This window comes from Cohnella sp. SGD-V74 (assembly GCF_003001675.1).
Classification (GTDB): Bacteria; Bacillota; Bacilli; order Paenibacillales; family Paenibacillaceae; genus Cohnella.
In genome coordinates this window covers 1-57,671 of the sequence record NZ_PVYW01000019.1, presented here as the reverse complement: position 1 = coordinate 57,671, position 57,671 = coordinate 1, and the positions used below count along the sequence as shown (strand labels likewise).

Sequence of the window (57,671 nt, the reverse complement as noted above, 5' to 3'; positions counted from 1 at the left end):
GTGGCTTTCGTCATCAACCTGTCCATTGTCCGCTTCAAAGGTTTTTTCAAGATCGCCTTTTTTCTTCCGAATATTACGGCTATGGTCGCAGTCGTTATTATATTTCAATCCCTGTTCGGCAATGAATACGGCCTGATCAATTTTGTGCTGGAGAAGCTGGGCCTGGGCAAAATTCCGTGGTTCAACACCGAATTCGGAGTTCGCACCATCATTGCCGCGATGATCGGCTGGAGGTACATGGGCTACAACGCGATCATTTTCCTCGCCGGATTGCAGCGAATACCGAAGGATCTTTACGAAGCGGCCGAGCTGGACGGCGCCAGAACGCATCAGGTTTTCTGGAGAATTACGCTGCCGATGCTCAGGCCGATCATCCTGTTCGCCGTCATGATGTCGACGATCGGCGGCTTCCAGATCTTCACCGAACCGCAGGTGCTGGCCGGCAACAACAGTTCGCCGTATCCGGGCTCGGACACGATCGTGCTGTATATGTTCCGCGAAGGCTTTATTTACCAGAATTACGGGTATGCGGCCGCGGTATCGTGGGTGCTGTTCGTTATTATCGGCATCATATCGATCATTAATTGGAAGCTATTCAATAAGTCCGATGATTGAGACAAGGGGTGAACAAATTCATGCGTCATAACCTGCTGATCAGCAAAACATTTGCTCATGCCTTTTTGGTCATCGGCGTGTTGCTGTCCATATTCCCGTTCTATTGGCTGGTGGTCATGTCCACCAATGAAACGGCCGCGATCTTTGCTGTCCCGCCCAGGTTTACCTTCGGCGATTCGTTCGCGACCAACTTCGGGAAAGTCATGGACAGCATCGACTTCTGGCGAGCGCTGCTGAATACGCTGTTCGTCGCGTCGGTCAGTACCGCGCTGCAGCTCTTCTTTAATTCCTTAACGGGCTTTACCTTCTCCAAATTCAAGTTTCCGGGACGGCACCTTCTGTTTTTCCTGATGATGGCCACGATGATGATCCCGGGCCAGATGCTGCTCGTTCCGCAGTTTATCATCATGAAGGAGATCGGCTGGATCGGCAGCTATTACGCATTAATCGTACCGGGCATCGCCACAGCCTTCGGCATTTTCTGGATCCGGCAGTACGCAATGGCCATTCACGACGAGCTGCTGGAGGCGGCCACGATCGACGGGTGCAGCAAGTTCGGGCTGTATTGGCGCATCGCGCTGCCGATTCTGAAGCCGGCTCTGGCTTTCTTGGCGATTACGACGTTCATGGGCGTGTGGGAGGATTACTTATGGCCGCTCATCATCCTTAACGATTCCTCCAAGTTCACGCTGATGCTCGTGCTGCAGCAATTAAAATCGGTGCATACGGCCGATTACTCGATGGTGATGACGGGGACGCTGTTGGCGACGATTCCACTCATTGTTTTCTTCTTGATCATCAGTCGTCAATTCATCGCGGGCATTATGGAAGGGGCAGTAAAAAGTTGAAAAAGTTTGATGTCATTGTGATCGGGGACGCCAACATCGATCTGATCGTGGTGGGCGGCAATCAAGTTCCGGCCAAAGGGCAGGAAATCTTCGTGGACAATATGCTGATGAACGTCGGAGGCGGCGCGGCCCTGTTCGCGATCTCGCTGGCCAAGCTTGGCCTTCGCGTCGCCTTTAACGGCATTCTCGGCGACGATCATTTGGGAAGATTCATTCGCGAGGAGTTCGCCCTGCACGGGATAGATACCTCTTTTATCAAGACGAGCGCGATCCACCATACCGGCATCTCCATTGCTTTCAACACGGATTCGGACCGCTCCTTCATTTCCTATGCCGGCTCCAACCAGGAACTGCGCATGGACCATATCGATCTGGAGGAAATGGCGCTAGGCGGCCATGTCCACATTACCGGATACAAGGGAAGAAGCAATCACGAGCGCTACTTGACTGCGGTCAAGCGGTTGAAGGAACGAGGACTGACGCTGTCCTGCGATGTAGGCTGGGACGATACGGAGGAATGGTACGAGGGCGTGTTCGAGCTGATGAGCCATATGGACGTCTTCTTCATGAACGAAACGGAGGCGCGTCATTACACCCGGCTTGAGAAAGTAGAGGATTGCCTGCGCTATATGGGCGAGTACGGCAAGCAAGTCGTCATTAAGCTGGGCGCCAGAGGCGCAGCCGCCGTGATGGACGGCGTGCAATACTCGTGCACGGCTTATCCTGTGCGGCTCGTGGATACGACGGGAGCAGGCGACTCGTTCAACTCCGGCTATTTGTACGGCTTCTTGTCCGGGTTGGATATCGCCGCCTGCTTGAAGTACGGTAATGCCAGCGGCGCCCTGTCCGTCGGGGCTTACGGAGGAAGCACGGGCGCGAAGGATTTGGCCGGCCTGGAAGATTTCATTCGGGAACACGATTCCGAGCTGTCCCAGTCGCAGACGGTGGCGCATGGAAGCCAGCTTTGAATACAACTCGCGATACTTAAGGAGAATGCGGCATGCAAACCATTGAAATTCCGGGCGCGGGCAAAAAAATGTCGCGGCTGATTATGGGCACGGGAGATTTGAGGGTGATGGACGAACCCAAGCGGCAGATGTTCGATGCGTATATCGCCGCCGGGGGCAACGCGTTCGATACCGCCCATCAATATCGCGGCAAAGAAAAAATACTCGGAGACTGGATCGCGGAGAAGAAGATTCGCGACCGGGTCGTCATTCTGTGCAAGGGCGCCCATCACGACGACGGAAGTCCGGGGCCCCGCGTCAATCCGGGAGCCATTCGCAAGGATTTGTCCGAAAGCCTGGAGAGATTAGGCACCGACTATATCGATCTCTACATGCTCCATCGCGACGATCCGACCGTGGAGGTCGGACCGATCGTCGAAGAGCTGAACGAGCAGCTCGCCGCCGGGAAAATCCGGGCGATCGGCGCATCCAACTGGGCGTACCGGCGAGTTCAGGAGGCGAACGAATATGCCGAGGCGCGCGGACTGACGGGATTTGCGTTCAGCAGCACGAACTTGAGCCTGGCCAAGGCCAACGAACCCAGGTGGGAAGGCTGCATCTCCGCCGATCGGCCGACGGTCGACTGGCATGCGCGCACGCGGATTCCGCTGCTGTCCTGGTCGGCGCAGGCGGGCGGTTTTTTCTCGGGCCACTTTACGCCGGATAATCGGTCGGACTCCGAGATGGTCCGCGTCTATTACAGCGAAGAGAACTGGGAACGGTACCGGCGGGCGATGGAGTTGGCGGAGCGCATGGGTGTTCCGCCTATTCGAATCTCGCTGGCCTATGTGCTCTACCAGGCTTTTCCCACAGGAGCCATTATCGGCCCCCGCAATCCGGCGGAGCTTGAGGATTCCGTTAAGGCCATGAATTTGCGGCTCACCCAACAAGAGGTCGACTGGCTCGATCTGAGAACGGAGGAGATTGGACGATGATCAGACATAAGCTGGCCGCGCAACTGTACACGCTCAGGAACGAAGCGAAGAAGGATTTCCCCGGCGTCTTGAGGCGATTGAAGGAGATGGGCTGGGCGGCCGTCCAGATCGACGGGCTGCACGGTTATCCCGCGCGCGATATTGCCGCCGTCATGAAGGAGTTGGGGCTGAGAGCGGCGGGAATGCACGTCGGGCTGGAGCGGATGAAGAACGACTTGAAGGCCGTGCTGGAGGAAGCCGATCTCTTCGAAACTCCGGATTTCATCTGCCACTCGCTTCCTGACGGACTCCAAAACGTGGAGGGTTACATCAGCGTTAAGAAGGATTTGCTGGAGGTCGCCTCCAACATCAAGGGGACGCGCTATCGCGCAGGCTATCATAACCATGATTTCGAATTCCATACGACAATCGAGAACAAATTCGCCCTCGAATATTTGCTGGACGATCCGTCCGTCTATGCGGAGATCGATACGTATTGGGTGCGCAAAGCCGGACACGACCCGCTATCTTTCATTCGCCAATACGCGAACCGCATGCCGATTCTGCATCTCAAGGATATGACGGCGGACGACAGGCAGACGTTCGCCGAGATCGGAGCGGGGGTCATCGATTTTGCGCCTATCCTCCAATGGGGACTGCAGAATGGCGTCGAATGGTTCGCGGTGGAGCAGGACTACTGCTCGGGAAGTCCGTTCGACAGCTTGGCGATGAGCCTGGAACATTTGTTGAAGCTGGAAAAAACGTTGGGATGAAATCGGATAGAAAGCGGGGAGCGTCGCGATGTTTTTCACCGAATCGAAATTAAACGCCCGATTAAAGCAGCTGAGCGAAGCGCGCTATCGCGATGCCATTCCGCTGACGGCATTCGGAGCCGTTGAGGACAGGCATGGAGAGATCGGAGAAGCGCCTCCTGCGGGAGAGCCCGAATTCGAGCTTAGGCTCGGGGAAACCTGGAAAGGCCGCGACCGCTATGTCTGGCTGACGCGTTCGGTCGAGATTCCGTCGGAATGGGCGGGTAAGACCGCGCTCGGGCGCTTCGACTTCGGAGAGACGGGCGGGGGCAACAACGAAGGCTTCGAAGCGCTGCTCTATTGGAACGGAGCGCCGTACCAGGGCGTGGACAGCAATCACCAAGAGGTGTTCCTGCCGACCGGCTCGGCCGGTTCGACGGGAAGGCTGGATATTCGGCTATGGTCGGGGCTGGAAGGCGGAGGCCCGCCCCGGGAGAGGGCGCACACGATTCGCCGCGCCGAGCTCTGTTGGCTGGACGAGCAAACGGACGATCTGTATTACACGGGGACAGCGGTGCTGGATACGATTCGGGTACTGGAGAACGGTTGCTCCGACCGCATCGCTCTGACCAAGGCGCTGGATCGTGCGCTGCTGGCGATCGACTGGTCCTATCCGGAATCGGAAGCTTTCTATGCTTCCGTCTGCGAGGCGAGGGAGCGCCTGCACGAAGAGCTGTCCAAGCTCGACAAGCATTCCGCGGTTACGGTAACGGCAGTCGGGCATACGCATATCGACGTCGCCTGGCTGTGGCGGCTTAAGCATACGAGGGAGAAGAGCGCCCGCTCGTTCTCTACGGTGCTGCGCCTGATGGAGCGGTTCCCGGAATACGTATTTTTGCAGACGCAGCCTCAGCTCTACGCGTACCTCAAGCAGGATTATCCGCAAATCTACGAGCAGATCCGCGAGCGGATTCGCGAAGGACGTTGGGAGATCGGCGGAGGCATGTGGCTGGAAGCGGACTGTAACCTGACCTCCGGGGAATCGCTTGTCCGGCAGTTTCTGTTCGGCACGCGCTTCATGCGCGAGGAGTTCGGAGCGGAGAGCAAGTACCTGTGGCTGCCGGACGTGTTCGGCTACAGTTGGGCGCTGCCGCAAATTCTGCGCAAATCCGGCTTCGATACGTTCATGACGACGAAGATCAGCTGGAACCAATACAACCGGATGCCGCACGATACGTTCCGCTGGCGCGGACTCGACGGCTCGGAGGTGCTGACGCATTTCATTACGACGCCGGACGATTGGGAAGAGGCCAACGCCTTCTTCTATACGTATAACGGCCTTCTGACCGCGGAGACGGTGCAAGGGGCCTGGAACGCCTACAGCGACAAGGAGATCAACCAGGAGCTTCTGCTGTCCTACGGCTACGGGGACGGAGGGGGCGGCGTCAACCGGGAGATGCTGGAGATGTGCCGCAGGCTCGACAAGCTTCCCGGTCTGCCGCACGTGAAGCCGGGCCGCGCGGACGATTATTTCGAGCGGCTTCAGAAGACGGTCGAAGAGTCTGATCGATACGTGCATACGTGGGACGGCGAGCTGTATTTGGAATATCACCGCGGAACGTACACCAGCCAGGCTTACAACAAGAAGATGAACCGCAAGCTCGAATTGCTGTACCGCGAGACCGAATGGCTGAGCGCGGTCGCCGCGACCGTGCAAGGGGACTGGAACGGCTATCGGCAGCGTCAGCTGAACGAGGGCTGGACGATCCTTCTGCGCAACCAGTTCCATGACATTATTCCGGGCTCCTCGATCGCGGAGGTCTATCAGGACAGCCGGGAAGAGTACGCCGAGGCCGAGGCCATCGCGGCGAAGGTCTGGGAAGAAGCCGCGCAGTCCGTCGGCGGCGCGGCGACGGAAAGAACGTTCGTCGTCTTCAACAGTTCTTCGTGGGCCAGACGGGATGTGCTGGAGCTGGACGGGAGCGCCGCGGCCTCCGGCAGCGCTTGGACGGATGCCGAGGGCCGCCCGCTGCGGGCGCAGTTGGCCGAGGGAACATGGCGCATCGAGACGCCGGTCATCCCCTCGCTGGGTCTGGCCCACATTCATTGCGCGCCGAAGTCGGCGGGGGCTGGCGATGGAGACGGAGAGCGCATTCCCTTTCGATTGGACGGCCGTTCGCTGCAGACGCCGTATTACGAGCTGGCGTGGAACGAAGCGGGCCAACTGACCCGAATCTACGACAAGGATCACGGACGCGACGTGCTGGCGAGCGGGCAGCGGGGCAACGTGCTGCAAGTGTTCGAGGATAAGCCGCTCCATTTCGATGCCTGGGACATCGACATCTTCTACCGGGAGAAGATGAAGGAGGTGTCCGATCTGGTTTCCGCCGAGCTGGTGGGGACGGGGCCGCTGGCGGCCGCGGTCGAATTCGAATGGCGCTGCGGGCAATCCGTCGTCATCCAGAGGATGACCGTCTACGCCGATAGCCGGCGCATCGACTTCAAGACGCGCGTCGACTGGCGGGAGCGTCAGCGGCTGCTCAAGGTCGCTTTCCCTGTGGACGTGCGCGCGACGGAGGCGACCTACGACATTCAGTTCGGCAACGTCAAGCGCCCTACGCACTGGAATACGAGCTGGGACTGGGCGCGCTTCGAGACGGTCGGACATCAATGGGCCGACCTGTCCGAGCGCGGCTACGGCGTCAGCCTGTTGAACGATTGCAAATACGGCTACGACATCAAGGACAACGTGATGCGGCTGTCCCTGATCAAATCGGCCGTTCATCCCGATCCGGACGCGGACATCGGCGAGCACTCGTTTGTCTATGCCCTTTACCCGCACGAGGGAGACTGGTATTCGGCAGGCACGGTTCGGGAAGCGTGGAGCCTCAACAATCCGCTTACCGCCCGGAAGGGCTCCGGCGCGAAGCCAGGCGGCTTCTCCTTGCTGACGCTGTCGGCTCCGAACGTGATGGTCGACGCCGTGAAGAAGTCGGAGGACGGCGAACGGCTCGTCGTGCGCGTTCATGAATACGCGGGCCTGCGCAGCCGGGTGGAGATGACCGGAGACTGCCGGATCGTGTCCTTGCGGGAGTGTACCTTGATGGAGCAGCCCATGTCCGGCGCGGCCGAATCCGAGTCCGCAAGCTTCGAGATCAAGCCTTACGAGATCAAGACGTTCATCGTGAAGCTGGCGTAGGACGCAGCCCGCGAAGCACGTTCAAACCATACAAATCGAGGGACGGCAATGAACAAAATTCGATTGACCATGGCGCAAGCGCTGTTGAAATTTCTGGATCGGCAATACGTATCCGTGGACGGCGAGGAAACGAAATTCGTCGCCGGGGTGATGGGCATATTCGGTCACGGCAACGTTACGGGCATCGGCGAGGCGCTGGAGCGGGGTGCCGCCGGCAGCCTGGCCTTCATTCAGGGGAAGAACGAGCAAGGGATGGTGCACGCGGCGACGGCCTATGCGAAACAAAAGAACCGCAGGCAAATCTTCGCGTGCACGTCCTCCATCGGACCGGGCGCGCTCAATATGGTAACGGGAGCCGCTACGGCGACGGTGAACCGGATTCCCGTCCTGCTGCTGCCCGGAGACAACTTCGCTTCCCGGCAGCCCGACCCGGTGCTTCAGCAACTGGAGGTTCCCGGAGACTACACGGTATCGGCCAACGATTCGTTCAAGGCGGTCAGCCGCTTCTGGGATCGTATCGTCCGTCCCGAGCAGCTGATGCAGTCGCTGCTGCACGCCATGCGCGTGCTGACCGATCCGGCCGATACGGGGGCCGTGACGCTCGCGTTGCCGCAGGACGTCCAGGCGGAAGCTTACGATTATCCGGAGAGCTTCTTCGCGAAGCGCGTCCACTGCCTGGAGCGCCGTCCGCCGGCTCCGGACGCCTTACAGCGGGCGGTCGAGCTGGTCGCGAGCAAGCGGAGGCCGCTGCTGGTTGCGGGCGGAGGCGTTCACTACGCGGACGCGACCAAGGAGCTGCTGGCTTTCGCCGAGGATTTCGGCATTCCGGTCGCGGAGACGCAGGCGGGCAAGAGCGCGATGGCCTGGAATCATCCGCTGAGCCTCGGAGGAGTCGGCACGACCGGCACTCTGGCGGCGAACCGATTCGCCGCTGAAGCCGATCTGATCATTGGGGTCGGCACGCGGTTTACCGATTTTACGACGGCCTCCAAATCGGCGTTCCGGAACCCGGAAGCGGCCTTCCTGAGTCTGAACGTCAGCTCGTTCGACACGGCGAAGCTGGACGCGGCGGCCGTGACGGCGGATGCCAAGCTTACGCTCGTTGCGCTCCGGGAGCGGTTATCGGAACGCGGCTATCGGTCCGGCTATGAGGCGGAATCCATTAGAGAGAGCAAGGCGGAGTGGGATCGGGAGGTCGATCGGCTATACGGCCTGGAGTCGCCGGAGGGGCTGACGCAGACGAGGGCGCTGGGCATCGTCAACGAATTCGCCGGTCCGAGGGCCGTCGCGGTCGGCGCGGCCGGGAGCCTTCCGGGCGATCTGCATCGGCTCTGGCGCTGCAGCGAGCCGAAAACCTATCACCTGGAATACGGCTTCTCTTGCATGGGCTACGAGATTTCCGGCGCGTTCGGAGCCGCGCTCGCGGAGCCGGAGCGTGACGTCTACGCGATCGTCGGCGACGGCAGCTTCCTGATGCTGCATTCGGAGCTGGTGACCGCCATTCAGGAAGGGGTCAAGCTGACCGTTCTGCTCTTCGACAACAGCGGCTTCCAGTGCATTCACAATCTGCAGAGAGAGCATGGCAGCGACGGCTTCGGCAACGAGTTCCGCTTCCGCTCCAAGGAGAGCGGAAAGCTGGACGGCGCTCGTCTGCCCATCGATTTCGCGACGATCGCGCGCGGTCTCGGGGCGGCGGCTTACACGGCGCGCGACGCCGAGCAGCTGAAGCGGGCGTTGAACGACGCGAAGGCGGAGCGAGGTCCGGCGCTGATCGAGATCAAGGTGCTCGCGGGAACGAATACGGGCGGTTACGAATCGTGGTGGCACGTGGGCGTGCCCGCAGCGTCAGCCAGCGGCAAGGTGCTGGAGGCACACGGGAGAATGCGGCAGCGAGTCGAGGCCGCTCGCCCTTATTAACGGGAGGGGAAGACATGAACGCGGTACGATTCAATTCCGACAGAGAGCTCGATTTCGTGGCGATAGGACGACTGTGCATCGACCTGAACGCGAACGAAATCCATCGTCCGATGGAGGAGACAGTCACCTTCACCAAGTACGTCGGCGGCTCGCCGGCCAACATCTGCATCGGAATGTCCCGTCTGGGCATGAAATCCGGGTTTATCGGCAAAGTGGCGGACGATCAGATGGGCCGGTTCATCGCGCAATATTTGCGCGATTGCGGCATCGACCTGTCAGGCGTCGTCACGGATCGGACCGGGGCGGTTACAGGACTGGCCTTCACAGAAATCAAGAGCCCCGAGGACTGCAGCATTCTGATGTACCGGGATAACGCTGCCGACCTGCTGCTCGCGCCGGACGAGGTCGACGAGGCGCTGATCGCGCGCAGCAAGACGCTGCTGGTCTCGGGTACGGCGCTCGCGAAGAGCCCGTCTCGCGAGGCGGTGCTGCTGGCGCTTCGCTATGCCCGCAAGCACGGCGTCAAAGTCGTTTTCGACATTGACTATCGGCCCTATACATGGAAATCCCCGGAGGAGACGGCGGTTTATTATCAGCTCGCAGCGGAGAAGAGCGACATTATCATCGGCACGCGCGAGGAGTTCGATAGGCTGGAGCGGTTTGACGGCGATCGCGAGCGCAGCGACGATGCGACGGCGAAAGCGTGGTTCGATCATTGCGCGGAGATCGTCGTCATCAAGCACGGCAAGGACGGTTCGATCGCCTACGGCAAGGATGGGAGCGCGGAGCGGGGCTCGATCTTCCCGGCGAAGGTCGTCAAGACGTTCGGCGCGGGCGACTCCTATGCCGCCGGATTCATCTATGGTTTGATGCAGGGCTGGGAAGTCGGCCGCAGCATGGCCTTCGGCAGCGCGTGCGCTTCGATCGTCATCTCCAGCCACAGCTGTTCCGACGCCATGCCGAGGCTTCGGCAGGTCGAGGATTTCATGCGGTCGGCGCAACGTCAATAATGCGAGAGGTGGTATCCGAAATGATTCAAACAGCCGCAATCTTGAAAAACTTCATCGGGGGCGAGTGGGTCGCCTCCGATTCGACCGTAACCGAACCCGTATACAATCCGGCGACCGAGGAGGTTCTGGCTCATGTTCCGATCTCCTCAAAGACGGATCTGGATCGCGCCGTCGCGGCGGCGAAGGAGCAGTTCAAAACCTGGAGCAAAACTCCCGTCCCTCGCAGAGCCCGAATCTTGTTCAAGTACCAGCAGCTGCTGACGGAGCATTGGGAAGAGCTGGCCGAGATCATTACGAAGGAAAACGGGAAGAGCTACCACGAAGCGCACGGGGAGGTGCTGCGCGGCATCGAATGCGTGGAATTCGCGGCCGGAGCGCCTTCGCTGATGATGGGCAAGCAGCTTCCGGACATCGCGACGAACGTGGAGTCGGGGATGTATCGTTACCCGATTGGCGTCATTGGCGGCATTACCCCGTTCAACTTCCCCATGATGGTCCCCTGTTGGATGTTCCCTCTTGCGATCGCCTGCGGCAACGCCTTCGTATTGAAGCCGTCCGAACGCACACCGCTGCTTGCCAATCGTCTGGCCGAGCTCATCCGGGAGGCCGGTCTGCCGGACGGAGTACTAAACGTCGTTCACGGCTCGCATGACATCGTGAACGGCCTGTTGGAGCATCCGGACGTAATCGCGATCTCTTTCGTCGGCTCCCAGCCGGTCGCCGAACACGTCTACAAGACGGCCTCGGCGCGGGGCAAGAGAGTGCAAGCGCTGGCCGGCGCCAAAAATCATACCATCGTCATGCCGGACGCGGACATGGACGGGGCGGTCTCGCAAATTATGAACGCCGCATTCGGCTCCGCCGGAGAGCGATGCATGGCTTGCGCGGTCGTCGTTCCCGTTGCGGAGGCCTACGATTTGCTGGTCGGGAAGCTCGTGGCTGCGGCCGACCGACTGGTCGTCGGCAACGGAATGGACAAGGAGGTTTTCCTTGGACCGGTCATTCGCGGCCCGCATAAGGATCGTACGCTGGGCTACATCGAATCGGGCGAGAGCGAAGGGGCGGTTCTCCTCAGAGACGGGCGTCGGGACGCGACAAGCGGCGGCGAGGGCTATTTCGTCGGACCGACGATCTTCGATCAAGTGACCTGCGAGATGAAAATATGGCAGGAAGAGATTTTCGCGCCGGTGCTGTCGATCGTTCGCGCCGATTCGCTGGAGCAGGCGATCGAGATCGCCAACCGTTCCGAGCTGGCCAACGGGGCTTGCATTTTCACGCAGGACGGCTCCAACGTGCGGCAATTCCGCGAGACGATCGATGCCGGCATGCTGGGCGTCAATCTGGGCGTTCCGGCTCCCATGGCCTTCTTCCCGTTCTCCGGGTGGAAAAAATCGTTTTACGGAGACCTGCATGCCAACGGCACGGACGGAGTGGAATTTTATACGAGAAAGAAAATGGTCACCTCCCGCTGGTAGAACCGGCCCCAACCTCTACGGGAAAGAAGGCTGCTAGGATGAGCAAACTAATCGTAAAACCCCGCCCGGCTCCGGACGACGAAGGCAATGTGCTTCGCATTACCCCGGAATCGGCCGGCTGGGCGCACGTCGGATTCGAGGTGTACCGGCTGGAGCCCGGGGCGACGCTGCGGCGAGCCACCGAAGAGCGCGAAGCTTGCCTCGTTCTCCTGGGAGGCGTGGCGGACGTGACGACCTCCTCCGGATCGCAATGGCAGCGGATCGGACGCCGGATGAGCGTCTTCGAGAAAATTCCCCCGTTCTCCGTCTACGTTCCCTCCGGAGACGAGTTTACGCTGACCGCACGTTCGGAGCTGCGGCTTGCGGTTTGCTGGGCGCCCGGCATGGGAAGCGCGGAAGCTCGGTTGATCTCCCCCGAGCAAACGGCGGTCGAGCATCGAGGCGAAGGCGTCACCGCTCGGCTCATCCATCATATTCTGCCGGAGACGGAAGCCGCGGACAGCTTGCTCGTGGTGGAGGTATTCACGCCGGCCGGCCACTGGTCGAGCTTTCCTCCGCACAAGCATGATCGCGACGCGCTGCCGGACGAATCCCTGCTAGAGGAGACCTATTACTATGAGGTCAGCCCGAAGCAAGGGTTTGCCGTTCAGAGAGTCTATACCGACGATCGCTCGTTGGACGAGACGCTGGCCGTGAACGACGGAGAGGTCGTTCTCGTACCGGAAGGGTACCACCCGGTGTCGGCTCCACCCGGCTACGAAGTCTATTATTTGAACGTGATGGCCGGACCTAGACGGACTTGGAGAATCGCCAACGATCCCGCTCACGCCTGGCTCGTACCCGGGGCCCCTGTCGGAGAGGGAGCCATCGACGAGGCAACGAAGAGGAATTCCGGAGGAATTCGTCGAAACTAACCATGACCATGTTTACTGACGAGAATTAAAGGGTGAGTCTATTGCAAGCGAAAATCAAAGACGTGGCCCGAGTGGCCGGAGTCTCTGTGACCACGGTATCGAGAGTGTTGAACGGCGAGAAATACGTCAAGGACGAGATGCGAAGGAAGGTCAATAAGGCGATCGAACAGCTGGGGTACGCGCCGAGCCATATCGCGCGCAGCCTGGTGCTCAAGAAGACGAACCTGATCGGCGTCATCGTGCCCGATTTGACCTCCAGCTTCTATTCGACCATCCTGAGCAGTGTCGAGGAAGCCGCGAGCTCGAACGGCTATAATCTGCTGGTGTGCAACATTATAGAGGACATCGACAAGGAGCTGAAGTACCTTAACGTCTTTACGGAAATGCGCGTGGAAGGCATCATTATCATGCACGAGAAAATCAACGAAGACATTCGCGCGCAAATCCACAAGACGAACATCCCGGTCGTATTTTCCAGTGTCAAGCCGATGGATCAGGACTTCACTTCCATTATCATCGACGACTATCAGGCGGCTTACGACGCCACGAAATATTTAATCGAGCTGGGCCACGACAGCATCGGGTTTATCGGCGGCGACCTGCGCGACGTGACCTCCGGACAGAACCGCTACAGCGGTTACCGCAATGCGCTCGCCGACCATTCGGTCAAGATCGTCTATGAGAACATTCGGTTCGGCGACTACAAGGTCAAGAGCGGTTACGAGCTCATGAAGGAGCTGCTGAACAACAAGCAGCGGCCCGGCGCGGTGTTCGTCGTGAGCGACGATATGGCGATCGGTGCGATGAATTGCATCTGGGACCACGGCCTGCGCATTCCCGAGGACATCTCCGTCATGGGGTTCGACGGCAGCCAGATGACGGAGCTCGTCCGCCCCCGTCTGACCTCGATGGAGCAGCCCATCCATCACATGGGCAAAATCACCATGGAAACCTTGCTGAAACAGATTTCGGACCCCGAAGCCGCGAAGGGAGACATTATTCTTCCGCACGAGCTGGTTGTTCGCGAGAGCTGCCGAAAGGTTCCGTAAGCGCCCTAAATTGAAGTCCCCCGGTCCGGGAGAGTCATTCTCCGGTCCGGGGGACTTTTGAAGTTTCTGCAAGAGGTCAGAAACGATTCCAGACCGCCGTCCGTTCGGCCTTGAACCTGGGAGAAGGACGAGCCGGAGCGGCCGCCTTGCCGATCGCGACTAGCATGACCGGCACATAGCGCGAAGGAACGCCGAACGCTTCCGTGAATTGATCAGGGTCGAAACCGCCAAGCGGGCACGAATCGAGCCCCGCCGCCTTTGCCGCGAGCATGAGCTGCATCGCGGCAAGCGATGCGTTGCGGATCGCCTCGTCGCGCGGGAAGGCTGAAGCGTCCGCGTAGGCCTCTTCAATTTGGCTGACCAGACCCGACTTGATCTCCTCCGACAGCTTTCCGGCTTTCACATCAGGTCCGTAGACCTCTTCGGCGTTCAGATGGGCTTCGAGGTCGCCCAATACGGCGATGACGACGGAAGCTTCCGCTACTTGCCGTTGGTCGTAGGCGATAGGCAGCAGCTTCGCTTGGGCCTTCTTGTCGTTGAGCACGAGGAATTTCCAGTGCTGAAGATTCCAGGCGGAAGGCGCGCTTCCGGCAATCTCCAGCAGCTCTTTAATCTCTTGTTCGCTTAGACGGTGCGAGACGTCATATTGTTTAACGGAACGACGTTCCCGAACGATGGCGAAAAAATCAGTTTGCGCAGCAGATAACATATACTCCACACTCCTCGATCTTCTTTGGTTAATTTTTAATAGCAGAAGCTTTCATGCCCTTGTTCGCACGGCTTTCATCCGAGGGAATCCCGGCCGCTCTTTTACGACCCAAACGGTTCGTTCCGATGACCCCGGCGATAATCAGTACCGACCCGATCAGATGATACATTGTCAATTCCTCTCCGAGGAACATCGCTCCGGCCCCCATGGAGACGATTGTGGAGAGATTGGCGAATACGCTCATCTTCGACGCTTCCATTTTGGACAGGATGTAGTTGGCCAACAATGACGTGACCAGCGAGGACACCACGCCCAGGAAGAGGATGGACAGGACGAAGGGGGTGCTGGAGAGCGGCGCGAAAAAGCGATCAAGCGTTCCGCCCGCCGCATGGCTGGAGAACGATACGATCATAAAGACGACGAACCCGACTCCGAGCGTCAAATAAGTGAGTTCCGCCGGACTGAATTGCTTCGAGAGCGAACGGACCAGCACGGTATACCCGGCGAAAGCGAAGCACGTCAACAGTAACAAGGAGATCCCCGTCAGATTCGACCAATCGATGCCGCTGCCTTTCATCACGAAGATGAACACGACGCCGAACACCGATAGGAAGATCGACAGCTTCTGCAGGACGGAAGTCGATTCCTTCAAAAACACGGCGGCGATGATCATCGTGACAATCGGGGTGAACGCGTACAGAATGCCTCCCTCCGCCGAGGTCGCATGCTGCAGGCCGTACGCCTGAAGCGTGAAAAAGCCAAGCGGGTACATCGAGGCCAGCAGCAGCACTTTGTACAACGGCTTGCCCCGGTACGACAGCTTAAACCAGCCGAGCGCCACCGGCACGGACATGACCAAGAACGAAGCGGCAAACCGGAACGCCAGCGTGTCGAGCGGATCGGCATGTTCGAGCGCGACCTTGGCAAATAAGAAGGACAGCCCAATAATGACGGCGTTCAGCACGGCGAAGGAATATGCGAGCCTTAATTCTTTGCGATTCATGGGGACATCATCCTCTCCAACAAACGGCAGGTGTTCGCGAACGTTTCAACCGTTGTATTGAAGATAAGCCAGAACCAAGGTCGGAACAACGCCTTTTTGCTCCAACTGTATCGATACAGTTAGGGTGAGCGTACTGCTGGACGTATAGTATAATGAGTAGAAAGAGCGGAGAGGACGAATGAGAAAATGGGAGTATACAGGCAATTGAAGATGTCTTCCTTGTTGGTGTCGCCAGCCCATCTGGGCGGCGGATGGCGGTATCCGGGAGCGGCGGCGGACGGACTGCTGGGATTGGAGTTCCACAGCCGGACCGCGAAGAAGGCGGAAGAGGGATTATTCGACATGCTGTTCCTGTCCGACAAGTACGCGATGTCCAACGTGCAGGAGGAAGATGCGTTAGGCCGCGGCGTGAACGCCTGGCCGGAGCCTATTACGCTGTTATCGTCGATGATCGGGATCACCAGGCGCATCGGCTTGGCGGCGACCGTCTCGACCACTTACCAAGAGCCTTACCATCTGGCGAGAATGCTTGCTTCCATGGACCATTTGAGCGGCGGCCGAGCCGCGTGGAACATCGTAACTTCGCGCGGAGACGCCTATGCGCACAACTTTACATACGGCAACCGGATTCCGCTCGACAAGCGTCACGAATATATTCGGAGGAGTTCGTCTCGGTGGTGAAGGCGCTGTGGGATAGCTGGGAAGACGATGCGTTCAGACAAGATCGATCGGACGGACGTTATATGACGCCGTCGAAGGTGCATCCGATCAATCATGACGGACACGAGGTCCGCTTACGCTGGCCCGACCGCCGCAGGGTCATCCGGTGATGATTCAGGCCGGGGAATCGGACACCTTCAAAGAAAGAGCGGCGCGTAATGCGGATATGATTTTTACGGCGCAGCCTTCGTTCCAGGACGCCAAGCAATTTTATCAGGACGTGAAATCGCGTATGGGCAAGTATGGCCGTTCCCCTAACGATCTGGTCATCATGCCCGGACTTCAGGTGACCGTCGGCCGGACGGAAGCCGAGGTGCGCGAGAAGGAACAGCTCTGGCAGCGCGCTATGGGGGATACCATTCGGAAGGACCATGTCTCTCTGGCGATCGGTCTGGATGTTCGAGATTACCCGCTGGACGCTCTCCTGCCCGATGCAGACTCGAACGGCGCGCCTCCGGGAGCGCGGTATAGGGAGCTTAAAGCGCAGGCGGCAGCTCTGGGCTTGCGGACTATCGCCGAGCTCTACCGGCACGTCATGAGCGATGCGGGCCATTTGACCTTGAAAGGGACGCCGTCGCAGATCGCCGATGAGTTGACAAGGTGGCTCATGGAATACGGTGCGGATGGGTTTAATCTTCTCCCCCGGCATTTGCCGGGCGAGCTTGACGACTTCGTCGAGCTGGTCGTTCCGGAATTGCAAAATCGGGGCGTCTACCGTTCCGCTTATATGGGAAACACCTTGCGCGACCATCTGGGACTTGCTCGTCCCCTCCGTCGGGAATAGGGCGAAATCGGCAACCGCAGTCGGGAGAAAGGAGGGGCGCGCGTGAAAAAGTACTTTTCGATTCTGTCCGATATGGAGAACAAGATTCGGGAGAAGCAGTACGTTCCCGGGCAGAAGCTGCCTTCCGTCCGCAGCGCCGCGGAATCGTACGGGTGCAGCGTCAGCACGATCGCGCGCGCCTACGCGGAGCTGGAGAAGCGCCACGTCGTGTATTCCGTCCCCCAAAGCGGCTTCTACGTCGTCGAGAAACCCGGGGACTGGCGCGACGAGAGGGACGGGACGGAGATCAATTTTGCCACGGTGCTGCCGGACTTGGACGTGTTTCCGTATTTGGATTTTCAACACTGTCTGAACAGAGCGATCGATATCTATAAGTACGATTTATTTACTTACGGCGATCCCAAAGGGCTGGAGTCCTTCCGACGGACGCTGGCGACTCATCTGGCCGAGGATCAAGTATTCGCCAAGCCGGAGCGAATCATCGTCACCCCGGGCGCGTATCAGGCGCTGGAGATTATGGCGAGAATGCCGTTTCCCAGCGGCAAAAAGACGGTTCTGGTCGAGCAGCCGAGCTATGACGGCTACTTGCGGCTGCTGGAGACGGAAGGCATACCGGTATCCGGCATCGCGCGTACGGGCGCGGGGATCGATTTGGCGGAATTGGAGCGGAAATTCCGAAGCGAAGACATTAAATTTTTCTACACGATGTGCAGATTCCACAATCCGCTCGGCACTACCTACAGCGCGGAGGAGAGGAAAGCGATCGCCAGATTGGCGGGCAAATACGACGTGTACGTCCTGGAGGACGACTATATGGCGGACCTCGGCGCGGATCGCAAATTCGACCCGATCTATGCTTACGATACGAGCTCGCACGTCGTTTACGTGAAAAGCTTCTCCAAAATCATTTTCCCCGGCCTAAGGTTGGGAGCTATCGTGCTGCCGGAGCGGCTGCTCAAGACGTTCCACGCGTATAAAGTCTACCCCGACACGTCGCTGCTGTCCCAGGCGGCGCTCGAGGTGTATATCAAGAACGGCATGTACGAGCGGCACAAGCACAAAATATGCAGCTTGTACGCATCGAGGATGCAGGCGTTGAACGAGGCGGTAGAACGGTACAACGAAGCGGGTCTGATCGAAGTGCCGGACATTCGTTCGGGCATCTATATGCAATTTAAACTGCAGCCGACGGTGAATGTGGACCGTCTGATCAAGCGTCTTGCAGCCAGGAATGTCAACGTTGTTTCGGACAAAGCGTACTACCTGTCGGACTATCTGGAGCGGGAGAAATTTCTGCGCATCAGCATCTCGCAGACGCAGCCGGAGCAGATCGACGCAGGGGTTAAGGCGATCATCGAGGAAATCAAGCGCGGAGGCAACTGGTAGTCGGAGTTGCACAAGTTTACGGAAGTGATTATGCTCGGCATGTTCTTGCTGGCGTTGCTCACTTATCTGAAAAAGCGAAAATAACCCGCCCAGGTTGACGCCAGGGGAACGGGTTATTTTCGGGTTTGCTCGGAGGTTTCCCATCCAAGATGTTGTACAGGGGAGTCGGATGGCGTCCGGCTCCTTATTTCTATTCTTATAGATAGCACGAGGCAATTATACGTGCAACTGATGAGTAGCATTGCGCCAATCAGGTAGTTTCGGGAACATCGTGCTCGGGTCAAATCGCCTCCGATCACTATGGAATTATTTCTAAATGTTGTATGATAATAGGGGCTTTTCCCTTCGCGGGCGGAACTCTATTTTCATCTAAGGAGCCATTTTACCATGACCAAAACCTACGAAATATGGATCGGCGCCTACGGCGCGAAAAATGAAGTCGGCATTACGAGGGCGGAACTGTTGACGGAGACGGGGGAACTGGTGAAGACGGCGGAGTATGGGAATATCGAGAATCCGTCGTTTCTGCGCGTGAACAAGAGCGGGACTCGCCTCTATGCGGTCAGCGAGGTGGAAGAGCATATCGACGTGGACGGAGACAAGGCGGAGGGCGGTCAGCTTGCTTCGTTCCCGATCGACGCGGACACTCGCAAGCTGGGACCGGGCCAATACCATCCGACCCATGGCGCCCATCCGTGCCATCTGTCGCTCACGCCTTCGGAAGATTGGCTGGCCGTCTCCAACTACAGCGGGGAGTCCGTCATGCTGTATCCGGTCCGTTCGGACGAGCGTCCGGGACCTCCGTCGATCCGCTTCCGTCACACTGGTTCGGGACCGAATCAGGATCGGCAGCTAGGGCCGCACCCGCATTCCGTCACGTTCAGCCCGGACGGGCAATATTTGCTCGTCGCCGACTTGGGCATGGACAAGATCATGACGTATGCCCGCGACACGGAAGGCAGCCAGTGGGTCGCTCACGACGCAGCTTCGCTGGAGCCGGGCGCAGGCCCGCGCCATCTCGCTTTCCATCCGTCGGGCAGCGCCGTCTATGCCGTTAACGAGCTGGACAGCACCGTTACCCGGTTCGCATATGAGGCGGGCAAGCTGACACGCCAAGAGACGCTGTCCACGCTGCCGCCTTCCTTCACGGGAGAGAGCTGGTGCGCCGAGATCGCCGCATCGAAGGACGGACGTTTCCTGTACGTCTCCAACCGCGGCCACGACAGCATCGGCGTCCTTGCGATCGACGAGCAGACGGGCAAGCTGAGCCCCGCCGGTTACGTCTCCACGCGCGGCAAATTTCCGCGGCACTTCGCCCTCTCCCCGGACGGGAAGTGGCTGGTCGCGGCGAATCAGAACTCGGATTCGGTCGTCCTGTTCCGCATCGAGCCGCAGTCCGGCCTTCCTGTATACGCAGGCGCCGAGCTGACCGTTACGAAGCCGGTGAGCGTCGTTATCCGATAGAGCGCAAGCCGGTTCTAATTTAACTCCCATGCCCATAGGCTAGTCTTAAATATGTGTTCAAAAAGTTCGCTTCGTGATCAAAACCGGACTTTTTGAACTACCGCTAGCAGGGGAGGGGAACTCCATGGAACATGCGAAAGGCACCAAGCATCAGGAAATCCGGATGCTGAACCGCAAGACGCTGGATATTACCGGCATCAGCAACGTGGACAGCTTCGACAACGAAGAGTTTCTGCTGGAGACGGAATGCGGCTACTTGACCGTTCGCGGACAGAACCTGCATATGAAGAACTTAAGCCTGGATCAAGGACTCGTCTCGATCGAGGGCACGATCCATTCCCTGGTTTACCTGGACGGCAGCACGGCGGGAACGAAATCCAAAGGCCTGTTCGGGAAGTTGTTCAAGTGAACGCGGCGGCGCAAGGCATGACGATTGCCACCATGATGCTGTGCGGCCTGGCCATGGGACTGGCATTCGACGTCTACCGGGTGGCTTCCCATCGGTTTCACGTCGCCAGATGGCTCTTGCCCGCATTGGACGTGGCTTATTGGGCGGCAGCTACATTGGGCGTATTCTCGGTGCTGCTCGCCAGCAATCAGGGAGAGGTCCGGATGTACGTCTTTCTCGGCCTCGGGATCGGCGTGACCGGCTACTTCGGACTGCTAAGCCCATGGATGGTTCGATTCACGGGGAAGCTGATCGACATCGTGAAGTCGCTGTCCCTGTTCGTATGGAGGCTTGTTCGCGCGCTGCTGATCGTTCCCGTGCTTTGGGTTGTCCGATTGTTGGCCAAGCTGTTGGATATTCTGTTCGTCGTGACGGCCGCAACGCTGCTGTGGACGGGCAAGCTGCTGTTCAAACCGTTCGGCGCGCTTGGCCGCTGGCTGTGGATCAAGCTCCTTCCCGCAAGAAGAAGACTGGCTCCCGTCGCGGACGCATACCGGCGGTTTCGCGATCGATTAAGGCAAATTCGGGACATTTTCCGGAAAAAAAGTTAGCGTTCGCATGACGTTCGTGTTGCTTTGGTTCGACAACGTTCTTGCCGGAATTGAATCCGAAGAAGGATATTTCTCCGTATGTCCAGTATGCTATAATGATCGCGTCGCTCCCTAACTCTCGGAGCGCAAGCTTGCTTGGGAAGGAGGCATCGGGATTGACTTCGCGTACAAAGGCCGCGACCCCCGCGGCGACGGGCGCGCGCAGAAGGTTGAAATTACTGCTGTTTGTCGTCATTTTATTTCTAAGCTGGGCCGGTTACGTATGGATCACCCAATCCGGACAGATCAACGATCGTTCGGCTCAATTGGAAGAAGCCAATCGCAAGCTCGCCGATGCCCAAGCGAAGAACGAAGAGTTAAAGCTGCAGATCGCACGCCTGAACGACGACGAATACATAGGGCAGCTTGCCCGCAAAGAACATGGACTCGGCCTTCCGGGCGAAGTGCCGATCAAGACGAAATAACTTCCCGATTAGCCTCCCGGGTAGTCTAACGTCTGTTGACCTTGCTTCCGCTTGTCGTTTATAATTTGCATAACCGGACGTGTAAAGTCCGGGCATACTCAGGTTCAGGGAGGAACATCCGTTTTTATGGCCATCGAAGTGGGAACCAAACTGGAGGGCAAGGTTACCGGCATTACGCATTTCGGAGCGTTCGTGGATTTAACGGGCGGCGTTACGGGGCTCGTCCACATTTCCGAGATTGCAGACAGCTACGTGAAAGACGTTCACGAGCACTTGAAGATTAATGACATGGTTAAGGTCAAGGTCATTAATGTGGACAAGGACGGCAAGATCGGACTGTCCATTCGTCAAGCCGTGGACAAACCGCCGGAACAGCAATACTCGCAACAAACGCAACAACGCGGACCCCGCGAGCGCGGCGGTCGTCCCTCCAAGCCGGGCGGTTTCGGAAGGTCTCCCTCTTTTGATGACAAATTGTCTCGCTTCCTCAAGGACAGCGAAGAACGAATTTCTACTCTTAAGAAAAGCACCGAATCCAAACGTGGCGGACGCGGCGGACGTCGTTCGTAAGATATAAGCTATGCTACAACTTATTATAGCCGGACCTATGGGTCCGGCTTTGCTGTGTTGTTCGAAAGTTTGGGAGGAGGCCCAGGCCTCGTTTAAGAGGGGGGCGATCTCGTTCGAGAGGAGGCCGCGGTGCGCCGATCAGCGGCTTGCCCGCAAGTTAGCGGAAGCGGGAGGCCGAACGCGGCGTTTCGTGCCCGCATCCTTCGCGTCCATCCGGCAAGCCCGCGCGGATCGCGTCTGAAGCGGATCGCGCGTAGCGCCATTCTCCGTCGGATGAGCGCGTTTTTTCGCTGTCGCAATTCAAGGGAATACCGGGACGGCGGCGCGTGGAAATCGCGGGCGGGCTTATGGGCGCCGAAGGTTTCGCCGATTCGCGCAAGCCGTCGCCACAGCGCCTCCGATCCTGTCGGAAAAAACTTTTCCCCCGCCAACCGTTTCTGACAAACTTCATGAAAACCCCCGCCTATAATTAAGAGCACAATTCAATCTGGTGAATGGGGTGTGCATCATGGACAAGCCGTCCGTCGTTCCTTTCGTTCCTCGCATGGGGACCGGACCTGCTGTTGCTCCGGACAAAGGTCGCAAGAGTTGGTTCAAGAAGCGGAAACGTTCCGCGCAAGCTTCCGGAGGAGTAACCCGAGAATCTTCCTTGCTGCTCCGCTGGGGGGCTGCCGTCAAAGAACAGCAGTGGGTGCTTCTCATTATCGCGGCGGGATTTCTGCTTGGGAGGGCGGCCATGCTGGAGGGGATCGCGCCGTTCGCGGCGGCGTTCTTCGGGGTCGTGCTTTACTTGAGGAGAGATATGGCCTTCTGGGCGATGTTATCCTTGACGGCGGGCAGCTTCTGGGCGATCGATCCGATGCCGGCGGTCATCTGCGCGGAGATCGGAGTCATCTATCTTCTCTATCGAGCCTTGGTGCTCTATGAGAAAGCCGAGCTGTCCCAGGCGCCCGTCGTCGTCTTCGCCGCAACGCTAATCGTCAAAGTGTTCGCGGTGCTGCTCGCCGAGAGCGCGGGATGGATGCCGTATTTGTTAACGCTGGTGGAAGCTTCCCTTGCCTTCGTGCTCACGCTGCTGTTCGTTCATGCGCTGCCTGTTCTGACGCGGACGAAGAGACCGTCCGAGATGCGGCACGAGGAATGGGTCGGGGTGGCGATCTTGCTCGCTTGCCTGCTCACGGGGCTGACCGGATGGGAGATCTACGGCGTAGCCTTGGCCGGCGTGCTGTCCAGATATTTCGTGGCGGTAAGCGCCTACGTCGGCGGGGCCGCTCTGGGCACGTCCGCGGGCGTCATCGCCGGCATGATCCTGAGCTTGTCCAATTTGGGGGCGACGGCGGAGATTGGTCTGCTCGCCTTCGGCGGACTGATGGCAGGGCTGCTGCGCGAAGGGGGCAAAGCGGCGTCGGTGTTCGGCCTGCTGCTCGGCACTTCGGTCTTCGCTTTGTTCGGAGCGACCGCGGCCGACACGATGGCTTCGACGTGGGCGACGGTGGCGGCATCCGTTATGCTGCTGTTCACGCCCCGATCGGTCACGGAATCTTTGTCCCGATTCGTTCCCGGTACTACAAACTATGCTCAGCACCAGCAGGAATATGCTCAGAAAGTCCGGGATTTGACGGCCGAGCGGGTGGAGAAATTTTCCGAAGTGTTCCGCCAGCTGTCCCGAAGCTTTCGTCAGATGACCCAGACGGGCGACGCTCCCGCGCAAAACCGCGATTTCGATCATTTCGTCAACGAGGTGCACGAGCGGGCTTGCGCCGGCTGCCACCGGCGCAACCTGTGCTGGGACAGCCAATTTATTCAGACGTACAAGCTGATGACCGACATGATGACCGCCGTGGAGCACAATCCGGACTTGATGGCTTCGCAGCTCCCGAAGTCCTGGGGCCGGGTGTGCGTGAAGACGCCGCTCGTGCTGGACGTGATGAAGCGGCAGTACGAGATCTACCGCCACGACCTTCATTGGCGGCAGCAGCTGCAGGACAGCCGGTTCCTCGTCGCCGATCAGCTGTCCGGAGTGTCGCAGGTCATGGACGACCTGGTCAAGGAAATCCGTCGCGAAGCCAAGCAGATGGAAGCGCAGGAGAGGCAAATCCGGGATGCCCTCGACCATCTGGGGCTGGCGATTCAGAGCATAGATATTTTGAGTCTGGAGGAGGGACATATCGAGATCGAGATGGTGCACGCTTTTCGCACCGGGTACGACGAATGCCGCAAAATGATTGCGCCGATCCTGACGGAAATTCTCGGGGAGACGGTCACGGTCAGCAGCGAGAGAACCGGGGAGCCGGCCGCGCATCTGAGCACGGTGACGTTTGCCTCAGCAAAAATTTACGAAGTGGAGACGGGGGTGGCGGGAGCGGCCAAGGACGGCGATCTGCTGTCGGGAGACAGCTTCAGTATGGTGGAGCTCGGCAACGGCAAGTTCGCGGTAGCGCTGAGCGACGGAATGGGCAACGGCGTCCGGGCGCGAGCGGAGAGCAGCGCGGCGCTGTCGATGCTGGAGCAGCTGCTCCAATCGGGCATCGACGAGCGGCTGGCGGTGAAGTCGGTCAACTCGATTCTGCTGCTCCGATCGCCGGACGAGATGTTCGCGACGGTCGACCTCGCGTTGATCGATCTGTACACCGCGCACGCGACGATGCTCAAGATCGGCTCGACGCCGAGCTTTATCAAGAGGGGGAGGGAGATTATTCCGATTGCGGCCAACAACCTGCCGATCGGCATTCTGCACGATATCGAGATCGACCTGCTGCGGGTGCAGCTGCAGCCGGGGGATACGCTGATCATGATGACGGATGGCATTCTCGACGCGCCGGGCCATGCGATCAACAAGGAACAGTGGATGAAAAGGGTGCTGCAGGAGCTGGACGAGGACGATCCTCAGGAGATCGCGGATTCGCTGCTCGACACGGCGCTGCGTCAATACCCCGGCGGCATCAAGGACGACATGACCGTCATCGTCACGCGCATCTCGCGCCATCGTCCGGAGTGGGCCGCCTTCCGCTGGCCGGGTCTCGCCCGGATGGAACGGCCGAGGACGGTGAGCTGAGGTTGGGAGCGGGTGCTTACTATTCCGGCGCTGACGCCTGATGGGATAAGGGGGAAGGGGGTGACAATTACAAAGCTCCGGAAGCTTCTGGAACATTCAGAGGCTTTCGGAGCTTTTTAATCTTGTATACTTAGCAATCGTCAGCACCCGCCTTTCGGCGTCGTATTTCACTTCTCCGCTCCTCATAGCGGTCAATAGCTTGCGGCGGGCCAAGGCGTTAAGCGCCTTGATCTCGTCGGAATCCCTCGGAGGCGCGATTGCGGGAAGATCCTGCTGCGGATTCGCGAGAGCGCGAAACAGATTGACGGAGTGGTCGATAGAGAAGCGCACCGAGGCATCGCTTCCGCGCTTCTGATCTTGAATATCGGACAAGCTCATTTTCCTCAAGACTCCTCACACCCTTCTCTAGCTGCATTATCGCCGGATTGCAGCCCTTGTTATTCCGTTCGACGGTCTCTTCTTTAAATATTATATCAACTCGCTCGCGATCAGTCCCGGAAAGATTAAATCTCGCATTTTTGGGCGACACTTCTACTAGATGCTGTTTCAACTTGTATAGTAGAGCAATTCAGAAGCAATGTAACCAACGGGTCGGAGATTTGCAAGCTGATAGCGTCGGGTTAGAGTGAGCAAATGTCGGTGTGACTGAGCTGCAACCCGATTTCACCGGGCTGCAGCAGGAGAAATCGCTTCGGCGAGGCTGCAACCCTACCGAATCGGGCTACAGCGGCGGCGCATCGAATTGCAGAGCTGCAACCCGATTTCACCGGGCTGCAGCAGGAGAAATCGCTTCGGCGAGGCTGCAACCCGACCGAATCGGGCTATAGCGGCGGCGCATCGAATTGCAGAGCTGCAACCCGATTTCACCGGGCTGCAGCAGGAGAAATCGCTTCGGCGAGGCTGCAACCCTACCGAATCGGGCTACAGCGGCGGCGCATCGAATTGCAGAGCTGCAACCCGATTTCACCGGGCTGCAGCAGGAGAAATCGCTTCGGCGAGGCTGCAACCCGACCGAATCGGGCTATAGCGCCGGCGCATCGAATTGCAGAGCTGCAACCCGGCTGTATCGGCTTCGACCGAAGCCTATTCTGAATCGCTCTACCAGATGCTAGATCTGATAGGAGGAGTGTCAGGAATGATGAAGCAAATTTTACTGATTACGGATGGAGGCTCGAACGTCGGGGAAAGCCCGGTGACCGCTGCGGCGCAGGCGTATGCGGAAGGCATTACGGTGAACGTGGCGGGCGTGGTGGACGAAGGGACGATCGGGGAGTACGGCGTGACGGAGATCGCCGACATTGCGCGGGCCGGCGGAGGCATCAGCCAGATTGTGACGAGCCGGCAGTTGTCCAAGACGGTGCAGATGATGACGAGGCAGACGGTGGCGGGTACGATACGGCAGGCGGTCAATCAGGAGCTCCGCCAACTGTTCGGGGTGAACGACGTCGGGTCGCTGCCTCCTCCCAAGCGGGGCGAGGTCGTTAAAGTCATGGAAGAGATGGAGGAGACGATGTCTCTCTCGGTCGCGCTGCTCATCGACGCCAGCGCCAGCATGAAGCCGAAGCTGCACGCCGTGGAGGAAGCGATTCGGGATTTGACGCTGAGCCTGCAAGCCCGCACGGGCAGAAGCCAGGTGTCCGTATTCCATTTTCCCGGGGACTCCCAGTATTCCTATTGCGTAATGGACGCCGGCTGGCACTCGAACGCTTCCAATCTCGGCTCCCTGTTCGGCAAGATCCGCATGCGCGGCACGACTCCGACGGGGCCCGCTTTGCTTCAGGTGGTTGATTACATCCGCGAGACTTGTGGTAAAATAGGCAAAATAGAGCTTATGGACGAGCCGCATGCTTCGGGCGGCGGGTCGAGCGAGGTGCGGAGTGACAACGTCGTCTGAGAAAGAGACATTGCCCAGAGGCACGGAGATTCGCGGCAAGTGGAACGGGAAAGTCTATCGTCTGGAACGGCTGCTCGGGCTGGGGTCCAACGGTCAGGTTTATTTGGCTTCGGCGGGTCCCAGGGTAATCTGCGCCATCAAGATCGGCCATGAGGCGGCGGAGCTCCAAGGCGAAGTCAACATTCTGGCTTCGCTGGATCATTCCGAGAAAGGGAGACAGCCGTTCCTGCTCGATGTCGACGATGCGGTCATTGACGGGAGGAAAATTCCTTTCTACGTCATGAGGTATGTTCCCGGAGTGCCGTTGAAAGCCTACTTGAAGGAACACGGTTCCCACTGGATGGGCGTCATCGGCTACCGTCTGCTGGAGAGGCTCTCCCATCTGCACGAGGCGGGCTGGGTGTTCGGGGATATTAAAAGCGATAATATACTGGTCGGAGAATACGGAAGAGTGGAACTGGTCGATTACGGCGGCGCTTCGGCGATCGGGCGCAGCGTGCGGCAGTTCACGGAAATCTACGATCGGGGATACTGGTCCGCCGGGAGCCGCGTTGCGGACCCGGCTTACGATCTGTTCGCGGTCGGTCTGCTCTGGCTGCACGCCCTGGACGGGAAGAGGCTCGTCCAGCTTACCCGGACGCTGATTCCGCAAAACCGGCATCCCCGCGAGCTGATGAAGCTGGTAAAAAGCAATCCCAAGCTCCAGCCGGTGGAAGGCTGGATCGAGAAGGCGCTCACGGGCCAGTTCGCCAGCACTCGGGAATCGACCAAGGAATGGCGCGAGGCCGTGCGAATCTCGCAGCGGCCGAAGCCGGCCGACGACCGGGTGCCGGGCTGGATGGCCGGATTGCTCGGAGCCGCGATCGTGCTCAGCACGACGCTGGCGGCAGTCTGGCTGCTGGACTAGGACAGAGCGGGGCCGGCGATGGCGCAGCAATTGAGATGTACGGATCTCGGCCGCCATCGAACAGGGAGCGTCAGCCTGTCGGACGAATAAAGGAGCTGCGAAGATGCGACGGCATGAACACTGGACGGAGGACGTCAAAGCGCAGGCGAAGGAAGAAGGCTGGTGGCGCGCGGGAGGCGCGGTCGTTGCCGCGGTATCCGGAGGACCGGATTCGATGGCGCTGCTGCGCCTGCTGAAGGAGATGGCGGAGTCGGAGCCGATGCGCGTCGTGGTCGCTCACGCGAACCACCAATTCCGCGGCGCCGAATCCGACGCCGAAGCGGAGCTGGTGCGCAAGGTGGCGGAAGAATGGGGCATGGCTTTCGAGACTGCGTCGCTCGGCATGCCGGATTACATAGAAGAAACGGGCCAGAACGCACAGAGCGCTTCAAGGGAGAAGCGTTACGCATTCCTCGGCGAGGTGGCGGACAAGCACGGCAGTCCTTATCTGCTGACCGCCCATCATGCCGGCGATCAGGCCGAGACGGTGCTGATGAGAGTGCTGCGCGGGACCGGAATTGGCGGCTTGGCCGGAATCCCTTATCGCAGGAGGGAAGATCGGTTGGAACTGATTCGCCCTCTGCTGCGTATAACCAAATGTGAGCTTCTGGAGTATTGTAAGCGAAACGGGGTGCCTTACGCGGTTGACAGCAGCAATGCCGACCGGCATTATTTTCGCAATGTCGTCCGGCTCGACGTCCTGCCGGCGCTGGAGCAGTACAATCCGCGTCTGAAGGATTCGCTGGCCCGGCTGGCCGATCTGGCGGCGGCGGATGACGATTATATGGAAGAGCAGGCCGTTCGCGTCTTCCGCGAGGCGGTAACCCCGTCCGGGGACGGCTTCCGGTTGGAGCGACGACGGTTCCGCGGCCTCCACGTCGCTTTACAACGCAGATTGATTAAATTAATATTAAACTGTTCCGCGAACCCGCGCCAAATGCTGGATTTCCGCCTTGTGGAGGAAATTTCGGAGGCGCTGTCGCAAGAACGCCCGGCAACGGTCCGGGTGGACATCGGGGACGGTTGGGTGCTGAGAAGGGAATACGAAGAGACTTATATCGGACCGGAGCAGCCGGAGACGATGCGCTTCGCGTATCGCGCCGACGAGCTTGCGACCGAGGTCGCCATCCCGGAAGCGGGAGGCCGCATTCGCTTGGAACGGCTCGAAGGGGCCGTGCAAGGCCGACCCGGCAATCGCGGCGAAGCCTGCTTCGACGCGGAGGAGCTTCGCTATCCGCTCCTTGTGCGCAATCGGCTGGCGGGCGATACCATGCGGCCATACGGACTAAACGGCACCAAAAAAGTGCAAGATATGTTCGTCGATGCCAAAGTGCCGCGATCGCGGCGCGACAAGCTGCCGCTGCTGGCGGACGGCGACGGCCGCATCCTCTGGATTCCCGGATTGCGGAGATCGGGTCACGCCCTTGTCCGCGAGCACACCCGAACGACGCTTCGGGCGACGTACGAAGCGGAAAACTAGGGCATGATCGGAGTAAAGCAATCATACCGTGTAATAAATCTCACTGGGAGGCACCTTCTTTGCAAAACGACATTCAAGAAGTTCTCTACTCGCAAGAAACGATTCAGCAGAAGGTACAGGAGCTTGGCGCGGCGATCAGCCGCGATTACGAAGGACGCAATCCGCTCGTTATCTGCGTGTTGAAAGGCGCTTTTATTTTTATGGCGGACTTGTCCAAGAGCATCGCGATCCCGATCGAACTGGATTTTATGGCGGTGTCGAGCTACGGCAACTCCACGCGTTCGTCCGGGGAAGTGAAGATTATTAAAGATTTGGACGCTTCCGTGGAAGGTCGCGACGTGCTCATCGTCGAAGACATTATCGACAGCGGATTGACGCTGAGTTACTTGATCGACGTGCTGGAACGCCGGAACGCGCTGTCCGTCAACGTCGTCGCCCTGTTCGACAAACCGGGACGGCGGACGGTCGACTTGAACGCGGACTACACCGGCTTTACCATACCGGATGCCTTCGTCGTCGGTTACGGGCTCGATTACGCGGAGAAATACCGCAACCTGCCCTACGTCGGAGTGCTGAAGCCGGAAGTTTATTCGAGCTGACCCATAGCCGGCGCGCCGTCTTACTTGGATTGGCGAGACAGGCTATGGTAAAATGATGTGAGCGTGTCGAGAGGAGGTCGGGGATGAATCGGTTCATCCGGAACACAGGCTTTTACTTACTTATCTTTTTGGTGACTGTCGGGATCGTTCAATTTTTTATCGGAAAGCAAGACACGACTAAGGAACTGAGCTACAACGAACTCGTCGCGGCAGCGCAGCAAGGCAACGTGCAGACGATGACTTTGCAGGTTCAGAACGGAACCTACCTCATCGCCGGCGAATTCAAACCGAAACCGGGACAAGAGAAGGGCGAAGTCTTCACAGGACGGGCGCCTCTGGCCGACTACGTGCCGGAGCTGTTCACGAACCTCGGGATCGAGAAGAACTTCGAAGTGTTATCCAAGAAAATGCCGGGACAAAGCTTCTGGCTGACTTTCCTAACTTCCATCATTCCGTTCATCATCATGTTCGTTCTGTTCTTCTTCCTGATCAATCAGGCGCAGGGCGGCGGCGGCAAGGTGATGAACTTCGGCAAGAGCCGCGCCCGTCTTTATAATGAAGAGAAAAAGCGGGTCACGTTCGAGGACGTCGCCGGAGCGGACGAGGAGAAGCAGGAGCTCGTCGAGGTCGTCGAATTCCTGAAGGATCCCCGCAAGTTCGCCGCGGTCGGCGCGCGCATTCCGAAAGGCGTGCTTCTCGTAGGGCCTCCGGGTACCGGTAAAACGTTGCTGGCCCGCGCGGTTGCCGGGGAAGCCGGCGTGCCGTTCTTCACGATCTCCGGTTCGGACTTCGTGGAGATGTTCGTCGGCGTCGGCGCATCCCGCGTACGGGACTTGTTCGAGAACGCGAAGAAGAACTCGCCGTGCATCATCTTCATCGACGAGATTGACGCCGTCGGCCGTCAGCGGGGCGCAGGCCTCGGCGGCGGACACGACGAGCGCGAGCAGACGCTGAACCAATTGCTCGTCGAGATGGACGGCTTCGGCGCCAACGAAGGCATCATCATCGTTGCGGCGACCAACCGTCCGGACATTCTTGACCCTGCTTTGCTCCGTCCGGGACGTTTCGACCGTCAGATTACGGTAGACCGTCCGGACGTCAAGGGCCGCGAAGCGGTGCTGAAAGTTCATGCCCGCAACAAGCCTCTGAACAAAGACGTCAAGCTCGGCACGATCGCCAAGCGGACGACCGGTTTTACCGGCGCCGATCTGGAGAACCTGCTGAACGAAGCGGCGCTGCTGGCCGCTCGCCGCAACAAGAAGGACATCGCCATGATCGAGGTCGACGAAGCGATCGACCGCGTTATCGTCGGTACCGAGAAGAAGAGCCGCATCATCAGCGACCGCGAGAAGCGCATCGTCGCTTATCACGAAGCGGGTCACACGATCGCAGGCTACTTCCTGGAGCATGCCGACACGGTGCACAAGGTTACGATTATTCCACGGGGCAAAGCGGGCGGATACGTCATCATGCTTCCTAAGGAAGATCGGATGCTCGTCACCAAGCAGGAGCTGCTCGACAAGGTCACGGGCTTGCTCGCGGGACGCGCGGCTGAGGAAATCTTCATCGGAGAGATCGGCACCGGCGCTTACAGCGACTTCAAGCAAGCGACGAGCATCGTTCGCGCGATGATCATGGAATACGGAATGAGCGAGAAGCTCGGCACGATGCAGTTCGGCAACTCGCAAGGACAGGTATTCCTTGGCCGCGACATCGGACACGAGCAGAACTATTCCGACAAGATCGCGTACGAGATCGACCAGGAGATGCAGAGCATCACTCGCGACTGCTACGACCGGGCCAAGAAGCTTCTTACCGAGAAGAGCGCAGAGATGCATCTGATCGCGAAGACGCTGCTCGAGGAAGAGACGCTCGATCTGGATCAGATCAAGTCTCTGATGGAGAAGGGCGCCATCGTAGTCGACAGCGGGGAAGGCGGATCGAGCTCGGAGGAATCCCATGCGGAGCCGGTTGTGGATACGCTGGGCAACGTCAAGGTTCGGATTCAAACTCGCGAGGACGGAGACCCGTACCCGTCGGGCTTGGATTTGCGCAAGGGAGACGGCGACTCCGAAGAACCGAAATAATCGGATAAGAAGAAGGGATGCACCGCGCTGCAGCAGCGCGCGGGAGCATCCCTTTTTTTGTGTGCGATCCATAAAGTATACAATTCGCTAAACTTTTCTGGATCACCTCCGACAAAAACTGAATTCTGCGTCTAGAGGAAGCCAGAGGCCGTTTTTGCTTGGAAAAATCCGCTACAGATCAATTGACAGTCCTATCCCGCAAGTGTAAATTAAGTGTTAATGAACGAAGTGCTTTTCGTCCACAATAAAGACAGCATTCCCGCCATGTTTGTGCATTGATTCACAAACAACGGTAGTCAAGGGAGGAGATTTCGCATGGAGGCCCTGGCCTTGGAGCGTAAAGCCGAGCAGAACCGCGAACTGCGCGAACGGCTGATGCAGCTCAAGAAGGAACGCAACGCCATTATCCTCGCCCATTATTATCAGCGAGATGAAATACAGGAAGTCGCGGACTTCCGGGGGGACTCGTTCCTCCTCGCTCAGAAAGCCGCGTCTACGGATGCCGACGTTATCGTCTTTTGCGGGGTTCATTTCATGGGCGAGAGCGCCAAGATCCTCGCTCCGCACAAGACCGTGCTCGTCCCTGACGAACGCGCGGGCTGCCCGATGGCCGACATGGTCAACCCCATTGGCTTGAGGGAGCTCAAAGCGAAGCACCCGAACGCGAAGGTGGTCACGTACATCAACTCGTCCGCCGACGTGAAGGCCGAGACCGACATCTGCTGCACGTCGGCCAATGCCGTGAAGGTCGTCAATTCGGTCGATGCGGAGGAAGTAATCTGGTGTCCGGATAAGAACCTCGGTCACTACGTCTCCCAGCATACCGACAAGAAGATGATCATCTGGGAAGGCTACTGCAACACTCATGACATGCTCACGATCAAGGACGTCGTGGAGATGCGCGCGAAATATCCGAACGCTCAATTCGTCGTACACCCTGAATGCCGCCCGGAAGTGGTGGAGATGGCCGATTTCGTAGGCAGCACGACCGGCATTCTGAAATATTGCCGCGAATCGAGCCATGACGAATTCATCGTCGGAACGGAAGACGGCACGGGATACCAGCTTCGGCTCGACAGCCCGAACAAGAAGTTCCACTTCGCCTCGAAGTTCCTGGTGTGCCCGAATATGAAGGTCAACAACCTCAAGAAGGTCGTCAAAGCGTTGGAGACGATGCAACCGGAAATCTACGTGCCGCAGGACGTTGCGGACAAAGCCCGTTTATCGCTGGAGCGCATGCTGCTGGTCAAGTAATCGACCAGCCGCCTGCGCTACTCTATTGTCGGAGTGGGAGACGAATACCATTATGATTCCACGATACGTTGTCGATTTTGATCTGGACAAGCTTCCTCGCATAGAGACGGACGTCATCGTGATCGGGGCCGGCATCGCCGGCCTTTTTACGGCGCTTAAATCGAGCGAGACGCAGCGGGTGCTCATGATCACGAAGAAGTCGCTGTTCGACAGCAACACCCGGTACGCCCAGGGAGGCATCGCCGCCGTCATGTCGGACGACGATTCTCCCGAATTTCTCGCGCAGGATACGTTGATCGCCGGAGCCGGTCTATGCGAGACCGCGGCGGTGGACGTTCTCGTCCACGAAGGTCCTCAGGGCGTTCAGGAGCTGATTCGCTACGGGACGATGTTCGACGAGGAAGACGGGCATTACGCCTTGACCAAGGAAGGCGCGCACAGTCAGCGGCGAATTCTGCACGCGAACGGGGACGCGACCGGCTACGAGATCGTTCGAGCTCTGGCAGAGAAAGTGAAGGTCAGTCCCGGCATCGAGCTGTGGGACGATCATTTCGTGCTGGACCTGCTCACGGAAGACGGCGAATGCCGCGGCGCTCTCGTACAGAAGCCGGACGGATCGCGGGTCGCGGTGTTCGGCAAAGCGACCATACTGTGCACGGGCGGAACGGGCCAGCTCTATCGCTACACGACGAATCCCGAGGTGGCGACCGGCGACGGCGTCGCTATGGCTTATCGCGCGGGCGCGGACATTCGGGACATGGAGTTCAACCAGTTTCATCCGACGTCCCTCTGCTACCCGGGCGCTCCGAGATTTCTCATCTCGGAAGCCGTAAGAGGCGAAGGCGCTTATCTGAGAAATATCCGCGGAGATCGGTTTATGGAAAATTACCATCCCCAGCTCGAGCTGGCTCCGAGAGACGTCGTGGCCAGAGCGATCGTCAGCGAGATGGAAGCAACCAAATCGACCTACGTCTATATCGATATTACGCACGAGTCTCCGGACTTGATCCGGCATCGGTTCCCGACCATTCACGAATACTGCTTGAAATTCGGTCTCGATATGACGACGGATTGGATTCCGGTCGCGCCTGCCGCACATTATATGATGGGCGGAGTCAAGACGGATCTGCACGGGGAGACGAGCATCCGCCGTCTGTACGCTTGCGGCGAAGCTTCGTCGACGGGCGTGCACGGCGCCAACCGGTTGGCGAGCAACTCCCTGTCAGAGGCGATCGTCTTCGGCCAACGAATCGTGGATGCGATCAACAAGCTGCCGGAGCAATCTGCCGTTGCGGATAACGGCCCGGGTTCGGATCGGCATGCCGTGCTGACGGGAACGCTGATTGAGAGAAGGCTGAAGCTGCAGAAGACGATGGTTCGTTACGTAGGACTGCGCAGAGACCGGACGGGCCTGCTGAAAGGGCTCGAAGATTTGAAGAAGCAGCTGCCTCTATTCCAGATGAACCTGACGAAGAGAGAGGAACTGGAATACGCGAACTTGCTGACTTGCGCGCTGCTTGTCGCCGAGGGAGCTTTGAATCGGGAAGAGAGTCGCGGCGGACACTATCGCGAGGACTATCCGGGCAGAGACGATATGAATTGGCGGGTGCATACGATATTGCATCGGGAAAAAGGCATCCGCATAGAAAGGGTCGACGACAATGTTTGAACGGGAAAGCGATTGGGCGATCGGAGGTCCGGCCGTCGAAGCGGTGAAGGCGCAGCTTCGGGCCTGGCTGGCGGAGGATATCGGCTCGGGCGACGTGACGACGATGTCGACGATACCGGCCGGCCATCAATCCAAGGGCATCATCCACGCCAAGCAATCGGGCGTATTGGCGGGCATTCCTCTGGCTCGTCTCGTATTCGAGACGGTCGATCCGGCTCTGAAGTTCGAAGCGCTGGCGTCGGACGGAGACCGCGTAGAAAAAGGAACGGTGCTTGCCGTCGTCGAAGGCTCCTCGCACAGCGTACTGACGGGGGAGAGATTGGCTCTCAACCTGCTTCAGCGGCTGTCCGGCATCGCGACGAAGACGAGCGAGTACGCGGCAGGAGCGCAGGGGACGCCGGTCCGCGTGACCGATACGCGCAAGACGACGCCCGGGCACCGCACGCTGGAGAAGTACGCGGTGCGGATTGGCGGCGGAGCGAATCATCGCTTCGGGCTCTATGATGCGGTCATGATCAAGGATAATCATATTAAGGCGGCCGGCGGAATTACGGCAGCCGTGCAGGGGGCCAAAGCCCGCATTCCCCACACGATGATGATCGAGGTGGAAGCCGAGTCGCTGACTCAGGCGGAAGAAGCGGTTCGGGCGGGCGCCCATATCGTCATGCTCGACAATATGAGCACGGCGGCCATGACCGAGACGGTTAAGGCGATCAGGGACATTGCGCCACATATCGTGATCGAGGCTTCGGGCGGCATTACGCCGGAGCGAGTAAGCGAAATCGCGCGCTGCGGCGTCGACGTCATCTCGGTCGGCAGCTTGACGCATTCCTTTCAAGCGCTTGATATCAGTCTCGATCTGAATGAGAAGAAGACGGGAGGTGCGCCATGATTCTCGTCGTCGATGTCGGCAATACGAATATCGTGCTGGGGCTGTACAAGGGACGCACGCTGACGCATCACTGGCGGCTTGGCACGAATCGCTCCGCTACGGTGGACGAATACGGCGTGCTGATCCACAACCTGTTTCAAATCGCGGGAGTGAAGGCGGAGCAGATCGAAGGCGTTATTCTGTCTTGCGTCGTTCCTCCCATTATGAACACGCTGGAGCGGCTGTTCGAAGCTTATGTAGGCAAGCAAGCGCTTGTCGTCGGTCCCGGCATCAAGACGGGCCTTAACATCCGGTACGAGAATCCCCGGGAAGTCGGGGCGGACCGGATCGTCAACGCGGTCGCGGGTATCGAACAATACGGTACGCCGCTGGTCGTCGTGGATTTCGGCACGGCAACGACCTTCGATTATATCGATGGCACCGGCGCTTATCTGGGAGGCGCGATCGTGCCGGGCATCGGCATCTCCGCCGAAGCGCTCTATCAGCGGGCGGCGAAGCTGCCGCGGATCGAGCTGTCCAAGCCGAAGACGGTCATCGGGCGCAATACGGTGGCGGCGATGCAGTCCGGCATCATTTACGGTTATGCCGGGCAAGTGGACGGCATCGTCAAGCGTATTCGCCAAGAGTTCGGCGTGCAGCCGAGAGTGATCGCGACCGGGGGGCTGGCCGAGCTGATCGCCGGAGAATCGGAGACGATCGAGACGGTAGATCCGCTGCTTACGCTGGAAGGCTTGCGGATAGTATACGAACGCAATAGGTAACAATAGATTGTCGGCCGGATTGGATTTTCCGCCGAGGGAGGTTGACGGAATATGGCTTTGAAGGATGAAATCATACGCGGTACCGCATGGGACGGCGGCTTGCGGGTGTTCGCCGCGCGCACGACGGTGCTCGTATCGGAGCTTCAGCGCAGACAGGATACGTTTCCGACGGCGACGGCTGCCCTTGGGCGTACGGCGACGGCTGCCGCGATGCTGGGCATTATGCTGAAAGGGCAGGAGAAGCTGACGGTGCAGGTGAAGGGCGACGGACCGATCGGCCAGATCGTCGTGGACGCCAACGCGGCGGGCGAAGTCAGAGGATACGTCGATCATCCGCACGTCCATCTGCCGAGCAACGGCCAGGGCAAGCTGGATGTTGCCGGAGTCGTCGGTCGCACGGGACAGCTTCATGTCACGAAGGACTTGGGGCTTAAAGATCCTTACAGGGGCAGCGTGCCGATCATCTCCGGCGAGATTGCCGAAGATTTTACTTTGTATTTCGCGGAATCGGAGCAGACTCCTTCCGCGGTAGGGCTCGGCGTGCTTGTAGAGACCGACAACTCCGTTCTCCATGCGGGCGGGTTCGTCGTTCAGGTCATGCCCGGCCTTCCGGAGGCAAGGCTCGTTCGTCTGGAGCAGGCGATTGGGGCGATGCCGCATGTGACGGCTTTGATGGATCAGGGAGAGAGCCCGGAAGGGCTGCTTCGGTTTCTCGTAGGAGACGACCTGACGATTCACCAGACGATCGAACCGGTTTTTCAATGCCACTGTTCGCGGGAACGATTCGAGCGTGCGCTGCTTACGATCGGCAAGAGCGAGCTGAGGAATCTGATCGACGAGGACGGCCAGGCGGAGACGCATTGCCACTTCTGCAATGAGAAATACTTGTTCGACGGCGAAGAGCTGGAAGCTCTCTACCGCCTCGCCGACCGGGATTAAAGAAGGGATGATCTCCAATGAGGGAGACGATACGGCGTATGCCGCCGCTCGTACTGCTGGCCCTCTTAGCGACGCTGATGCTTGCATCAGGCTGCACCAAGGATGACAATGCGCTTGCGCCCGACGATCATGAGCCGTCGGAGTCGGCATCCGGAGGAGACGACGTCGTGGCCTCGGTAGGAACAACATCCATTACCCGCCAACAGTTGATGGATCGACTGTTGGCTTCTTATGGTTCCCAGACGCTCAGAAGCATGATGCTGGCGGAAGCCGTAAACGAAGAAGCCAGAGCGCTGAGCATTGAAGTGACGGGCGAGGAACTGGAGCAGGAATTAAGATGGATGAGCCAGGGCTACGAGAATGAAGACGACTTCTATCGCTCCATGAGGGAGCAGCTCGGCATGAGCCGCGACGAAGTCCGGGAAGACGCGCGCTACCGGCTTCTGCTGGAGAAGCTGACCACGTACAACGTTGAAGTGTCCTCAGACGAAATCGAACGTTATCTGGGCGAGCATTGGGCGGAATTCCAACCGGTCAGGCAATACCGCTTATCCAAAATCATCGTGCAGACGGACGAATTGGCAAGGGGACTTCTGGACAAGCTGGGTCAGGGAGACGACTTCGCGGAGCTGGCCAGAACGCATTCCATTGACGAATTCACCGCGGATCAGGGCGGGGATGCGGGGTGGATCGAGTCGAACGATCCGTTCGAGGCTGCAGCGGTGTTGGAGCAGGCTGCGCGGATGCAGGTCGGAGACATTACCGGTCCGGTCCGGACAGAGCAAGGCTTCGCGATCGTTCGGCTGGACGGGGTCAGCGAAGTGCAGACTCGCACCGAAGAGGACATCCGTCTTGAAGCGAAGAAGCTGATCGCGCTGGGCAAGGCCGTGCCGGTCGGCGATATGGAGCAGGCGCTGCTCGATAAGTACGGCGCGGTCATCGTGGATCAAGCGTTACGGCCGTAACGAATTTGCGTCCATTGTTAACCAGCTATTGACAATCCTCTCCGAGGTTTGATAAGATGAAATCAGACTGAAAACCGACTGTTTTAGTCGGAATAACGAACAAGGCGCATAGCCGCTATATTGTAGGAGGGAACAACTCTAATGGCCAAGATTGTTCAGAACGTGACCCAGCTTATCGGCGATACGCCGCTTGTACGCTTGAACCGTGTCGTACCGGAAGGCAGCGCGGAAATCTACGTGAAACTCGAGTATCAGAACCCGGGCTCCAGCGTTAAGGACCGCATCGCGATCAGCATGATCGAAGAAGCGGAGAAGCAAGGGCTGATCAAGCCGGGCGTCAACACGATCGTCGAGCCGACGAGCGGCAACACCGGTATTGGTCTGGCGCTGGTCGCCGCTGCGAAAGGATATCGCGCGGTTCTCGTTATGCCTGAGACGATGAGCTTGGAGCGCCGCAATCTGCTTCGCGCTTACGGGGCTGAGCTGGTGCTGACTCCGGGATCGGAAGGCATGAACGGCGCCGTCAAGAAGGCGGAAGAGATCGCCAAGGAGAACCCGGACTACTTCATTCCTCAACAATTCAAGAACCAAGCGAACGTGAAAATTCACCGCGAGACGACGGGTCCGGAAATCGTTGAAGCGATCAACTCCTACGACGGCAAGATCGACGCGTTCGTAGCCGGTATCGGCACGGGCGGCACGATCTCCGGCGCGGGCGAAGTGCTGAAGCAGAACTTTCCGAACATCAAAATCTATGCGGTAGAGCCTGCGGCATCCCCGCTCTTGTCCGGCGGCGGCCCTGGCCCTCACAAGATCCAAGGGATCGGAGCGAACTTTATCCCTGAGATTCTGAACCGCGAAGTTTACGACGGCGTTATTACGATCGAGAACGAAGAAGCGTTCGAGACGGCTCGCACCGTCGCCAAGAAGGAAGGTCTTCTGGTCGGCATCTCTTCCGGCGCCGCTATCTTCGCCGCGCTTAAAGTGGCGAAAGAACTCGGCGAAGGCAAGCGCGTCGTAGCGGTCGTTCCGTCCAACGGCGAACGTTACCTGAGCACGCCTCTGTTCAACTTCGAGAACTAATTTTTATACGCAACAAGACAGACGACTCCTTATCCGTACACCGGATGAGGGGTCGTTTTTTTATTGCGGGACGGGAGAAGTCCGCATTTGTATATGGAATGTAAACACAAGTATATCGAAGCGCGAATGCCCCCTACTTATAATGAAGGTGCCGTTGCAAATGAGCATGGGGAGGGAAAGCAATACCGCTTGTGAATGCTGTGCGAGATGATTACAAGGAGGTATCTTAATGCGTGTTCGCCAGAGGGTTATTTTTTTCGCGCTTCTTGTTACCGCTTTCATAATGATTGCTCTGCCCCCGGAGAAGTCCGGCGCCTCGGCAGGGAATCTGGCTTTAGGGAAGGACGCTTATTCCTCGTCGAACGAGGTAGATTTTTTCGGACCCGAGAAAGCGGTGGACGGCGGCGCCGAAGGGCTAAGCCGCTGGTCTTCGGAAAGAACGGATGATCAGTGGTTCTACGTAGATCTGGGCGAGTCCGCAGAGATCGGAAGAGTGGTCATCCATTGGCAGACTCCGGCGGACCAATATCAAATTCTCGTGTCCGACGATGCGTTGTCCTGGCGGAACGTATTCTCGGACAATCGCACGCTCGTCGCCCCTGGGCCGGTTGAAGATACGATCGAGTTTGAGCCGACAATGGCGCGATACGTCAAGTTCCAGGGAGTAACGCGCCGTCCGGTTGAAGGCATTTATTACGGGTACTCCTTCTGGGAGTTCGAAGTGTACAAAGGCAGGCCGCTGCTGCCGCCGATGATGGAGGCGGTCAAAAGCGGCATCGTCGTTAACGAAGGAGATACCCAACTGAATCTGCCTCCCGTACCGGCCGACTACACGCTGACGTTGGTGAACACGGACAGCTTGCCGGTCATCGATGCGCAGGGCAATATCCATGCGCCGCTGGTTGATACGCAGATTCAGCTGCTGCTGAAAATCGAAAGCGACAGCGATCCGACTTATTTCCTTACGGATAATGTGCTGGTCACTGTACCCGGCCTATTCAAGCAGACAAGCGACCGCAATCCGGAGCCGCGCGTCATTCCTTCTCTGCGCGAGTGGCTGGGCGCAACCGGCGAGTTCCGTTTGACGGATCATTCGAGAATCGTCATTCGGGCAGAGGATGAGGCCGCTCTGCGGCGGACGGCCGACATTTTGCAGCAAGACCTGCTGGATTTAACCAAGCAGTCGCTGGAGGTGACGACCGGCGCTCCGCAGGCGGGGGATATCTATTTGACGCTGGATGTCGCCCAAGCGGGATTGGGGACGGAAGGGTATGAGCTGAATATCGGCGAGTATGCCTCTATTGCTTCCTCCAATCAAACGGGAGTCATGTTCGGCACGAGGACGGTATTGCAGCTGCTCGGTCATGCTCCCGATCATAAGGCAATGCCCAAAGGGCAAACGCGCGATTATCCGAAATACCCCGATCGGGGCTTCATGCTGGATGTGGCCCGCAAGTTTTATACGATCGAGTTTTTGCAGGACTATGTCAAGCTGATGTCCTACTACAAGATGAACCGATTCCAGATTCACTTGAACGACGATGTCGGCGATGTCGGAAAGTTTCGCTTGGAGAGCGAGACGTTCCCCGGAATGACGAGCACGGACGGCTTCTATACGAAGCAGCAATTCAGGGATTTGCAGCTGCTCGGGATGGAGTACGGCGTAAACGTCGTGCCGGAGATCGATACGCCGGGCCACTCCGGCGCGTTCATCGCTTACGATCCGCGGCTGGGCAGCCGCAATCAGCTGGATATTGCGCGTCCCGAGACGATCGACTTCGTCAAGGCGCTCTTTGACGAGTATTTGGACGGCGGCAATCCGACTTTCGTCGGCCCGGACGTGCATATCGGCACGGATGAATATTTCGGCAGCGACAAGGAAGCTTTCCGCAGCTACACGGACACGCTCCTCCATCATATTGACGGAAAAGGAAAACGCGCCCGTCTGTGGGGCAGTCTGTCCGCCTACGACGGCACGACGCCGGTCAGCAGCAATGCGACGATGGACATCTGGTACGAGCCGTACGGCAGCGCGAGGCAGGCGGTCGAACTCGGCTACGACATTATCAACACCAATACCAATTTGCTTTATATCGTTCCGCAGCTGTACCGCAGCTACTTGAATTACGATTTCATCTACAACGAATGGGAGCCTAACGATTGGCTGGAGACGAAGCTTCCCTATGCGCATCCGCAGGTCAAAGGCGGCATGTTCGCGCTCTGGAACGATGTATCCGTGGAAAAGGGCGTCTCGATGGCGGATTCGCATCAACGAATTCTGCCTTCCATGCAAGCGTTGGCGGAGAAGCTGTGGAGAGGCAATCGCATCGATCGGAACTTCGCGAGCTTCCAGGCGGACGCCGCCCGCTACGCGGACCCGCCCAACGTGCATCTCTCGCACAAGCTGCAAGTGGAAAACGAGCGCCATATCGTGGTGGATTACACATTTGACGAAGGCTTCGCGGATCGTTCGGGCAACGGCTTTGACGGCCATGCGGTGAATGCGAGCGCGGATAAGGGGATGTTCGGACAGGCGGTGAGGCTGAACGGCGGCGCCAGCTATGTGGAAACCCCGCTGCGTACGCTCGGGTTCGGATGGACGCTGTCCATGTGGATCAAGCCGGACGCCGACAGTCCGCAAGGGACCGTGTTGCTGGAATCCCCGGACGGGCAGTTGAAATACAACATCGGGGGCAGCGGCAAAATCGCCATCGCGAAGGAAAACTACGTCAGCGAATTCAATTACAAGCTGCCGACCGACCGCTGGACGCAAGTCGTCATGACCGGGGACGACACCGGCACCTCGATTTTCATTAACGGCAGCGAGTATACGGCTACGTTGAAAGACGGCTCCAAGCTGGAAACGTTCGTGCTGCCGGTCGCGAAAATCGGCAGCGCCACGAATGCCTTCAAAGGCCTGATTGACGAACTCGTCATATGGAATACCTACATGGACTTGCATGGAAACCTGGCTTTGCACAAGCAAGCGGAATCGTCGCAGCCGGAATCCGCTTCCTACACGGCGGACAAGGCGGTGGACGGCAGGGGAGATACCCGATGGTCCAGCGATTGGGTGGACGATACGTGGTTCATGGTGGATCTGGGCGAAGTGAAGAACATCGACACGGTGTCCATCCTGTGGCAGACGGCTTACGGTTCGAAATACCGCATTTACGTGTCCGAGGACAAGGTGAACTGGACGAATGTCGTGAAGGACAACAACGGCGAGATTAACGGCAAGCAGGGGCGGGTCGTCACGACTTTCCAGAGCGCGCCGGCCAGATACGTGAAGTTCGCAGGCGTGACGAGAGCGACCATGTTCGGCTATTCCTTCGAGGAATTCGAAGTGTACGGCGAGCAGTACAAGCTCGGCAACATTCGGCCGATTATCGACCTGCTGACGGCTATCGAAGCCGATCGGCTTGTGGAAGCCAATTATTCTCCGGAAGGCTGGTCGCAGCTTCAGCAGGCGATGAGCCATGCGATTGCGGCGATTCAAAATTCGCAGCTGTCCCGTCCTGACGCCGAGCAGGCGTATGCCGGATTAAGCGCTGCGCGCGATCGTCTGACGATCGAAGACGTAATGGACCTGATCGAGCTTAACGTGAACGGCAGCCTTGCTTCCAATATCTATCTCCCGCAAAAAGGACAGCAGGGCACGCGTATCGTCTGGAGCAGCTCGAAGCCCGACTACTTGAATGCCAACGGCCAGCTGCTGAAGCGTCCGTCCGGCGGTTCAAGCGACATCGAGGTTGTGCTGACCGCGACGATCAGCAAGGGAGCCGCTTCGGCGGACAAAACGTTTAAGGTGATGATCAGAGCGCTGCCCGGCTCCGGCGGAGGCGGATGGTCTCCGAGTCCCGTCACTCCAGGCCCGGACGGCGGACAAAGCGGCGGTTCAAATCCGAGCGGCGGAGATCAGGGCAATGGCGGCGGGAGTGGCTCGGACAACGGCGCTGAGAATGGCTCCGGATCGGACGGCGGCGGATCGTCGACGATTCGGTTGCACGATATTGCCAGCCACTGGGCCGAGGCGTCGATCAAGCGAGCCGTCGAGCTTGGATTCGTGGCCGGTTACACCGACGGGTCGTTCAAGCCCAATAAGACGGTCAGCAGGGACGAATTCGTCGCCATGCTGGTCAAAGCGTTGAAGCTGCAAGGAGCGAACGGCTCGCTGGACTTCGCCGACGCAGGCTCGATTCAAGCCTGGGCGAAGCCGTATATTGCGCAAGCGCTGGAATCCGGCCTGATCAGCGGTTATGCGGATCGGACCTTCCGTCCGAAGGCTTCGATCAGCCGCGCGGAGCTGGCAGCGATGATCGTTCGCGGCTTGGGCTTGAAGCCTGCGGAAGGATCTGATCTCTCTTACGCGGACGCAGATCAAATTCCGGCTTGGGCGAAGCCGTACGTAGCGGCAGCCCAAGAGGCGGGAGTCATGAGCGGACGCGGGGACAACCGGTTCGCGCCGGAGGTTTCAGCCACGCGAGCAGAGGCGGCAGTCGTCATTCTGAACATGCTCGATGCGCTTGCGAAGATGAAGGCGCAGGAATAGATCCCATTTTACCTGGAAAGAGAGCGTGAGCTTACGATGAGAACAAGAAGAGGTTTGACCGCTTTGCTGCTTGTCCCGGTCATGCTGCTGTCGTTGCTGTCGTCCGTATATGCGGAGGATCCGGGCGGAGGAGGCGCAGTTTTCTACAATTTGGCCCAAGGGAAAACGTATACCTGGTCGGAACAGCCGGAAGACGCTTTCCCGGATGACGGGACGAAGCTGACGGACGGGAATAGCGCCGACCCGTCACGCGCCAGCGGCAATTGGGTGGGCCACCGCAACAAGAAATCCCGTTCGGTCGTGTTCGATCTGGGCGAGCCGAAGACGATCAAGGAGGTCAGCGCGCGCTTCCTGCACGATTGGCCGAACAACGAGACGCTCGTACCGCTCACCGTTTCTTTTTACGCGTCCGACGATCAGGTGAACTGGGGCGTATTGTCTCATAATGCGACTCAATTGTTGTGGGGCGATCAGACCGCCATCGAGACCTATTCATGGGATGGCAGCGAGGAGACCGGAGTCGTGAAACGGGGCGATTACGCCGAGGGGCTCGTGTACGCACGGTATGTGAAGGTTGTGTTCTCCATGCATTCGAGGGCATGGAGCATGATCGACGAGGTGACGATTACCGGTGCGGACGGTCTTCTCGCAGAAGCCCAGCCGGTGCAGCCCGTCCCTTATGCCCTGCAGCAACCGGGGGTGGCAACCGGCGGTATTCAAAACCTGGGTTTGCTGTATAACGGGCATTACGGAGATGGCACGGGAACTTGGACGAAGGAGCGGGTTATCCCGAATATCAGCTACGTGAACCAGCAGGGCGAACCGGTCGACTGGCTGTTCGACGGCGTGCTGTATCTGGGCTTGACGTCGGAGAACGGCAGAGGCTTCGGAGCGACGGACGCGGCCGGCAAAGCCAGAAAAGAGGAATGGGACTGGTATTTGAATAAAACGTTCGCCATTGGCGGCGATATGAGCGCGTTGAACGAAGCGACGATCGAGGCGGGCGCCAAGCTCGGGCAGCCCGACCGCAAGACGAAGGTCGTTCTGATGATTCCGGAACCGGGCGAGTATCAGTCCGACTTCGGCAGCCTTAACGGCGAAAATCTGGATTTCAATGTCGGCACGGTCGGCAGCGCCGCATCGCTGAACAATCGGGAGAAAGCGATTCGGTGGTGGGTCGATGAAGTGCAAGCCAGATGGGCGGCGGCCAACTACTCGAACCTGGAACTCGTCGGCATGTATTGGCTGGAGGAGCAGATCAGCACGCATGCGACCGGCCCGGAGATGGTCAAGAGGACGAGCGACATCGTGCATGCCGCCGGCTTGAAGATGTTCTGGATTCCTCATTTTCTGGCCTACAAGGCATTCATGTGGAAGGATGTCGGCATTGATGCGATATCGCTGCAGCCGAATTACTTCTTCGAGCAGTTGGACCCTTCGCGTCTGGAAGATACGGCGGATATGGCGAAACGGTACGGCATGTCGCTGGAATTGGAGTTCGACGACAGGATGATCAACGACGCCGTCTTCCGCGAGCGGTTCATCGAGTATTTGAACAGCGGCGTGGATACAGGACTGATGCAGCAAGGGTATAAAGCATACTATCAAGGCAACAACGCCGTTTACAACGCGGCTAACAGCGCAGACCCCGCTACTCGCGTGCTCTACGATTGGCTGTATCAATTCGCGAAAGGCACTTACCAGAAGCAGGACGCCGTTCCGCCGGATGTTGTAACGCTTATGAACGGGCAGCCGATCTCGGAGCATAAGATCGTGCCGGACACGACCCAGGCCGCTTTCACCTGGACCGTTCCGGGAGATGACGGCAGCGGGATTATCAAAGTAACGGCCAAGTATGACGGCAAGCCGTACACGCAAGGAACTGTAGTGGATCTGACGGGCAAGCCGGGCAAGCATGTGCTGGAGTTGACGGTGGCCGCCGCCAAATCGAAGACGGTTAAGTTCGTCATAGAGGCTCGCTTGGGCGCGGACGGCCTTCTGGCGCTCGTGGATAAGTATGCGGAAAACAATCAGCTGAGCCATGCCGAGACGAACCGCGCTATGCGCAATGCCTTGATCATGATGGGGCGTACGCAAGCCAGCGATCCCGAGCAGGCCCAGCGCTATCTGAAGGCCTTCAATGCCAAGCTGGAAGAGGCCAAGGATCGCGGCTACGCGGCGGAGAGCGCTTATACGGCGCTGAAGGAAGGCGTGTATTACGAGATTGGAAGCGTCGCGCAGGACAAACAAGCGGAGGCGTCCACGACGGAAGCGGCGGGGTTGGAGCCCGAGAAGGCGCTGGACGGCGCTCCGGCCACACGATGGGCGAGCGAAGTGCGCGAGACGGCCTGGTTCCAGGTCGATCTGGGCAGCCCGCAAACCTTCGACACGATCCGCATCGATTGGGAGTATGCTCGCGCGGACCAATACCTGCTGACCGTCTCGGACGACAAGCAGAATTGGCGTCCCTTGAACGTCGGCACCAACGGCGTGGTTAAAGCGGCGGACGGCAAGAACACGCTGGTGTTCCCGGCCACGACGGCAAGATATATCAAGTTCGACGGACTGAACCGGGCAACGTTCTACGGATATTCCTTCTATGAATTCGGCGTGTACGATCTTGCCCTGCAGCAGGAGATGAAGACATTGGACGGCATACGGGCCGGTGTGGACGTCCCGACCAAGAACGTCGCGATCGACGGTCTGGTCATGAATGGCAAGCTGGAGCAAGTGTACGTCAAAGTGCTCGATCCTAGCGGCAACATTCAATATACCGGTCAGGGGACCGCCAAGGACGACGGCAGCTTCGGGTTCGCCTTCACGCTGACCGGCGAAGCGCAAGGAAGTTATACGGTCGAGCTGGAGACGGACGACATGACGACTCCCGAGCTGGCCGCCTTCGAATATCGCAAACCGCCTACCAATGGAGGCGGAGGCAATAGTGGAGGCGGCAACGGAGGCAGAGGTGGCGGCGGCTCGACGCCGGACCCGTATACCTCGCAAGCGGACGGTTCGGTCAAAGCCGTGCTCGTCCCGATGTTGAACGGCAAACAGGCTTCGGCCTCGGTCGGAGCGTCGGATCTGAATGCCGCCATTCGCAAGGCGACGGCCGACAGCAACGGCGACAAGCACGTCCACATTGAATTGAAACCGGCGAACGGAGCCGGCAGCTATGCATTGGAGCTTCCGGCGGCTAATCTGACGGGTCAATCCCATCTGCTGCTGCATATCGACACTCCGTACGGCCAGCTTGTGCTCAACGGCGACATGCTGGCGGGCGCCAATACGGCGAATGCAGGGAAGCTGCTCGTCACGGTAAGCGATCGTGCGGGCGATTATCGCGGCAACGAAGCGGCTGGCAGGATCGGCAGCAGGCCGATTGTGCAAGTGGCGCTGCAGTTGGACGGAGAGGCTCTGGCTTGGAGCAATTCGAAGGGGGCGATTCGGATCGCAATCCCGTATGCGCTGCAGGCGGGCGAGCAAGCGGCATGGCTGCGCGTATACGAGCTGACGGCGGGCGACCGCGCGGCAGAGGTCAAGGATGCAGTTTACGATAAGGGGATTCTGCGGTTCTCCGTGGATCATGCCGGCGTATATGCCGTCGGCATTGCGGCCCCGGCGGCTGCGTTCATCGACCTTGGCAAGCATGAATGGGCGCGCGAGGCAATCGAGGAGTTGGCCAAGAGAGGCATCGTCAAAGGCACTTCGATCGAGAAGGCCGCCTTCAGTCCAGCCAGTCCGGTGACGCGGGCGGATTTCATCCTGATGCTGGTGAACCTGCTTGATTTGCGCGCCGAGTTTGCATCGACTTTTGCGGACGTGCGGTCGCAGGACTATTATTATGATGCGGTTTCCATTGCCAAACAATTGGGCATCGTCTCCGGAGTGAACGGCGTCAACTTCGCTCCGCGAGATCCGATCAGCCGTCAGGACGTCATGGTCATGCTGACTCGCGCGCTGCAGTCGACGGGTGTCGTCAAACCGGCCGCATCCGGCTCGGCGCTCGACAGCTATCGCGATGCGAGCCAGATCGCGCCGTATGCTGCGGAAAGCGCAGCGACCATGCTTGAACACGGGCTGGTTACGGGCTCCAACGGCAATATGATGCCGAAGAGCATGACCAGCAGAGCGGAAGCGGCGACGTTCCTGTATCGCGCTCTTCAATTAATCGAGAAGTAAGCCGGAAGCGGCGGAGCGGGGGATCATTCCTCCGTCCCGCCGCTTTTTGCCGTCCTTCGCATTTCTTTTAAGCAAGGAGGAGGCATTTATGGTATTCTTTCTAAAAAAGACAGACAGCCGCGACCGGCTGAAGGGGCGGAAAGAGTGCGCAGTGTGGAATGGATGGCGTTGGATCAGTGGGAGCTTTGGCATAATTCGGGCGAGGGTTACACTTTGCTGCCCTATATAAGGAAAATAAAGATGGAGTCGGACATCGGCGTTCTGCCGGCTTTCTGGGAAGGCGCATGGGCGCAGGCATCGGCGCATGCGAGCGTGCTCGAGAGCGGCAAGGGAGGCCGATACACGATCGTCGGCCTGCGGCCGGTCGCCGCAATCGCGGGCAAGGGAGACGAGGCGAGCGTATGGTCGCCCGTCCATGGGTCCGGCGAGGAATGGACGGAAACCGGACGCATGAACGGCCGCCCGCTCGACGTGGTGCGGGAATGGCTGAGGCCGTGGCGGGGACCCCGCCCGGAAGGCGTGCCAGACTGTATCGGCGGCGTCATCGGATTCTGGAGCTACGACGTCGTGCGAAGCCTGGAGAAGCTACCTGTTATCGCACAGGACGATCTTGGGCTGCCGGACTACGTGTTCCAGCGTTTCGAGGAGCTGTGGATTGCCGACCATGCGGAAGGGGAAGTATACGTTGCGGTGCATGCTGGCGTCGGATCGGATACGGATCGCGAGGGCTTGGAGCGGTTGCACCGCTCGGCCCGGGAACGCGCCGAGGAGATGGAACGGCAGTGGCTCAGTTGGCTGGCCGAGGGAGAGAGCCCGACAAGTCGGGAACGCGCGGCGAGGATGCGGGAGAGGATGGCCGATGACCGCCTGGAGATCGACATCGAACGGCTGCCGGGACTGATCACGTCGATGAGCAAGGCGCAGTACGAGGAGGCGGTCAGGCAGGTTCAGCGCTACATCGGGCAGGGAGATGTGTTTCAGGTCAATCTGGCGCTGCGGCAGAGCCGCCGCACCGACGTCGCGCCCGAGACGCTGTACGAATGGCTGCGCGTCGTAAATCCGTCTCCTTACATGGGAATGCTGAGGACGCCGTCTTTCTCGCTGGTCAGCGCCTCTCCCGAACTGCTCGTGAAGGTGGACGGGCGGAGGTTGTCCACGAGGCCGATCGCCGGCACGCGCCGTCGGGGCAGAACGCCCGAGGAGGATCGCGCGCTGGAGGACGAGCTTCTCGGCAACGAGAAGGAGCGGGCCGAGCACGTCATGCTCGTCGATCTGGAGCGCAACGACCTGGGGCGGGTCGCGAAGTATGGGACAGTCAGGGTGCCGGAGCTGCTGACGGTGGAGAGGTATTCCCACGTGATGCATCTCGTCTCCCAGGTGGAGGCGACGCTGGCGGACGGGAAGGACGCGCTGGACGTGCTGGCGGCGACGTTCCCCGGGGGCACGATTACCGGAGCGCCCAAAATCCGCACGATGGAAATCATCGAAGAACTGGAACCGACCCGCAGAGGTTCGTACACGGGCTCGATCGGATGGATTGACTACAGCGGAAATATGGAATTTAATATAATTATTCGTACGATCGCCGTACAGGACGGGGTTTGTCATATTCAAGCGGGGGCCGGCATCGTCATCGATTCCGTGCCGGAGCGGGAATTCCATGAATCCCTGAACAAGGCCAAGGCGCTTTGGAAAGCGGTGCAGTACAGCGAAGGGCAGGTTGAACCGACATGATCCTGGTGATCGACAACTACGATTCTTTCACGTATAACCTGGTGCAGTATTTAGGAGAGCTCGGCGAAGAGATCGTCGTTCATCGCAACGACGAGATCGATCTGGACGGCATCGCCAAGCTTGCGCCCGACCATATTTTGATTTCTCCGGGACCGTGCACGCCTAACGAAGCGGGCATCAGCCTCGCGCTGCTGGAGCGGTTCAAGGGAGAGATCCCGATTTTCGGCGTATGCCTGGGGCATCAATCGATCGGACAAGCGTTCGGCGGAGACGTCATTCGCGCGGATCAGCTTATGCACGGCAAGACGTCCGAGATCAAGCACGACGGCAAGACGATCTTCGCGGGTCTGCCCTCTCCGTTCACGGCGACTCGCTACCATTCCTTGATCGTGAAGCGCGAGACGCTTCCGGACTGTCTGGAGATCAGCGCGGAGACGGAAGAAGGCCTGATCATGGGGCTGCGGCACAAGGAGTACGTCGTGGAGGGCGTACAGTTCCACCCGGAGTCGATCATGACCGATTACGGGCTGAAAATTCTGCGCAATTTCCTCGATCAGAAATCGGGCGTAAGGGCATGAAGTTTTTATTCGACGGACAACTGACTAGCCAGAGCGAAGCCGTGATCTCCGCATTCGATCACGGTTTTTTGTACGGGATGGGCTTGTTCGAGACGTTCCGCACGTACGGAGGGCGGCCGTGGCTGTTGCGGGAGCATGCCGCGCGGTTGCAACGGGGCTGCGAGCTGCTGGGCATCCGCTATGAGCCGGACGCGGGCCGGATGGAGCGGGGCGTTGCGGAGCTGCTCGCGGCTAACGGACTGAGCGACGGGTATATCCGGTGGTCGGTGTCGGCGGGAGAAGGCGAAATCGGTCTTCCTGCCGGAGACTACGAACGACCGCATGAGATCGTCTACGCCAAGGCGCTCGCTCCGGACGAGCCGGCGACGCGGCAAGGCAAGACGCTGCGCCTGCTGAAGCTGCGGAGAAGCACGCCGGAAGGCGCGTTCCGACTAAAATCGTTTCATTATATGAATAATATCGTAGCCAAGAGAGAGTTGCAGGCGGCAGGGGCGGCTCCGGGAACGGAAGGGCTGTTTCTCGATGGGAACGGCGATGTCGCGGAAGGGATGGTCAGCAACGTGTTCTGGGTGAAGGCGGGCAAGCTGTACACGCCTTCTTCAGACACCGGTCTGCTCGAAGGCGTAACGCGGGAGTACGTCATACGGCTGGCGCGCGCGGAAGACCTTCCCGTGGAGGAAGGGCTTTACGGCTGGGAGGCGCTGCTCGAAGCGGACGAAATCTTCGTCACGAATTCCGTGCAGGAGATCGTGCCCGTCGTGCGGCTGGAGAACGATCAAGGACAACGGACGAATTGGAGCGGCGAAGAGGCCGGGGAGATGACCGCCTGCCTAATGAAGCTGTATCGCAATGCGGCGGAGAGGAATGACAACGAATGAATCCGACTTTTTATCAACGCAGCTACAAGTTCCGGGACGGGATCGAGCTGGAGCTTGGACGAAGAACCCTGATTATGGGAATACTGAATGCAACGCCCGACTCGTTCTCCGACGGGGGCCGCTACAATGAAGCGGAAGCGGCGGCCGCGAGAGCCGAGCAGATGGCGGCGGAAGGCGCGGATATCATCGATATCGGCGGGGAATCGACGCGTCCCGGCCATGATCCGATCTCCGCGGAAGAGGAGCTGGCCCGCATTCTTCCGGTGATCCGGGCGGTCAAGGCTCGGGTCAAGCTGCCGATCAGCGTCGACACGTACAAGGCGGAGACGGCGCGGCGGGCGCTGGAGGCGGGAGCCCACATCATCAACGACGTATGGGGCTTCAAGCGCGACCCGGAGATGGCGCGCGTGGCGGCGGAATTCGGCTGCCCGGTCATCCTGACGCATAATCGCGACAAACGCGACTACGGAGATTTTATGGAAGATGCCTTGAACGATCTGCGCGAGAGCGTGCGGATTGCCCGTGAGGGCGGCGTTGCCGAGGAGAACGTCTGGCTGGACCCCGGAATGGGCTTCGCCAAGGAATACGAGGAAAATCTGGAGATGATGGGCCGTTTGGAAGAGGTGGTCGCTCTGGGGTATCCCGTGCTGCTGGCCGCTTCCCGCAAGCGGTTCATCCAGCGGGCGCTCGGCGTGACGGCTGCGGAAGCGGCGGAAGGCACCGGCGCGACGACGGCGCTGGGCATCGTTCAAGGCTGTCAGATCGTGCGGGTGCACGACGTGCTGCTGTCGAAACGCGTGGCCGCGATGACGGATGCGGTCGCGTACCGGGACAAATCGGGAAAGGCGGTGGCCGCGAATGGATAGAATGCAGCTGAAGCGCATGGTGTTTTATGGATATCACGGCGTATACCCGGAAGAAAACAAGCTCGGGCAAAAATACTGCGTGGATCTCGACTTGCGGCTGGATCTCGCCCGCGCCGCGCTTAGCGACGACGTCGAGGATACGGTGAATTACGCGGAGATCCATGCCTTGGTCAAGCGGATTGTGGAAGGACCTCCGGTCAAGCTGATCGAGACGCTGGCCGCAAATATTGCTTCGGCCGTTCTCGGAACGTATACTAGTATCCATAAAGCGACGGTATCGGTGACGAAGCCGAACCCGCCGTTCGACATTACCTTCGACGGAGTGACCGTGGAGCTGTCCAGACGGAGAGGACCGGACGGGAGCATCGTCCCTGCGGAGGATTGAACTGAGTTGCATGAAGCATACGTGGCGCTGGGCGCCAACCTGGGAGACCGGGAAGCCTCGCTGAAGGAAGCGATACGAAGGCTGCGGGCGGAACCGGATCTCGAGCTGCATCGGATTTCTCCGATTTACGAGACGGCTCCGGTAGGGTATACCGACCAGCCTTCTTTTCTCAATATGACGATCGGGTTGAAAACGGCCATCGGCCCCGTAGACCTGCTTCGCCGCCTGCTCGCGATCGAGCGGGACATGGGACGGATAAGGGACATCCGCTGGGGTCCCCGGAATATCGACCTGGATTTGCTGGCGTACGACGCGGTTGCGATGGATACGCCGGAATTGACGATCCCGCATCCCCGTATGGGGGAGCGGGCGTTCGTATTGGTGCCGCTGAAGGACATCTGGCCGGAGGAGTCCCCTTTTCCATGGGAGAAGCAGTTGTCGGCTATGTCTCTGCGGGATGAGGGCATTTCGCGCTTCGAGGCGCAGGATCAAGAGGGGTTAGGAAAGGAGTAAGGAATCATGCTGAAGATCGGCAATGTGACGATGAACAATAACGTCGTGCTGGCTCCGATGGCGGGCGTCTGCAACCCGGCGTTCCGGCTGATCGCCAAGGAATTCGGCTGCGGACTCGTCTGCGCGGAGATGGTGAGCGACAAGGCGATTCTGCACGGCAACCAGCGCACGCTGGAAATGCTGTTCGTGGACGAGCGCGAGAAGCCGCTGAGCCTGCAAATTTTCGGAGGGGACAAAGAGTCTCTCGTCGAAGCTGTGAAGTTCGTCGACCAGAACACGAATGCGGACATTATCGACATTAACATGGGCTGTCCCGTGCCGAAGGTGACGAAATGCGACGCGGGCGCCAGGTGGCTGCTCGATCCGAAAAAAATTTACGAGATGGTGTCCTACGCCGCGGACGCGGCCAAGAAGCCTGTGACAGTCAAGATGCGCATCGGGTGGGACGACGAGCATATCTACGCGGTGGAGAACGCCCAGGCGGTGGAGCGGGCCGGAGGCGCGGCCGTCAGCGTGCACGGAAGAACGCGTGAGCAGCTGTATACGGGCAAGGCCAACTGGGATATTTTGCGCGACGTGAAGCAGGCGGTGAACATTCCGGTGATCGGCAACGGGGACGTGTTCTCGCCCGAGGACGCGAAGCGCCTGCTGGAGCACACAAATTGCGACGGTGTCATGATCGGACGGGGGGCGCTGGGCAATCCGTGGATGCTGTATCGTACCGTTCATTTCCTGACAACGGGTGAGCTGCTGGGCGATCCGGCTCCAAGCGAGAAAATCCGCATCGCGATGCTGCACATGGACCGTCTGGCCGAGCTCAGGGGAGAGCGGGTCGCCGTTCGCGAAATGCGCAAGCACCTCGCCTGGTACCTCAAGGGACTTCCGGACTCCGCAGCCGCGAAAAATTCGGTCATGGAGTTGCAATCCCGGGCGGAAGTGGTGGCCGTGCTGGACGAGTATGTGAACCGGGTAGAGGAAATGTTGGCTCGCGAAGCGGCCGGAGCTTCTGAATCCGGCGAAATCCTCGTACACTAGGGTGTGTATGCAACCTCCGAAGATAGCAGATGTTGCCGAATTTTCATTCCATGCAAGGAACTTTTGTGAAGGCGTACCGGGGTGCGTCAAGCAAAAGTGACGAAGCAGGGGGCGAAAGGCGGTGCTAGATGCCTCTGAGCGGGTTTGCATACACGCCCTGAGAGGAAGCGGTTTCATTCATGTCCCTTCCGCGAATTGACATTTTCAAGGGGTTGCAATATAATCGTACCAATATTCGCCCAAGCATCAGGAAAATCGCAGGCTAACATCGGATAAAGATGTCATGTCGGCGATGACCGACCATATATTGGTTAGCAACCTCGAAAATCTTTTCCATGACAGGAGATCGGTGAGATGAGCGACAAGGAAGTGCTTCTGACCCAAGACGGGCTTAAGAGGCTTGAAGACGAACTCGAGAACCTTAAATCCGTCAAACGCCGCGAAGTCGCGGAACGAATTAAAGTAGCCATCGGATACGGCGACATTAGCGAAAACTCGGAATACGAGGACGCTAAGAACGAGCAAGCCTTCATCGAAGGCCGGATCATTACGCTGGAGAAGATGCTCCGCAACGCGCGGATCATTAACAGCGAAGAAATCGATCTGGAGACGGTGAGCATCGGCTCGACGGTCGTCGTGGAAGATTTGGAATATGGCGATACGATGGAATATACGATCGTCGGCACCGCCGAGTCTGACCCGCTGAACAACAAAATCTCCAACGAAAGTCCGGTAGGTAAAGCCATCATCGGCAAGAAGAAGGGCACAACCGTTGAAGTGAGCGTTCCTGCGGGCATCATTCAATACAAAATTGTCGATATCAAGATGTAGCAACGAGGCCAGCCGCAATTCAGACGTTAGTCGCCGCCCATAAGGACGGAGAAGCCGATTGACTGGGATAGAAAAAAGCTTCCTTAGGAAGCTTTTTTGCCTGTTAGCGGACATTCGCTTGAAGCGCGCCGGGCCGAGCCGAATAAATCCAGATACGAATGAAGGAGCAGAACAATGGAACATAACGGTCAGTCGGAAGAGTTGGAATTAGGCGAACTGCTGCGAATCCGGCGCGGCAAGCTGGACGACCTGCGGGCGCTGGACGTCGATCCGTTCGGCGTCAAGTTTGACCGCACGCATCACGCGGGCGAACTTCTCGCGCAATACTCGGAATTATCGAAAGAGGAATTGGACGAGAAGGCGGTCGAAGTGAATGTCGCGGGACGGATCATGACGAAACGCTCGATGGGCAAGGCGGCTTTCGCGCACATCCAGGATCTGAGCGGGAAGATTCAGATCTACGTTCGTCAGGATACGGTGCCCGAGCATAAGTTCAAGGCGTTCGATCTGCTCGACATCGGCGACATCATCGGCGTTAAAGGCGTCGTGTTCAAGACGAAGACAGGCGAAACCTCGATCAAGGTGGACGACCTGGAGGTTCTGACCAAGTCGCTTCTTCCGCTGCCGGACAAGTTCCATGGGCTGAAGGACGTGGAGACGCGTTACCGCCAGCGCTATGTGGACCTGATCGTCAACCCGGACGTTCAGAAGACGTTCATTACGCGCTCGCGCATCATTCAATCGATGCGTCGCTATTTGGACGATCGCGGTTATTTGGAAGTCGAGACTCCGACGCTGCATTCCATTGCGGGCGGCGCTGCGGCTCGTCCTTTCATTACGCATCACAACGCGCTGGACATGCAGCTCTATATGCGGATCGCGATCGAGCTGCATCTGAAGCGGCTCATCGTCGGCGGCCTGGAGAAGGTGTACGAGATCGGACGCGTCTATCGCAACGAAGGCATCTCGACGCGCCATAACCCCGAGTTCACGATGATCGAGCTGTACGAGGCTTATGCCGACTATGAGGACATTATGCGACTGACCGAGTCGCTGATTGCCCATATCGCGCAGGAAGTTCTCGGCACGACGAAGATTGCGTACCAAGGCCAGGAAGTGGACCTGACTCCGTCGTGGCGCAGAGTGTCCATGACCGAGCTGATCCGCGAGACGGTTGGCGTGGACTTTACCGCCCAGATGACGGACGAGGAAGCCCATGCGCTGGCCAAGGAGCACAAGGTGCCGGTCGAGAAGCATATGTCGTTCGGTCATATCGTCAACGCGTTCTTCGAGACGTTCTGCGAGCACACCTTAATTCAGCCTACTTTCGTAACCGGCCATCCGGTGGCGATCTCTCCTCTGGCGAAGAAGAACGAAGCCGATCCGCGGTTCACGGACCGGTTCGAGCTGTTCATCGTCGCCCGCGAGCACGCCAATGCGTTCACGGAGCTGAACGATCCGATCGATCAGCGCGAGCGGTTCGAATCGCAGCTGGAAGAGAAGGAAGCGGGTAACGACGAAGCGCACGAGATGGACGACGACTTCATCCGCGCGCTGGAGCACGGCATGCCGCCGACGGGCGGACTCGGCATCGGCGTCGACCGTCTGGTCATGCTGTTGACCGACGCGCCGTCGATCCGCGACGTTCTGTTGTTCCCTCATATGCGGGAGCGTTCCGACGGGTAATGAGTGGTTAAGGGGATGTAACGCGTGCCGGCGACATTAGGAGTCGTTGCAGTCGTTATCTTAATAGAGGCCGGTTGTTCGCCTGGTGGGCGGGCGACCGGCTGTTCTTCTTTTTTTGAGCTTGGCTTGGGCTCGGCAGGCAGGGTAGTAAAGGGGGGGGGCGGAGCAATGTTGTCAGGTTAACCTGAATTCCCGAGGGTTTATGTGCGATGGCTTGCCGTTGAGCGACATGGAATGGCATAGGACGATGGGGTAGCGTTATTGGTTGCGGGCCTGGAGGTTGAACGTGGGTTAGCGTTACGGCATCACGTTATTTCATGGGTTCTGGGCGATGTTGGGGGGCAAATGGGGAAATAACATTATGCCATCGCTCTATTGTCCGTTAGCCGGACCCGTGTCGGTCATTTAGCATTACACCGTAACGTTATGCCATTACCGTTATCACCGCATCGCCGTGGTCACCACAACCATAGACCACAACCATCACCATCACAACCGTTACCACGATCGCGCCAACATTATCACAACCACTACCCAACGGTAGCTGTTCCTAGGATAACCATGTTCCCGCCTCTCAACTTTGTGCAAAAAGATGGGGTGTCGTGAGCGATGTTCTGTTCCTGGCTAAATGCGTTGCTCCCTCGCTGGAGCTTGACCTGACAACATGGGGGAGCGGGGGAGAAAATCGGATGCGGTACAGATGTAGGGGTTGTTGAGTGTTGTCGACCCATTATATAGAGGTAAACAACTTCAATAAAATTCCATGCATAAAGGGGGTTGCAAAGGCCTAGCGTGCTGTGCTATATTATTTAAGTCGCCTCGGGCGGCACTGAAAAAGAAACACAGATTGCACCTTGAAAACTGAACATTGAGCGTAAGAAACAAAAGCAATACCAGCAGTGAATGAGCTAATCAACTTTCATGGAGAGTTTGATCCTGGCTCAGGACGAACGCTGGCGGCGTGCCTAATACATGCAAGTCGAGCGGAGTTAGGAGGGGGCTTGCTCCCAA

General features: G+C 58.6%; 47 protein-coding genes and 1 rRNA gene (1 of these 48 running past the window's edge). 45 read left to right on the top strand and 3 right to left on the bottom strand.

Annotated features, from left to right (window positions below):
• The 11 genes in view from B0G52_RS25530 to B0G52_RS25480 are tightly spaced (at most 48 nt apart) and all read left to right on the top strand, a layout consistent with a single transcriptional unit that may run on beyond the window.
• Positions 1-615: the 3' portion of a carbohydrate ABC transporter permease gene (locus tag B0G52_RS25530; protein WP_094048551.1), read on the top strand. The gene continues 273 nt to the left of window position 1, outside the view; only the last 615 of its 888 coding nucleotides appear in the window; the start codon falls outside the window, past its left edge; the stop codon is at positions 613-615.
• Between the two features lie 20 nt (positions 616-635).
• Positions 636-1,463 (top strand): carbohydrate ABC transporter permease, encoded by an 828-nt coding sequence (locus B0G52_RS25525; protein ID WP_094048549.1) that lies wholly within the window; start codon positions 636-638, stop codon positions 1,461-1,463.
• Positions 1,460-2,431, top strand: coding sequence for a carbohydrate kinase family protein (locus tag B0G52_RS25520; RefSeq protein ID WP_094048547.1), 972 nt, complete (start codon positions 1,460-1,462; stop codon positions 2,429-2,431). The genes B0G52_RS25525 and B0G52_RS25520 overlap by 4 nt, the downstream gene beginning before the upstream one ends.
• 32 nt (positions 2,432-2,463) lie before the next feature.
• Positions 2,464-3,405: an aldo/keto reductase gene (locus B0G52_RS25515; RefSeq protein WP_094048545.1), complete on the top strand. Its 942-nt coding sequence runs from the start codon at positions 2,464-2,466 to the stop codon at positions 3,403-3,405.
• The gene (locus tag B0G52_RS25510) at positions 3,402-4,157 is read left to right on the top strand and encodes a sugar phosphate isomerase/epimerase family protein (RefSeq protein WP_233163046.1); all 756 of its coding nucleotides are present in this window, start codon (positions 3,402-3,404) and stop codon (positions 4,155-4,157) included. The genes B0G52_RS25515 and B0G52_RS25510 overlap by 4 nt, the downstream gene beginning before the upstream one ends.
• A gap of 28 nt (positions 4,158-4,185) precedes the next feature.
• Positions 4,186-7,335, top strand: a complete 3,150-nt coding sequence (locus B0G52_RS25505; protein ID WP_094048542.1) for an alpha-mannosidase — start codon at positions 4,186-4,188, stop codon at positions 7,333-7,335.
• A 48-nt stretch (positions 7,336-7,383) separates the two neighbouring features.
• On the top strand, positions 7,384-9,252 hold the full coding sequence (gene iolD, locus B0G52_RS25500) for a 3D-(3,5/4)-trihydroxycyclohexane-1,2-dione acylhydrolase (decyclizing) (protein ID WP_094048540.1): 1,869 nt from the start codon (positions 7,384-7,386) through the stop codon (positions 9,250-9,252).
• 14 nt (positions 9,253-9,266) lie between these two features.
• Positions 9,267-10,262 carry a 5-dehydro-2-deoxygluconokinase gene (gene iolC, locus B0G52_RS25495; RefSeq protein WP_094048538.1) on the top strand — a complete coding sequence of 332 codons (996 nt, stop codon included), beginning with the start codon at positions 9,267-9,269 and terminating at the stop codon, positions 10,260-10,262.
• Positions 10,263-10,282: 20 nt separating this feature from the next.
• Positions 10,283-11,737: a CoA-acylating methylmalonate-semialdehyde dehydrogenase gene (locus B0G52_RS25490; RefSeq protein WP_094048536.1), complete on the top strand. Its 1,455-nt coding sequence runs from the start codon at positions 10,283-10,285 to the stop codon at positions 11,735-11,737.
• 38 nt (positions 11,738-11,775) lie between these two features.
• Positions 11,776-12,651 carry a 5-deoxy-glucuronate isomerase gene (iolB, locus tag B0G52_RS25485; RefSeq protein ID WP_094048534.1) on the top strand — a complete coding sequence of 292 codons (876 nt, stop codon included), beginning with the start codon at positions 11,776-11,778 and terminating at the stop codon, positions 12,649-12,651.
• A gap of 32 nt (positions 12,652-12,683) precedes the next feature.
• On the top strand, positions 12,684-13,700 hold the full coding sequence (locus tag B0G52_RS25480; RefSeq protein WP_233163044.1) for a LacI family DNA-binding transcriptional regulator: 1,017 nt from the start codon (positions 12,684-12,686) through the stop codon (positions 13,698-13,700).
• Between the two features lie 76 nt (positions 13,701-13,776).
• On the opposite strand, the gene B0G52_RS25475 is transcribed toward B0G52_RS25480, so the two are convergent.
• Both B0G52_RS25475 and B0G52_RS25470 read right to left on the bottom strand, forming a co-directional pair.
• Positions 13,777-14,409 (bottom strand): nitroreductase family protein, encoded by a 633-nt coding sequence (locus B0G52_RS25475; RefSeq protein WP_094048530.1) that lies wholly within the window; start codon positions 14,407-14,409, stop codon positions 13,777-13,779.
• A 28-nt stretch (positions 14,410-14,437) separates the two neighbouring features.
• A complete protein-coding gene (locus B0G52_RS25470; protein ID WP_094048528.1) occupies positions 14,438-15,412 on the bottom strand; it encodes a DMT family transporter in 975 nt (324 codons plus the stop codon).
• Positions 15,413-15,598: 186 nt separating this feature from the next.
• Between B0G52_RS25470 and B0G52_RS36495 the strand changes: the two genes are divergently transcribed.
• The 10 genes from B0G52_RS36495 (at position 15,599) to spoIIE (ending at position 24,854) form a co-directional block, all read left to right on the top strand.
• The gene (locus B0G52_RS36495; RefSeq protein ID WP_255407513.1) at positions 15,599-16,093 is read left to right on the top strand and encodes an LLM class flavin-dependent oxidoreductase; all 495 of its coding nucleotides are present in this window, start codon (positions 15,599-15,601) and stop codon (positions 16,091-16,093) included.
• Positions 16,090-16,242 (top strand): hypothetical protein, encoded by a 153-nt coding sequence (locus B0G52_RS36490; RefSeq protein WP_255407511.1) that lies wholly within the window; start codon positions 16,090-16,092, stop codon positions 16,240-16,242. Before B0G52_RS36495 ends, B0G52_RS36490 begins: the two co-directional genes overlap by 4 nt.
• Entirely contained in the window at positions 16,242-16,916 is a 675-nt protein-coding gene (locus B0G52_RS36485; protein WP_255407514.1) for an LLM class flavin-dependent oxidoreductase, read from the top strand. The genes B0G52_RS36490 and B0G52_RS36485 overlap by 1 nt, the downstream gene beginning before the upstream one ends.
• Before the next feature lie 42 nt (positions 16,917-16,958).
• On the top strand, positions 16,959-18,302 hold the full coding sequence (locus B0G52_RS25460) for an aminotransferase-like domain-containing protein (RefSeq protein ID WP_094048526.1): 1,344 nt from the start codon (positions 16,959-16,961) through the stop codon (positions 18,300-18,302).
• Positions 18,303-18,689: 387 nt separating this feature from the next.
• Positions 18,690-19,766, top strand: a complete 1,077-nt coding sequence (locus B0G52_RS25455) for a lactonase family protein (RefSeq protein WP_094048524.1) — start codon at positions 18,690-18,692, stop codon at positions 19,764-19,766.
• Positions 19,767-19,890: 124 nt separating this feature from the next.
• Positions 19,891-20,175, top strand: a complete 285-nt coding sequence (gene yabP, locus B0G52_RS25450) for a sporulation protein YabP (RefSeq protein WP_094048522.1) — start codon at positions 19,891-19,893, stop codon at positions 20,173-20,175.
• On the top strand, positions 20,172-20,765 hold the full coding sequence (gene yabQ / locus B0G52_RS25445) for a spore cortex biosynthesis protein YabQ (RefSeq protein ID WP_094048520.1): 594 nt from the start codon (positions 20,172-20,174) through the stop codon (positions 20,763-20,765). Before yabP ends, yabQ begins: the two co-directional genes overlap by 4 nt.
• A 155-nt stretch (positions 20,766-20,920) precedes the next feature.
• Positions 20,921-21,229 carry an FtsB family cell division protein gene (locus B0G52_RS25440; protein WP_158223863.1) on the top strand — a complete coding sequence of 103 codons (309 nt, stop codon included), beginning with the start codon at positions 20,921-20,923 and terminating at the stop codon, positions 21,227-21,229.
• A 126-nt stretch (positions 21,230-21,355) separates the two neighbouring features.
• Positions 21,356-21,799 (top strand): S1 domain-containing RNA-binding protein, encoded by a 444-nt coding sequence (locus B0G52_RS25435; protein ID WP_094048516.1) that lies wholly within the window; start codon positions 21,356-21,358, stop codon positions 21,797-21,799.
• A 508-nt stretch (positions 21,800-22,307) separates the two neighbouring features.
• Positions 22,308-24,854 carry a stage II sporulation protein E gene (gene spoIIE / locus B0G52_RS25430; RefSeq protein ID WP_094048514.1) on the top strand — a complete coding sequence of 849 codons (2,547 nt, stop codon included), beginning with the start codon at positions 22,308-22,310 and terminating at the stop codon, positions 24,852-24,854.
• A gap of 96 nt (positions 24,855-24,950) precedes the next feature.
• Here spoIIE and B0G52_RS25425 read toward each other — a convergent pair whose 3' ends face one another.
• A complete protein-coding gene (locus tag B0G52_RS25425; protein ID WP_094048512.1) occupies positions 24,951-25,232 on the bottom strand; it encodes a hypothetical protein in 282 nt (93 codons plus the stop codon).
• A gap of 760 nt (positions 25,233-25,992) precedes the next feature.
• Between B0G52_RS25425 and B0G52_RS25420 the strand changes: the two genes are divergently transcribed.
• The 24 genes from B0G52_RS25420 to B0G52_RS25305 all read left to right on the top strand — a co-directional run.
• Positions 25,993-26,748, top strand: a complete 756-nt coding sequence (locus B0G52_RS25420; RefSeq protein ID WP_094048753.1) for a vWA domain-containing protein — start codon at positions 25,993-25,995, stop codon at positions 26,746-26,748.
• Positions 26,732-27,655: a serine/threonine protein kinase gene (locus tag B0G52_RS25415; protein WP_233163041.1), complete on the top strand. Its 924-nt coding sequence runs from the start codon at positions 26,732-26,734 to the stop codon at positions 27,653-27,655. Before B0G52_RS25420 ends, B0G52_RS25415 begins: the two co-directional genes overlap by 17 nt.
• A 103-nt stretch (positions 27,656-27,758) precedes the next feature.
• Positions 27,759-29,174 (top strand): tRNA lysidine(34) synthetase TilS, encoded by a 1,416-nt coding sequence (gene tilS / locus B0G52_RS25410; RefSeq protein WP_094048508.1) that lies wholly within the window; start codon positions 27,759-27,761, stop codon positions 29,172-29,174.
• 59 nt (positions 29,175-29,233) lie between these two features.
• A complete protein-coding gene (hpt, locus tag B0G52_RS25405) occupies positions 29,234-29,773 on the top strand; it encodes a hypoxanthine phosphoribosyltransferase (RefSeq protein ID WP_094048506.1) in 540 nt (179 codons plus the stop codon).
• A gap of 83 nt (positions 29,774-29,856) precedes the next feature.
• Positions 29,857-31,860, top strand: a complete 2,004-nt coding sequence (gene ftsH, locus B0G52_RS25400; RefSeq protein ID WP_094048504.1) for an ATP-dependent zinc metalloprotease FtsH — start codon at positions 29,857-29,859, stop codon at positions 31,858-31,860.
• Between the two features lie 315 nt (positions 31,861-32,175).
• Complete coding sequence (nadA, locus tag B0G52_RS25395; RefSeq protein WP_094048502.1) at positions 32,176-33,114, top strand: quinolinate synthase NadA; 939 nt, start codon at positions 32,176-32,178, stop codon at positions 33,112-33,114.
• A gap of 52 nt (positions 33,115-33,166) precedes the next feature.
• Positions 33,167-34,783: an L-aspartate oxidase gene (nadB, locus tag B0G52_RS25390; protein ID WP_094048500.1), complete on the top strand. Its 1,617-nt coding sequence runs from the start codon at positions 33,167-33,169 to the stop codon at positions 34,781-34,783.
• Positions 34,776-35,675: a carboxylating nicotinate-nucleotide diphosphorylase gene (gene nadC / locus B0G52_RS25385; RefSeq protein WP_094048498.1), complete on the top strand. Its 900-nt coding sequence runs from the start codon at positions 34,776-34,778 to the stop codon at positions 35,673-35,675. Before nadB ends, nadC begins: the two co-directional genes overlap by 8 nt.
• Complete coding sequence (locus B0G52_RS25380) at positions 35,672-36,436, top strand: type III pantothenate kinase (RefSeq protein WP_094048496.1); 765 nt, start codon at positions 35,672-35,674, stop codon at positions 36,434-36,436. Before nadC ends, B0G52_RS25380 begins: the two co-directional genes overlap by 4 nt.
• Positions 36,437-36,487: 51 nt before the next feature.
• The gene (hslO, locus tag B0G52_RS25375; RefSeq protein WP_094048494.1) at positions 36,488-37,375 is read left to right on the top strand and encodes an Hsp33 family molecular chaperone HslO; all 888 of its coding nucleotides are present in this window, start codon (positions 36,488-36,490) and stop codon (positions 37,373-37,375) included.
• Positions 37,376-37,392: 17 nt separating this feature from the next.
• A complete protein-coding gene (locus tag B0G52_RS25370) occupies positions 37,393-38,340 on the top strand; it encodes a peptidylprolyl isomerase (protein WP_094048492.1) in 948 nt (315 codons plus the stop codon).
• A gap of 141 nt (positions 38,341-38,481) precedes the next feature.
• Positions 38,482-39,423, top strand: a complete 942-nt coding sequence (gene cysK / locus B0G52_RS25365; protein ID WP_094048489.1) for a cysteine synthase A — start codon at positions 38,482-38,484, stop codon at positions 39,421-39,423.
• A gap of 229 nt (positions 39,424-39,652) precedes the next feature.
• Positions 39,653-43,975, top strand: coding sequence for an S-layer homology domain-containing protein (locus tag B0G52_RS25360; protein ID WP_094048487.1), 4,323 nt, complete (start codon positions 39,653-39,655; stop codon positions 43,973-43,975).
• 36 nt (positions 43,976-44,011) lie between these two features.
• A complete protein-coding gene (locus tag B0G52_RS25355) occupies positions 44,012-48,154 on the top strand; it encodes a DUF4855 domain-containing protein (RefSeq protein ID WP_094048484.1) in 4,143 nt (1,380 codons plus the stop codon).
• Positions 48,155-48,316: 162 nt separating this feature from the next.
• Positions 48,317-49,888, top strand: a complete 1,572-nt coding sequence (locus B0G52_RS25350; RefSeq protein ID WP_198960730.1) for an anthranilate synthase component I family protein — start codon at positions 48,317-48,319, stop codon at positions 49,886-49,888.
• Entirely contained in the window at positions 49,885-50,466 is a 582-nt protein-coding gene (gene pabA, locus B0G52_RS25345; protein WP_094048480.1) for an aminodeoxychorismate/anthranilate synthase component II, read from the top strand. Before B0G52_RS25350 ends, pabA begins: the two co-directional genes overlap by 4 nt.
• Positions 50,463-51,344 carry an aminodeoxychorismate lyase gene (gene pabC / locus B0G52_RS25340; RefSeq protein ID WP_094048478.1) on the top strand — a complete coding sequence of 294 codons (882 nt, stop codon included), beginning with the start codon at positions 50,463-50,465 and terminating at the stop codon, positions 51,342-51,344. The genes pabA and pabC overlap by 4 nt, the downstream gene beginning before the upstream one ends.
• The gene (folP, locus tag B0G52_RS25335) at positions 51,341-52,210 is read left to right on the top strand and encodes a dihydropteroate synthase (protein ID WP_094048476.1); all 870 of its coding nucleotides are present in this window, start codon (positions 51,341-51,343) and stop codon (positions 52,208-52,210) included. Before pabC ends, folP begins: the two co-directional genes overlap by 4 nt.
• The gene (gene folB, locus B0G52_RS25330) at positions 52,203-52,595 is read left to right on the top strand and encodes a dihydroneopterin aldolase (RefSeq protein ID WP_094048474.1); all 393 of its coding nucleotides are present in this window, start codon (positions 52,203-52,205) and stop codon (positions 52,593-52,595) included. The genes folP and folB overlap by 8 nt, the downstream gene beginning before the upstream one ends.
• 6 nt (positions 52,596-52,601) lie before the next feature.
• Positions 52,602-53,108 (top strand): 2-amino-4-hydroxy-6-hydroxymethyldihydropteridine diphosphokinase, encoded by a 507-nt coding sequence (gene folK / locus B0G52_RS25325; protein WP_094048472.1) that lies wholly within the window; start codon positions 52,602-52,604, stop codon positions 53,106-53,108.
• Between the two features lie 6 nt (positions 53,109-53,114).
• A complete protein-coding gene (gene dusB, locus B0G52_RS25320) occupies positions 53,115-54,143 on the top strand; it encodes a tRNA dihydrouridine synthase DusB (RefSeq protein ID WP_094048470.1) in 1,029 nt (342 codons plus the stop codon).
• A gap of 354 nt (positions 54,144-54,497) precedes the next feature.
• Complete coding sequence (gene greA, locus B0G52_RS25315) at positions 54,498-54,974, top strand: transcription elongation factor GreA (RefSeq protein ID WP_094048468.1); 477 nt, start codon at positions 54,498-54,500, stop codon at positions 54,972-54,974.
• 174 nt (positions 54,975-55,148) lie between these two features.
• Complete coding sequence (gene lysS, locus B0G52_RS25310; protein ID WP_094048466.1) at positions 55,149-56,660, top strand: lysine--tRNA ligase; 1,512 nt, start codon at positions 55,149-55,151, stop codon at positions 56,658-56,660.
• Between the two features lie 918 nt (positions 56,661-57,578).
• A 16S ribosomal RNA gene (locus B0G52_RS25305) occupies positions 57,579-57,671 on the top strand; the annotation flags it as partial.

What these genes read in the sequence shown, in the direction of transcription:
- B0G52_RS25525 (WP_094048549.1), top strand. Translation starts at nt 636, where the DNA reads ATGCGTCATAACCTGCTGATCAGCAAAACATTTGCTCATGCCTTTTTG.
- B0G52_RS25515 (WP_094048545.1), top strand. Translation starts at nt 2,464, where the DNA reads ATGCAAACCATTGAAATTCCGGGCGCGGGCAAAAAAATGTCGCGGCTG.
- B0G52_RS25510 (WP_233163046.1), top strand. Translation starts at nt 3,402, where the DNA reads ATGATCAGACATAAGCTGGCCGCGCAACTGTACACGCTCAGGAACGAA.
- B0G52_RS25505 (WP_094048542.1), top strand. Translation starts at nt 4,186, where the DNA reads ATGTTTTTCACCGAATCGAAATTAAACGCCCGATTAAAGCAGCTGAGC.
- iolD (WP_094048540.1), top strand. Translation starts at nt 7,384, where the DNA reads ATGAACAAAATTCGATTGACCATGGCGCAAGCGCTGTTGAAATTTCTG.
- iolC (WP_094048538.1), top strand. Translation starts at nt 9,267, where the DNA reads ATGAACGCGGTACGATTCAATTCCGACAGAGAGCTCGATTTCGTGGCG.
- B0G52_RS25490 (WP_094048536.1), top strand. Translation starts at nt 10,283, where the DNA reads ATGATTCAAACAGCCGCAATCTTGAAAAACTTCATCGGGGGCGAGTGG.
- iolB (WP_094048534.1), top strand. Translation starts at nt 11,776, where the DNA reads ATGAGCAAACTAATCGTAAAACCCCGCCCGGCTCCGGACGACGAAGGC.
- B0G52_RS25475 (WP_094048530.1), bottom strand. Translation starts at nt 14,409, where the DNA reads ATGTTATCTGCTGCGCAAACTGATTTTTTCGCCATCGTTCGGGAACGT.
- B0G52_RS25470 (WP_094048528.1), bottom strand. Translation starts at nt 15,412, where the DNA reads ATGAATCGCAAAGAATTAAGGCTCGCATATTCCTTCGCCGTGCTGAAC.
- B0G52_RS36495 (WP_255407513.1), top strand. Translation starts at nt 15,599, where the DNA reads ATGGGAGTATACAGGCAATTGAAGATGTCTTCCTTGTTGGTGTCGCCA.
- B0G52_RS36485 (WP_255407514.1), top strand. Translation starts at nt 16,242, where the DNA reads ATGATTCAGGCCGGGGAATCGGACACCTTCAAAGAAAGAGCGGCGCGT.
- B0G52_RS25455 (WP_094048524.1), top strand. Translation starts at nt 18,690, where the DNA reads ATGACCAAAACCTACGAAATATGGATCGGCGCCTACGGCGCGAAAAAT.
- yabP (WP_094048522.1), top strand. Translation starts at nt 19,891, where the DNA reads ATGGAACATGCGAAAGGCACCAAGCATCAGGAAATCCGGATGCTGAAC.
- B0G52_RS25435 (WP_094048516.1), top strand. Translation starts at nt 21,356, where the DNA reads ATGGCCATCGAAGTGGGAACCAAACTGGAGGGCAAGGTTACCGGCATT.
- spoIIE (WP_094048514.1), top strand. Translation starts at nt 22,308, where the DNA reads ATGGACAAGCCGTCCGTCGTTCCTTTCGTTCCTCGCATGGGGACCGGA.
- B0G52_RS25425 (WP_094048512.1), bottom strand. Translation starts at nt 25,232, where the DNA reads ATGAGCTTGTCCGATATTCAAGATCAGAAGCGCGGAAGCGATGCCTCG.
- B0G52_RS25420 (WP_094048753.1), top strand. Translation starts at nt 25,993, where the DNA reads ATGAAGCAAATTTTACTGATTACGGATGGAGGCTCGAACGTCGGGGAA.
- tilS (WP_094048508.1), top strand. Translation starts at nt 27,759, where the DNA reads ATGCGACGGCATGAACACTGGACGGAGGACGTCAAAGCGCAGGCGAAG.
- ftsH (WP_094048504.1), top strand. Translation starts at nt 29,857, where the DNA reads ATGAATCGGTTCATCCGGAACACAGGCTTTTACTTACTTATCTTTTTG.
- nadA (WP_094048502.1), top strand. Translation starts at nt 32,176, where the DNA reads ATGGAGGCCCTGGCCTTGGAGCGTAAAGCCGAGCAGAACCGCGAACTG.
- nadB (WP_094048500.1), top strand. Translation starts at nt 33,167, where the DNA reads ATGATTCCACGATACGTTGTCGATTTTGATCTGGACAAGCTTCCTCGC.
- nadC (WP_094048498.1), top strand. Translation starts at nt 34,776, where the DNA reads ATGTTTGAACGGGAAAGCGATTGGGCGATCGGAGGTCCGGCCGTCGAA.
- B0G52_RS25380 (WP_094048496.1), top strand. Translation starts at nt 35,672, where the DNA reads ATGATTCTCGTCGTCGATGTCGGCAATACGAATATCGTGCTGGGGCTG.
- hslO (WP_094048494.1), top strand. Translation starts at nt 36,488, where the DNA reads ATGGCTTTGAAGGATGAAATCATACGCGGTACCGCATGGGACGGCGGC.
- B0G52_RS25370 (WP_094048492.1), top strand. Translation starts at nt 37,393, where the DNA reads ATGAGGGAGACGATACGGCGTATGCCGCCGCTCGTACTGCTGGCCCTC.
- cysK (WP_094048489.1), top strand. Translation starts at nt 38,482, where the DNA reads ATGGCCAAGATTGTTCAGAACGTGACCCAGCTTATCGGCGATACGCCG.
- B0G52_RS25360 (WP_094048487.1), top strand. Translation starts at nt 39,653, where the DNA reads ATGCGTGTTCGCCAGAGGGTTATTTTTTTCGCGCTTCTTGTTACCGCT.
- B0G52_RS25355 (WP_094048484.1), top strand. Translation starts at nt 44,012, where the DNA reads ATGAGAACAAGAAGAGGTTTGACCGCTTTGCTGCTTGTCCCGGTCATG.
- B0G52_RS25350 (WP_198960730.1), top strand. Translation starts at nt 48,317, where the DNA reads ATGGCGTTGGATCAGTGGGAGCTTTGGCATAATTCGGGCGAGGGTTAC.
- pabA (WP_094048480.1), top strand. Translation starts at nt 49,885, where the DNA reads ATGATCCTGGTGATCGACAACTACGATTCTTTCACGTATAACCTGGTG.
- pabC (WP_094048478.1), top strand. Translation starts at nt 50,463, where the DNA reads ATGAAGTTTTTATTCGACGGACAACTGACTAGCCAGAGCGAAGCCGTG.
- folP (WP_094048476.1), top strand. Translation starts at nt 51,341, where the DNA reads ATGAATCCGACTTTTTATCAACGCAGCTACAAGTTCCGGGACGGGATC.
- folB (WP_094048474.1), top strand. Translation starts at nt 52,203, where the DNA reads ATGGATAGAATGCAGCTGAAGCGCATGGTGTTTTATGGATATCACGGC.
- dusB (WP_094048470.1), top strand. Translation starts at nt 53,115, where the DNA reads ATGCTGAAGATCGGCAATGTGACGATGAACAATAACGTCGTGCTGGCT.
- greA (WP_094048468.1), top strand. Translation starts at nt 54,498, where the DNA reads ATGAGCGACAAGGAAGTGCTTCTGACCCAAGACGGGCTTAAGAGGCTT.
- lysS (WP_094048466.1), top strand. Translation starts at nt 55,149, where the DNA reads ATGGAACATAACGGTCAGTCGGAAGAGTTGGAATTAGGCGAACTGCTG.